Origin of the sequence: Devosia sp. Leaf420 (assembly GCF_001425445.1) — a bacterium.
Classification (GTDB): Bacteria; Pseudomonadota; Alphaproteobacteria; order Rhizobiales; family Devosiaceae; genus Devosia.
Genome location: NZ_LMQU01000010.1, coordinates 7501 through 64971, shown reverse-complemented (window position 1 = coordinate 64971; position 57471 = coordinate 7501). Strand labels below are relative to the sequence as shown.

53 protein-coding genes (2 of these 53 cut by a window edge) are annotated in these 57471 nt (G+C 61.5%); 30 read left to right on the top strand and 23 right to left on the bottom strand.

Annotated features, from left to right (window positions below; all coding sequences use genetic code 11):
* The 3 genes from ASG47_RS07675 to ASG47_RS07665 form a co-directional block, all read left to right on the top strand.
* On the top strand, positions 1 to 58 hold the final stretch of the coding sequence (locus tag ASG47_RS07675) for an acetyl-CoA carboxylase carboxyltransferase subunit alpha (protein WP_061908163.1). 896 nt of this gene lie to the left of the window's left edge; the window shows 58 of its 954 coding nt (coding positions 897-954); its start codon lies off the left edge, out of view; it ends in the stop codon at positions 56 to 58.
* A 196-nt stretch (positions 59 to 254) separates the two neighbouring features.
* Positions 255 to 1232, top strand: a complete 978-nt coding sequence (locus ASG47_RS20920; RefSeq protein WP_200940873.1) for a L,D-transpeptidase family protein — start codon at positions 255 to 257, stop codon at positions 1230 to 1232.
* 71 nt (positions 1233 to 1303) lie between these two features.
* Positions 1304 to 2017 carry a hypothetical protein gene (locus tag ASG47_RS07665; protein ID WP_061908162.1) on the top strand — a complete coding sequence of 238 codons (714 nt, stop codon included), beginning with the start codon at positions 1304 to 1306 and terminating at the stop codon, positions 2015 to 2017.
* On the opposite strand, the gene ASG47_RS07660 is transcribed toward ASG47_RS07665, so the two are convergent.
* Together ASG47_RS07660 and rpmB are read right to left on the bottom strand one after the other, a co-directional pair.
* Positions 2014 to 2709, bottom strand: coding sequence for a queuosine precursor transporter (locus tag ASG47_RS07660; protein ID WP_061908161.1), 696 nt, complete (start codon positions 2707 to 2709; stop codon positions 2014 to 2016). The genes ASG47_RS07665 and ASG47_RS07660 overlap by 4 nt on opposite strands.
* Positions 2710 to 2831: 122 nt before the next feature.
* Positions 2832 to 3116 (bottom strand): 50S ribosomal protein L28, encoded by a 285-nt coding sequence (rpmB, locus tag ASG47_RS07655; protein WP_061908160.1) that lies wholly within the window; start codon positions 3114 to 3116, stop codon positions 2832 to 2834.
* A gap of 235 nt (positions 3117 to 3351) precedes the next feature.
* Between rpmB and ASG47_RS07650 the strand changes: the two genes are divergently transcribed.
* The 5 genes from ASG47_RS07650 (at position 3352) to ASG47_RS07630 (ending at position 9856) form a co-directional block, all read left to right on the top strand.
* Positions 3352 to 4125: a DUF3108 domain-containing protein gene (locus ASG47_RS07650; RefSeq protein ID WP_061908159.1), complete on the top strand. Its 774-nt coding sequence runs from the start codon at positions 3352 to 3354 to the stop codon at positions 4123 to 4125.
* Positions 4126 to 5010: 885 nt separating this feature from the next.
* Positions 5011 to 8013 (top strand): helicase-related protein, encoded by a 3003-nt coding sequence (locus ASG47_RS07645; protein ID WP_061908158.1) that lies wholly within the window; start codon positions 5011 to 5013, stop codon positions 8011 to 8013.
* Between the two features lie 3 nt (positions 8014 to 8016).
* Positions 8017 to 8421 carry an RNA-binding S4 domain-containing protein gene (locus tag ASG47_RS07640; protein ID WP_061908157.1) on the top strand — a complete coding sequence of 135 codons (405 nt, stop codon included), beginning with the start codon at positions 8017 to 8019 and terminating at the stop codon, positions 8419 to 8421.
* 168 nt (positions 8422 to 8589) lie between these two features.
* Complete coding sequence (gene fdxA, locus ASG47_RS07635; protein WP_061908156.1) at positions 8590 to 8928, top strand: ferredoxin FdxA; 339 nt, start codon at positions 8590 to 8592, stop codon at positions 8926 to 8928.
* A gap of 361 nt (positions 8929 to 9289) precedes the next feature.
* On the top strand, positions 9290 to 9856 hold the full coding sequence (locus ASG47_RS07630) for a CarD family transcriptional regulator (protein ID WP_061908155.1): 567 nt from the start codon (positions 9290 to 9292) through the stop codon (positions 9854 to 9856).
* A 111-nt stretch (positions 9857 to 9967) separates the two neighbouring features.
* On the opposite strand, the gene ASG47_RS07625 is transcribed toward ASG47_RS07630, so the two are convergent.
* The 4 genes from ASG47_RS07625 to ASG47_RS07610 all read right to left on the bottom strand — a co-directional run bounded on the left by ASG47_RS07625 (position 9968) and on the right by ASG47_RS07610 (position 13927).
* On the bottom strand, positions 9968 to 11971 hold the full coding sequence (locus ASG47_RS07625; RefSeq protein ID WP_061908154.1) for a methyl-accepting chemotaxis protein: 2004 nt from the start codon (positions 11969 to 11971) through the stop codon (positions 9968 to 9970).
* Between the two features lie 179 nt (positions 11972 to 12150).
* Entirely contained in the window at positions 12151 to 12543 is a 393-nt protein-coding gene (locus ASG47_RS07620; RefSeq protein ID WP_061908153.1) for a cupin domain-containing protein, read from the bottom strand.
* Between the two features lie 17 nt (positions 12544 to 12560).
* The gene (locus ASG47_RS07615) at positions 12561 to 13097 is read right to left on the bottom strand and encodes an AAA family ATPase (protein ID WP_061908152.1); all 537 of its coding nucleotides are present in this window, start codon (positions 13095 to 13097) and stop codon (positions 12561 to 12563) included.
* A 2-nt stretch (positions 13098 to 13099) separates the two neighbouring features.
* Complete coding sequence (locus tag ASG47_RS07610) at positions 13100 to 13927, bottom strand: hypothetical protein (protein ID WP_061908151.1); 828 nt, start codon at positions 13925 to 13927, stop codon at positions 13100 to 13102.
* A 56-nt stretch (positions 13928 to 13983) separates the two neighbouring features.
* Here ASG47_RS07610 and ASG47_RS07605 point away from each other — a divergent pair, with 56 nt between their 5' ends.
* The 6 genes from ASG47_RS07605 to ASG47_RS07580 all read left to right on the top strand — a co-directional run bounded on the left by ASG47_RS07605 (position 13984) and on the right by ASG47_RS07580 (position 17694).
* On the top strand, positions 13984 to 14781 hold the full coding sequence (locus ASG47_RS07605; protein WP_244487056.1) for a ComF family protein: 798 nt from the start codon (positions 13984 to 13986) through the stop codon (positions 14779 to 14781).
* 30 nt (positions 14782 to 14811) lie between these two features.
* Positions 14812 to 15066, top strand: a complete 255-nt coding sequence (grxC, locus tag ASG47_RS07600; protein WP_061908150.1) for a glutaredoxin 3 — start codon at positions 14812 to 14814, stop codon at positions 15064 to 15066.
* Positions 15067 to 15087: 21 nt separating this feature from the next.
* Positions 15088 to 15915: a carbon-nitrogen hydrolase family protein gene (locus tag ASG47_RS07595; RefSeq protein ID WP_061908149.1), complete on the top strand. Its 828-nt coding sequence runs from the start codon at positions 15088 to 15090 to the stop codon at positions 15913 to 15915.
* Between the two features lie 62 nt (positions 15916 to 15977).
* Positions 15978 to 16403 carry a DUF1178 family protein gene (locus ASG47_RS07590; RefSeq protein ID WP_061908148.1) on the top strand — a complete coding sequence of 142 codons (426 nt, stop codon included), beginning with the start codon at positions 15978 to 15980 and terminating at the stop codon, positions 16401 to 16403.
* Complete coding sequence (locus tag ASG47_RS07585; RefSeq protein WP_061908147.1) at positions 16400 to 16759, top strand: MmcQ/YjbR family DNA-binding protein; 360 nt, start codon at positions 16400 to 16402, stop codon at positions 16757 to 16759. Before ASG47_RS07590 ends, ASG47_RS07585 begins: the two co-directional genes overlap by 4 nt.
* A 68-nt stretch (positions 16760 to 16827) precedes the next feature.
* A complete protein-coding gene (locus ASG47_RS07580; protein WP_061908146.1) occupies positions 16828 to 17694 on the top strand; it encodes an aldo/keto reductase in 867 nt (288 codons plus the stop codon).
* Here the strand turns inward: ASG47_RS07580 and ASG47_RS07575 are convergent.
* Positions 17691 to 18662 (bottom strand): VOC family protein, encoded by a 972-nt coding sequence (locus ASG47_RS07575; RefSeq protein ID WP_061908145.1) that lies wholly within the window; start codon positions 18660 to 18662, stop codon positions 17691 to 17693. The two genes, ASG47_RS07580 and ASG47_RS07575, sit on opposite strands and share 4 nt — an antisense overlap.
* Positions 18663 to 19012: 350 nt before the next feature.
* Positions 19013 to 20866 carry a dihydroxy-acid dehydratase gene (gene ilvD / locus ASG47_RS07570; protein ID WP_061908144.1) on the bottom strand — a complete coding sequence of 618 codons (1854 nt, stop codon included), beginning with the start codon at positions 20864 to 20866 and terminating at the stop codon, positions 19013 to 19015.
* Between the two features lie 208 nt (positions 20867 to 21074).
* Between ilvD and ASG47_RS07565 the strand changes: the two genes are divergently transcribed.
* Positions 21075 to 21446 (top strand): hypothetical protein, encoded by a 372-nt coding sequence (locus ASG47_RS07565; RefSeq protein ID WP_061908143.1) that lies wholly within the window; start codon positions 21075 to 21077, stop codon positions 21444 to 21446.
* Positions 21447 to 21477: 31 nt separating this feature from the next.
* Here the strand turns inward: ASG47_RS07565 and ubiG are convergent, their stop codons facing one another.
* Entirely contained in the window at positions 21478 to 22215 is a 738-nt protein-coding gene (gene ubiG / locus ASG47_RS07560) for a bifunctional 2-polyprenyl-6-hydroxyphenol methylase/3-demethylubiquinol 3-O-methyltransferase UbiG (RefSeq protein ID WP_061908142.1), read from the bottom strand.
* Between the two features lie 223 nt (positions 22216 to 22438).
* On the opposite strand from ubiG, the gene ASG47_RS07555 reads away from it, so the two are divergent.
* From ASG47_RS07555 to ASG47_RS21245, 5 genes are all read left to right on the top strand, one after another.
* The gene (locus tag ASG47_RS07555) at positions 22439 to 23704 is read left to right on the top strand and encodes an aspartate kinase (protein WP_061908141.1); all 1266 of its coding nucleotides are present in this window, start codon (positions 22439 to 22441) and stop codon (positions 23702 to 23704) included.
* A gap of 70 nt (positions 23705 to 23774) precedes the next feature.
* Positions 23775 to 26042, top strand: coding sequence for a phosphoenolpyruvate--protein phosphotransferase (gene ptsP, locus ASG47_RS07550; RefSeq protein ID WP_061908140.1), 2268 nt, complete (start codon positions 23775 to 23777; stop codon positions 26040 to 26042).
* Positions 26043 to 26138: 96 nt separating this feature from the next.
* On the top strand, positions 26139 to 27215 hold the full coding sequence (gene prfA / locus ASG47_RS07545; RefSeq protein WP_061908139.1) for a peptide chain release factor 1: 1077 nt from the start codon (positions 26139 to 26141) through the stop codon (positions 27213 to 27215).
* Positions 27212 to 28132 (top strand): peptide chain release factor N(5)-glutamine methyltransferase, encoded by a 921-nt coding sequence (gene prmC, locus ASG47_RS07540; RefSeq protein ID WP_082511630.1) that lies wholly within the window; start codon positions 27212 to 27214, stop codon positions 28130 to 28132. The genes prfA and prmC overlap by 4 nt, the downstream gene beginning before the upstream one ends.
* Positions 28133 to 28468: 336 nt before the next feature.
* The gene (locus ASG47_RS21245) at positions 28469 to 29101 is read left to right on the top strand and encodes a DUF4167 domain-containing protein (protein ID WP_082460943.1); all 633 of its coding nucleotides are present in this window, start codon (positions 28469 to 28471) and stop codon (positions 29099 to 29101) included.
* Between the two features lie 83 nt (positions 29102 to 29184).
* Here the strand turns inward: ASG47_RS21245 and ASG47_RS07530 are convergent, their stop codons facing one another.
* From ASG47_RS07530 to ASG47_RS07515, 4 genes are all read right to left on the bottom strand, one after another.
* Positions 29185 to 31275, bottom strand: coding sequence for an ATP-binding protein (locus ASG47_RS07530; RefSeq protein ID WP_061908136.1), 2091 nt, complete (start codon positions 31273 to 31275; stop codon positions 29185 to 29187).
* Positions 31276 to 31309: 34 nt separating this feature from the next.
* Positions 31310 to 31810 (bottom strand): molybdopterin-dependent oxidoreductase, encoded by a 501-nt coding sequence (locus ASG47_RS07525; RefSeq protein ID WP_061908135.1) that lies wholly within the window; start codon positions 31808 to 31810, stop codon positions 31310 to 31312.
* A gap of 12 nt (positions 31811 to 31822) precedes the next feature.
* A complete protein-coding gene (locus tag ASG47_RS07520) occupies positions 31823 to 32866 on the bottom strand; it encodes an HD domain-containing phosphohydrolase (protein ID WP_061908134.1) in 1044 nt (347 codons plus the stop codon).
* Positions 32867 to 32978: 112 nt separating this feature from the next.
* Entirely contained in the window at positions 32979 to 33314 is a 336-nt protein-coding gene (locus ASG47_RS07515) for a winged helix-turn-helix transcriptional regulator (RefSeq protein WP_061908133.1), read from the bottom strand.
* A 59-nt stretch (positions 33315 to 33373) separates the two neighbouring features.
* Here ASG47_RS07515 and ASG47_RS07510 point away from each other — a divergent pair, with 59 nt between their 5' ends.
* A complete protein-coding gene (locus ASG47_RS07510; protein WP_061908132.1) occupies positions 33374 to 33844 on the top strand; it encodes a group II truncated hemoglobin in 471 nt (156 codons plus the stop codon).
* A 10-nt stretch (positions 33845 to 33854) separates the two neighbouring features.
* Here ASG47_RS07510 and ASG47_RS07505 read toward each other — a convergent pair whose 3' ends face one another.
* Positions 33855 to 34298 carry a GNAT family N-acetyltransferase gene (locus tag ASG47_RS07505; protein ID WP_061908131.1) on the bottom strand — a complete coding sequence of 148 codons (444 nt, stop codon included), beginning with the start codon at positions 34296 to 34298 and terminating at the stop codon, positions 33855 to 33857.
* A gap of 206 nt (positions 34299 to 34504) precedes the next feature.
* Between ASG47_RS07505 and ASG47_RS07500 the strand changes: the two genes are divergently transcribed.
* On the top strand, positions 34505 to 36232 hold the full coding sequence (locus tag ASG47_RS07500; protein WP_061908130.1) for a methyl-accepting chemotaxis protein: 1728 nt from the start codon (positions 34505 to 34507) through the stop codon (positions 36230 to 36232).
* Between the two features lie 56 nt (positions 36233 to 36288).
* Positions 36289 to 36735, top strand: a complete 447-nt coding sequence (locus ASG47_RS07495) for a hypothetical protein (protein WP_061908129.1) — start codon at positions 36289 to 36291, stop codon at positions 36733 to 36735.
* A 53-nt stretch (positions 36736 to 36788) separates the two neighbouring features.
* Here the strand turns inward: ASG47_RS07495 and ASG47_RS07490 are convergent, their stop codons facing one another.
* The 7 genes from ASG47_RS07490 to ASG47_RS07460 are packed head-to-tail and all read right to left on the bottom strand — an operon-like array spanning position 36789 to position 44150.
* Positions 36789 to 37376: an alkylhydroperoxidase domain protein gene (locus ASG47_RS07490; protein WP_061908128.1), complete on the bottom strand. Its 588-nt coding sequence runs from the start codon at positions 37374 to 37376 to the stop codon at positions 36789 to 36791.
* A gap of 13 nt (positions 37377 to 37389) precedes the next feature.
* On the bottom strand, positions 37390 to 38034 hold the full coding sequence (locus tag ASG47_RS07485) for a CMD domain protein (RefSeq protein WP_061908127.1): 645 nt from the start codon (positions 38032 to 38034) through the stop codon (positions 37390 to 37392).
* A 14-nt stretch (positions 38035 to 38048) separates the two neighbouring features.
* Positions 38049 to 39071, bottom strand: coding sequence for a putative FMN-dependent luciferase-like monooxygenase (locus ASG47_RS07480; protein WP_061908126.1), 1023 nt, complete (start codon positions 39069 to 39071; stop codon positions 38049 to 38051).
* The gene (locus tag ASG47_RS07475) at positions 39068 to 40714 is read right to left on the bottom strand and encodes a dipeptide ABC transporter ATP-binding protein (protein WP_156464065.1); all 1647 of its coding nucleotides are present in this window, start codon (positions 40712 to 40714) and stop codon (positions 39068 to 39070) included. The genes ASG47_RS07480 and ASG47_RS07475 overlap by 4 nt, the downstream gene beginning before the upstream one ends.
* A gap of 2 nt (positions 40715 to 40716) precedes the next feature.
* Complete coding sequence (locus ASG47_RS07470; RefSeq protein WP_061908125.1) at positions 40717 to 41556, bottom strand: ABC transporter permease; 840 nt, start codon at positions 41554 to 41556, stop codon at positions 40717 to 40719.
* Positions 41553 to 42497: an ABC transporter permease gene (locus tag ASG47_RS07465; RefSeq protein ID WP_061908124.1), complete on the bottom strand. Its 945-nt coding sequence runs from the start codon at positions 42495 to 42497 to the stop codon at positions 41553 to 41555. Before ASG47_RS07465 ends, ASG47_RS07470 begins: the two co-directional genes overlap by 4 nt.
* Positions 42498 to 42551: 54 nt before the next feature.
* Positions 42552 to 44150 carry a TIGR04028 family ABC transporter substrate-binding protein gene (locus tag ASG47_RS07460; protein ID WP_410494080.1) on the bottom strand — a complete coding sequence of 533 codons (1599 nt, stop codon included), beginning with the start codon at positions 44148 to 44150 and terminating at the stop codon, positions 42552 to 42554.
* Positions 44151 to 44573: 423 nt separating this feature from the next.
* Between ASG47_RS07460 and ASG47_RS07455 the strand changes: the two genes are divergently transcribed.
* Positions 44574 to 47858 (top strand): DEAD/DEAH box helicase, encoded by a 3285-nt coding sequence (locus tag ASG47_RS07455; RefSeq protein WP_061908123.1) that lies wholly within the window; start codon positions 44574 to 44576, stop codon positions 47856 to 47858.
* 166 nt (positions 47859 to 48024) lie between these two features.
* Entirely contained in the window at positions 48025 to 49791 is a 1767-nt protein-coding gene (locus ASG47_RS07450) for an SLC13 family permease (RefSeq protein WP_061908122.1), read from the top strand.
* Positions 49792 to 49889: 98 nt separating this feature from the next.
* On the opposite strand, the gene ASG47_RS20615 is transcribed toward ASG47_RS07450, so the two are convergent.
* A complete protein-coding gene (locus tag ASG47_RS20615; protein ID WP_156351884.1) occupies positions 49890 to 50036 on the bottom strand; it encodes a lmo0937 family membrane protein in 147 nt (48 codons plus the stop codon).
* Between the two features lie 93 nt (positions 50037 to 50129).
* On the opposite strand from ASG47_RS20615, the gene ASG47_RS07445 reads away from it, so the two are divergent.
* The 5 genes from ASG47_RS07445 to ASG47_RS07425 all read left to right on the top strand — a co-directional run bounded on the left by ASG47_RS07445 (position 50130) and on the right by ASG47_RS07425 (position 56717).
* On the top strand, positions 50130 to 50774 hold the full coding sequence (locus tag ASG47_RS07445; protein WP_061908121.1) for a DUF1345 domain-containing protein: 645 nt from the start codon (positions 50130 to 50132) through the stop codon (positions 50772 to 50774).
* Positions 50775 to 50869: 95 nt separating this feature from the next.
* Positions 50870 to 52099, top strand: coding sequence for a peptidase T (pepT, locus tag ASG47_RS07440; protein WP_061908120.1), 1230 nt, complete (start codon positions 50870 to 50872; stop codon positions 52097 to 52099).
* Positions 52100 to 52140: 41 nt separating this feature from the next.
* Complete coding sequence (locus tag ASG47_RS07435; RefSeq protein WP_061908119.1) at positions 52141 to 53475, top strand: hypothetical protein; 1335 nt, start codon at positions 52141 to 52143, stop codon at positions 53473 to 53475.
* Positions 53476 to 53635: 160 nt separating this feature from the next.
* Entirely contained in the window at positions 53636 to 56251 is a 2616-nt protein-coding gene (gene clpB, locus ASG47_RS07430; protein ID WP_061908118.1) for an ATP-dependent chaperone ClpB, read from the top strand.
* 124 nt (positions 56252 to 56375) lie between these two features.
* Complete coding sequence (locus ASG47_RS07425; protein WP_061908117.1) at positions 56376 to 56717, top strand: VOC family protein; 342 nt, start codon at positions 56376 to 56378, stop codon at positions 56715 to 56717.
* 20 nt (positions 56718 to 56737) lie between these two features.
* On the opposite strand, the gene ASG47_RS07420 is transcribed toward ASG47_RS07425, so the two are convergent.
* Positions 56738 to 57471, bottom strand: the 3' portion of a protein-coding gene (locus ASG47_RS07420; RefSeq protein ID WP_061908116.1) for a M23 family metallopeptidase. It continues 1240 nt past the right edge of the window; only the last 734 of its 1974 coding nucleotides appear in the window; its start codon lies off the right edge, out of view — the gene reads right to left on this strand; its stop codon occupies positions 56738 to 56740.

Genomic DNA, 57471 nt, shown 5'->3' with positions numbered 1-57471 from the left:
GCTCGAAACGCGCGAGCAGCGGCGCGAAAAATTCCTCGCGATCGGCACCAATCTCTAGGTCTTTCGGTCTGCGTTCAACGAACAGGCTCCCGCATGCGGGAGCCTTTTTCTTATGCTGACATCCCACACACTATTGCGTGAAAAACCGCCGCTTTTCGCCGAGATCGGGAGCGTGATAAGGCTTCGTTCACTCAGCCCGCTCATGCTGCGCTAACCATTGCTCCTGGGTGGAGCCGTTATCTGGGCCTTGTTAAGTGACTGCCACCTTCTTCCATCGCCTCGCCGCCGTCATCATTCTCGCCTGGCTGGGCGTGGGCCTTGCTGCCTGTTCCAACTTCGTCAAGGGCGGGGACAACCGGCACAATATTCCCCTGGCTCCGGCCATGGTGAAGGCGCTTCATGATATTGGATCGTCGCCCGGCGAAGGCATGGTCGTGCGCATCTTCAAGAAAGAGGCCGTGCTCGAGGTGTGGAAGCACACCAATTCGGGGCAGTTCAAGCTGTTCAAGACCTATAACATCTGCGCCTTTTCGGGCGATCTCGGTCCCAAGTTCAGGGAAGGCGATTATCAGAGCCCGGAAGGGTTCTATACGATCACGCCCGGCCTCATGAACCCGAAGTCGGCCTATTTCCTCGCCTTCAACACGGGCTTTCCCAACAAGTTCGATCGCGCCAATGGCCGCAGCGGCTCCAACCTGATGGTGCATGGCGACTGCAAGTCGGTGGGGTGCTATGCGATGACGGATGGTGGCATGGCGGAAATCTATGCCTTGGCGCGCGAGAGCTTTAAGGGTGGCAATCCCACTTTCCAAGTACAGATTTATCCGTTCCGCATGACGAGCGCGAACCTGGCCCAGTTTGCGTCCAATCAGCACCTCGCGTTCTGGCGCAATATCAAGGAGGGCTATGACCTCTTTGATCTCAACAAGACGCCGCCGGCTTGGGACGTGTGCGAGAACCGCTATATTTTCAATCCCGTTGCAGCGGGACCACTGGATGCCGCGGCCCTGTGCCCGCCCACCGTGCCGGACGCTCAGGTTGCGGCCCGAAAGGCGGCTGATGATAAAGCCCTGGCCGATGCCGGGAACGCCATCACCCGCCAGGCGGCGACCGAGGCGGCCATCAAGGATCGTGGCGCAGCGGTATCGGGCTTCTTTTCCGGGATCGGTTCGGTGTTTACCGGCGGCCAGCAGGCACCGGCGCCGATAGTGGCCGCAACGCCAGCGCAATAGTTGTGGTCCTTAGTTCGGCCCCAGTTGGATGAAAGGCCAATCGCGACGTCGATTGGCCGGGAGCATGCTGCGTGGATGACAAGCCGAGCCAGGATCGGGACGAGACGACCGTTGGTGGCGTAACTGCCGATATGCAGGTGGGTGCGCGCGAAAAGCTTGGTCTCTCCGCGCCCCGCAAGGCGCCGCGGCGCAAATGGCGGCTAAGGCCGGGATCGCTTCTGGCCGGCGTTGCCGCCGTCGTCGGCGTTGCCGCCCTTGCGACGACCGCCTGGACCTATACCGAAATGCGCCGGGAAGTTTTGCGGATCTCGACCGAGATGGCGCAAGTGCGCTTGAGCCTTGATCTTTATGCCCAGCGCAGCAGCCCGCAAGCCAGCGCTGCCGCTGTGGCGCCGACGAGCAGTGACACCAGTCTCGCAGCCATCGAAAATCGCCTGGCGGCGCTCGAACAGAATTGGCGCGCTGGCAACGGCGCTGCGGCCGGTACTCAGCCTGCCGCCTTGCCATCGATTTCAGGGCCGACGGTTTCGGCCGAGAGCGACGGCGATTGCCTGCCATCAGGCATGCGGCTGCTCGTCGCTTCGGGCGATAGCTATCCCGTCTGTGGGACCGACGCGACCATCACGGTGATGAACGTCAACAATGGCTATATCTCGCTGACCGATGGCACGACCGTTCCCTCTGGCGGCAATGTGCCGCTCAACGGGACCGCCTGCATGTTGGCCGTTACCTCGGGCGGTAACGAAGCCGAGACCGGCTTCGCCGAGATCCGCGTAACCTGCTAACGCAGCGCCGCCGCACTGCCGAGCGGCGGAAGCGGCTTTAGCCGGCCCATGAGGGCGCGGTAGGGCGCGAGCAGCACGAGTGCTGCGAGGAACTTCACCATGAAGTCGCCTGCCGCGAGCGAAATCCAGAGCGGCACTTCGGGACCGACCCCGAGGAAGGGTGCGGGGAAGGCCAGCGAGCCATCCTGCAGCCCAAACAGCGCATCGATGCCGGCAAGGAAGGGCGCGAAGGCGACGGTAAAGAAGATTGTGGTGTCGATCAGCGAGCCAAAGAGCGACGCGACGAGCGGGGGCAGGAACCAGGCACGCACGGCGCGAAGCCGCGAAAAGATGCTGATATCGAGCAATTGGCCCGTAACGAAAGCTGCGGCGGACGCGAGCGCAATGCGCTGGGTGGTGGCTGAAGCGCCGCCTGCATTCCAAGGCAGCGGATGGAAGCTCAAATAGAATGAGAGCGCGAGGCCGACGAGGAAGCCCACCAGCACGACGAGACGGGCATTGCGCGGACCATCATAGCGATTGGTCAGGTCGGTGATCAGAAAAGCGAAGGGGAAGGTGAACGCACCCCAGGTCAAAAGATCGGCGAGATTTATGCCGCCAAGTTGGACCTGAAAGGGATAGAGCACGAGAACGTTGGACGCGGCAACGACCACGACCATGGCCGCGACAGCGCCAAGGAAACGAGACAGCATCAGAATGCACCTCTGAGAGCCACTCTCCGGCAGAAGACCGGCGTGGCATTGATGAAGCTTATATAAAAAGAAAAGCCGCGCGGCTTTTGGCACGCGCGGCTGAAATCTTGAGAAGAGTGCGATTAGCCGGCGAGAGCGGCGCGCACTTCCTTCTTGATGCCGAGAGCGAGCGGGGACAGGTCGGCGTCATCCTGCTTGACGAGGAAGGCGTCGAGACCACCGCGGTGCTCAACCGAGCGAAGGGCAGCGGCAGAGATGCGCAGCTTGACCGGGCGCTGCAGAGCGTCCGAGATCAGCGTCACATTGATCAGGTTGGGGAGGAAACGACGACGGTGACGGTTGAGAGCGTGCGAAACGGTGTTACCCACCATAACGCCCTTGCCGGTCAGTTCGCAGCGACGTGCCATTTTCAGAATTCCTATTTGTGTAAAGGTCCTGCGTGGCGGGGAATCCCGCAACGGGCCTCGATTGTGATGAAATCTGCGGGCGTCTTAGAGAAAATGGCTTGGCGCGTCAAGGTCGGGCAGGGCTCAAAGACCCGCGAGTGCCTTGCCAGTAGCACAAGAGCCCGGCACTTTGGCCTCTTATCGTGATTCGCGAAGGGCCCGTTGCCTGCCTTTTGCACGAGCCGAGACCTTTATCTTGATCCGAACCAGCCTTGCTTCCCTAGCCCTCGTTCTTGGCCTTACGCAGGTCCAGGCCGCTCCAGTCGACGCCAGCGCCAGCTACGTCCTTACGCTTGGCGGCATCAATGTCGCCATGATGCGTGTAGACCTCGATGACACGGGCAGCGCCTATACGCTCGATGTCAAAGCCAATGTGGCTGGGCTCGGCGCAGTGGTGGCGAGCGGCACGGCCAATATCACCGCCAAGGGGAATTCCTTGGGCTCGACGCTGCGCTCGGAAAGCTTTGCGCTCGAAACTCGGGCCAATGGCGAAAAATTCAATGTCGATGTCGGCTTCTCGGGCCAGAACGTTACGTCCTTCAAGGTCGAGCCGCCAGTTGGGGATTTCGATCGCGTTCCCGTCGAGCGGGGACATCTGACGGGTGTGGGCGATTTCGTTTCGGCCTTTGTCCTCAAAGGCGGGGCGCTCGACAAATCGGTTTGCGATCGGCGCATGCGCATCTTTACCGGCGTCGAACGCTTCAATCTCGACATGAGCTTCGTCGATACCGACGACGCGACGTCACCGCGCACGGGCTATCAGGGGCCGGTCGTGCTCTGCTCGATCGATTACGAGCCGATTTCGGGCCACTATGAGAGCAACGAGATCACCAATTATCTAGCCGACGAGAGCCGCATTCTCATCTGGTACATGCCGCTCGGCGAAACGGGATACTTTATTCCTTATCGCGTGCTGCTCGGCACCTCGATGGGTGACCTCTCGATGGTGCTGGTCAAAGCCGAGAGCTGAGGCCCGCCGTCCCGGGTTGGGACGGTCAAAAGGTTTTTTCTCAATTTTTGCTGATTTTTTGCCCGGCTTTGCGGGGCGAGATTGTTAAGGGCGCTTCGGCGCCCTTTTTGTTTGCGGTAACGAACTGATCGGGAAAGCGGGCGAGCTCAGAAATTAGGGGTTTGGTCATGGACGTGAAGGCCAAGAAGGCGGTTAGCGGCTTGCGGGAGGTCGAACGGTAGGACTTCGCCCATAGGCCTACCAGCCATAGCGTAGAACAAACCGGGTATCTCAACCTCGATCGTGATTCTGACCCTGTTCGTTCCCGGTGTGGTCCAGATGTTAAGGAGCCAAAGCCGGGAGAAGCAAAGTGCCCCGCTTTGGGACAAAGCTTATTTTTAGCGTCGCAACTGGGATGCGATCGATATTCTTCAAAGAGCCTAGTTGTACGCGCGCCTTGGTGGCAAGATTTCTCACAGGCTCGGCGACCCAGAATGGGACGTCAAACGAAAAGGTATGAATTTCACGGTTCAACGCCGCCAGCAGGCCAAGACAAAGCTCTTAACTCCGCAAATAATCTGAACGTCCTGGCATTTCTAGTTCGTTACGAAACGGCCCGATTTCGCCGAAATTTACGCTTTAGCAATCAAGATGAAGCCCAGATGGCGTTATAGGGGCGCGGACGCAGACCATCCAACGACACTTGTGTGCTTCGAGCGATTCTCACCACCACCCATCGCCGTGAACAAAGACGGATTTGCTGAACTGTGCCGATTCTGTCCCTGTTCGTTTCCGCTGCGTTCCAAAGCTTAGCGCTATCCCGCATGATCACAAAATCCGTGCTTTTGTGGGACAATGCGTGCTGCCCCTCGCCATAGGCATTTGCGCACCCTACATTGCTGCTCAATGACTTTCGCATCCTCCCAGTCGGTCAAGGCCATTTTGGGCCCAACCAATACCGGCAAGACCCATTTTGCCATCGAGCGCATGCTGGCTCATCCTACGGGGATGATCGGCCTGCCGCTGCGTCTATTGGCGCGCGAAGTCTATGCGCGCGTCGTCGAGCGTGTCGGCGAACAGGCCGTGGCGCTGGTGACGGGCGAGGAGCGAATCGTGCCGCCCAAGCCGCGTTATTGGGTGGCGACCGTGGAGGCCATGCCCATGGATATCCATGTCGATTGCGTCGCAGTCGATGAGATCCAGACGGCGACCGATTTTGACCGCGGACATATTTTTACCGATCGAATCCTCAAGGCGCGCGGGTTTCATGAGACGCTGCTGCTCGGCTCAGGGACAATGGCGAGCGTGATCCGCAAGCTGTTGCCGCATGCCGAGATCATCGAGCGGCCGCGGTTTTCGCAGTTGATGTATGCGGGATCGAAAAAGATCTCGCGCCAGCCAAGCCGCAGCGCCATCGTCGCGTTCTCGGCGCGGCAGGTTTATGCCATCGCCGAATTGATCCGCCGCGAGCGGGGCGGGGCGGCGGTGGTGATGGGTGCACTCAGCCCGCGCACGCGCAATGCCCAGGTCGAGCTCTATCAGAACGGCGATGTCGACTTTCTGGTCGCCACCGACGCCATCGGCATGGGGCTCAATCTCGATATCCACCATGTCGCCTTTGCCGATGACATGAAATTTGACGGGCGCCAGAGCCGGCCGCTGACGCCGGCGGAGATGGGGCAGATCGCGGGCCGTGCCGGGCGGCACAAACGCAATGGCACCTTTGGGGTGACAGGCGGCACTGACGCATTCGACGAAGAACTGGTGGTTCAGCTCGAAACGCACGATTTCGAGCCGATCAAGGTTTTGCAATGGCGCAATTCCGTGCTGGATTTTTCGTCCATCGATCGGTTGCGCTCCAGCCTAGAGCGAACGCCCGACGACAAAACTCTGACGCGCGTGCCGATCGCAACCGATCAGCTTGCCCTGGAATTCCTCTCGCGCAACGAGGCCGGCGGGTTGGCGCGTGGCCACGAAGCGGTCAAACTCCTTTGGGAATGTTGTCAGACCCCTGACTATCAGGGGATTTCGCCAGCAGCCCACGGCGAGATCGTCACCCGGATCTTTTCGGATTTGAGGCAAAATGGATCGGTCAACGCAGACTGGATTGCCGAGCAGGTGCGCTTTTGCGACAATGCAGAGGGCGACATCGAGACTCTTAGTCATCGGATCAAGCAAATCCGGACGTGGACCTTCGTCGCCAACCGCAAAAACTGGCTTGCAGACCCATCACATTGGCGCGAAAAGACCCGAGAGATTGAAGATCGCCTGAGTGATGCGCTCCATGAGCGTCTGACCCAGAGATTCGTCGACCGGCGCACCAGCGTGCTGCTCCGCCATCTGAAAGACAAACGTATGGTATCTCCCGAGATCAATGAGCGCGGCGAAGTGAGGCTTGAGGGCCATCTTCTCGGCACGCTTGAAGGCTTCCGCTTCACTTTGGCGCGTATGGATGGCGAACTTGACGCCAAGGGCACGCGCAGTGCCGCGGATCAGGTCGTCGCTCCAGAGATCCGCAATCGCGCCGACCGGCTGGCGGGCGCGCCCAACGAAGAATTCGTTCTGGCCACCGATGGACGCCTGCGCTGGCGCGGTGATCTCGTCGCCGAACTCGTCGAGGGCGACAGCCTTTATCGTCCGCGGATCCTGATCCTTGCCGACGAATCGCTGACCGGCACCGATCTCGAACGCGTTCAGGATCGCCTGGGCCTCTGGCTGCGCCACCACGTCAATACGACGCTGGAGCAGGTCATGGCGCTCGAAGCGCCAGCCGATCTTGAAGGGCCGGCGCGTGGCATTGCCTTCCAGCTTTTCGAGCATCTTGGTCTCCTGCCGCGCGGGCAGGTCTCCGACGATGTCAAAAATCTCGACCAGGACGTGCGCGGCAAGATGCGCAAGCTTGGTATCAAATTCGGCGCCTATCATATCTATGTGCCGCTCTCGCTGAAGCCAGCGCCGCGCGAACTCGCGCTGATCCTGTTTGCGCTGAAAAATGGTGGCGTGCGCCAGCCCGGCGTCACCGATATCCCCCATATCGTCCTCTCGGGCCGGACCTCTTTCCTCGTCGATCCCGAAGTCGATCCGCGGCTTTACGAGATTGCCGGCTTCAAGGTGGCCGGTAAGCGTGCCGTTCGTATCGATATTCTCGAGCGTCTCGCCGACATTATCCGGCCGCTGATTGCCATCGATCCCACCCGCTTCCAAGGCGAGCCGCCAGCCGGCGCTGCCGAAGGCAATGGTTTTCGCGTCACCGTCGAAATGACGAGCCTTCTCGGTTGCTCGGGCGAGGATTTTGCCTCGATCCTGACGTCGCTCGGCTATCGCGTTCGGCGCACGCCAAAGGCTGCCGCACCGGCACCGGTCGCCGAAATCGGTGCGGAGGCTCCGGCGCTTGAGGCAGTGCTGGACGATAATGCTGCCGCCCTCGATGCGCCCGCAGAAGACGTTCCGGTTGCTGAAGTGGCCGCTGAGCCGGTCCTCGACGCGACGCCGACTGCGGAAGAGGGCGTGATCGACGAAGCCAAGGCTTCGGAAACTGCAGCGCCGGCTGAACCGGAATTCGACGAGATCTGGTTCCCCGGTGGGCGTCGTCACAACGACAACAATCACAATGGCCGCAAGCCTGGCAACCGCCGGCCTGAAGCTGCCGAGGGCGGCGAAGCCAAGCCCGAAGGCCGCGGCCGTCCGGATCGCTCGCGCCCCAAGGGCCCGCGTCGTCCCGAGGGCGAAGTTGCCAATGCGCGTCCGCAGGGCCGCCCGGCCAATACCCGCCCGCGTAATGATGAGCGGCCGCGCCCCGAAAAGGTCGAACGTCCCGAACGTCGTCCGCAGCGCGAAGAACGCAAGGTGGCTTTCGATCCCGATAGCCCCTTCGCAGCCCTTGCCGCCTTGCGCGGCAAGTCGGAGTAAGCTTTGACAGGGTCGGGCGAACCTCTCCGCAAGGAGCGGCTCGACCGGTTCCTGTTTTTCTCGCGCGCCGTCAAATCGCGCACCCTGGCTCAAAGAATCATCGAGACCGGCGCCATTCGCGTCAATTCCGAGCGGACCGATCGCAGCGATCACAAGATCGGCGCGGGCGATGTGCTGACGATGTCGCTGCATGGACGGATTGTGGTCTGGCGCGTGCTCGATCCCGGGACGCGGCGCGGCCCGGCGACTGAGGCGCAGGGGCTTTACGAAGATATGTCGCCCGCTCAACCACCGCGGCAGGAGCGGAGCGCATTCGAGGCCGCGATCGCCGAGCGCCCATCCGGAGCCGGACGGCCGACCAAGAAAGAGCGCCGCGAGACCGATGCACTACGCACCGAGGACGAGTAATCTATCCGCGCGAAATGTCATAAGGTGTGGGGTGCTTGCGGGTATGAGGTAGGCTTTTGCGGCCGGTTCGACGCTTGCAGGCCCGCCCAAAAAAGTTTAGCACCAAAGCCGTTGAGACTGTCGCCTGGCCCGCCCCGGCCGCGATGACCGCCAAGGACTGCCCTTTCTATGACCTATATCGTCACTGACAATTGCATCGCCTGCAAATACACCGATTGCGTGGAAGTCTGTCCGGTCGACTGTTTCTACGAGGGCGAGAACATGTTGGTCATTCATCCCGATGAATGCATCGATTGCGGCGTCTGCGAACCGGAATGTCCTGCCGAGGCCATCAAGCCCGATACCGAAAGCGGTCTCGACAACTGGCTTGAATTGAACCGGAAATATTCGAGCGTCTGGCCCAACCTGACCGAGCGCCGCGATGAGCTGCCCGAGGCCAAGGAACGCGACGGCGAAGAAGGCAAGCTCGAAAAGTACTTTTCCGAGACGGCCGGCGAAGGCGATTGAAGCCTTCTGCGCTGGGCCATCGAGGCTAACTATCGGACGCGTCTCGATTCGACATTGAATCGTCGCATAAAAATCAAAGTTCAGCGAACGCCAGTGCTGGCGATTCGTTCCTTTTGATTTTGCTGATTTTTTGTGCTATGGTCCCACCAAATGCAGTTAAGCCCTTCACCCAGAGCGTGCCTTAGGGCACGATTTTTTTGACACAACATCTCCTGTTGCATGGCGCTTCGGAACAAAGCGGAACCGAAGCCTGTGGGTGCTCGTACTGCTATAAGGCCCTTTTGAGGGGCAGTAGTGTGGATGGACAGTCTTTTCCGCGAGGAACTGGCCATTCTGGGGCGTCAACAAGGAGTTCCAGCTTATGGTAGCCAAGAAGTCTCAGCAGCGGCTCGGGTTCAAGACGGGTGAGTATGTCGTCTATCCGGCCCACGGTGTTGGCTTGATCGTCAACATCGAAGAGCAGGAGGTCGCTGGCCTCACGCTCGAACTGTTCGTCATCAGCTTCGAACAGGACAAGCTGACCCTTCGCGTTCCCGTTGCCAAAATCAAGTCCGTCGGCATGCGCAAGCTTGCCGAGGAAGACGAAGTCAACAACGCCCTGCACACCGTCACCGGCCGTGCTCGCGTCAAGCGCACCATGTGGTCGCGCCGCGCCCAGGAATACGAAGCAAAGATCAATTCGGGCGATCTGATCGCCATCTCGGAAGTCGTGCGCGATCTCTATCGCTCCGACGACCAGCCAGAGCAGAGCTATTCCGAACGCCAGCTCTTCGAACAGGCCATGGATCGCATGAGCCGCGAAATCAGCTCGGTCAACAAGCTGACGCTGACCGAAGCCGTGCAGCTCATCGAAAAGCAGCTCGCCAAGAGCCCGAAGCGCACCAAGGCCGATGCGGCCGAGAGCGAAAGCGACGAAGAAGCCGCATAAGCGGTTTTTCGAAATTGAAATGCAAAAGGCCGGCAGTGATGCCGGCCTTTTTGTTTCTGATGGACAGAGGCTTGGGAGGCTGGGAGGGGGTGATTGGCGAGCGTGAGAGCCTTAGAACTCGCTCCAGTCTTGAGCGATGGCGGCATTGCCCTGCGAGAGGTAACGGCCAGCGGCGGCGGATTTCTGCGGCGCGGGCTTGGCGCGTGGCGCGGGCGCACGGGCAGCGGGCGCCTCGTGGCCCAGCTTGAAAATGTCGACCATGCGGTCGAGTTCGGTCGCCTGGCCTTCGGTCTGTTCGATCGCCGCATTGGTTTCTTCGACGAGCGCCGCATTATGCTGGGTCATTTCGTCCATCTGGCGCACGGCGACGGCGACTTCGTCGATGGCCGAAGCCTGTTCGCGGCTGTCGCGGGCAATGCCTTCCATCAGGCCATTGCTGGTGCGGGCCATGTCGAGCATGAGATCGAGCTTTTTTGCCGCATCGACGACGAGTTGCGAACCTCCGGCGACTTCGCGCGCGCTCTGCTCGACCAATTGCTTGACGTCGCGTGAGGCTTCCGCGGTCGACTGGGCAAGGCGACGCACTTCGACGGCGACGACGGCAAAACCCTTGCCGGCTTCACCGGCACGAGCCGCCTCCACCGACGCATTGAGCGCGAGGAGATTGGTCTGGAAGGCGATGTCGTCGATCATGCCGATGATGTTGGAGATGCTGGCCGAGGAGCCGGAAATGCGTTCCATCGCGGCCGTGGTTTCGGCCATGACGACGCCGCCTTCTTCAGCGGCCTGGGTGAGAGCACCAGAAGCACGGCTCGCATCATTGGCGTGCTCGGCATTTTGCTGCACGGTTGATGCCAATTGTTCCATGGCCGCCGAGGTTTCCTCGATGGTCGCGGCCTGGCGTGTGGTGCGCTCGGCAAGGTCATTGGCGCCGGAGAGAATTTCGCCCGTTGCCGTCTTGAGCATGCGCGAGGTGTTGCGCAGGCGGCTGACGATTTCGGCGAGGCGATCGGCCACGGCATTGGTATTGGTCTTGAGGTTGGCGAAGGCGCCTTCATATTGGCCTTCGACACGCGGGGCGAGGTCGGCCTGCGCTAGCGCGGAAAGGACTTCGCCGCTCTCGGTCAGACCACGATCGACCGTATCGATCAGGTCATTGACGCTCTGAGCAATGGCATTGAAGCCCGCATCACCGAATTCCCCCGAGACACGGCGGGAGAAATCGCCGCGGCCTGCAGCGCCGACGGCGCCATGAACTTCATTGGCAAGGCGATCCATGACCTTGGCACGATCGGCAAGGCCACGGGCGCGTTCGGCTTCTTCAGCGCTGAGCGCGGCAATCTGACGGGCGTTTTCGCGGAAGATTTCGACAGCGCGGCCCATATTGCCGATTTCATCGCGACGGGTGGCTTCTTCGATTTCGATATCGAGCTGGCCCTCGGCCAAGAGACCCATTTTTTCCGTCAGGGCGCGAACTGGCGCGACGATGGCGCGGCGGCCGATCAAAATGGAAAGGACGAGGCCAAGGATGATACCGATCGCTGCGGTGCTGATCACGATGATCAAGGCGCGGTTGGAGCTGGACTCCGCTTCGGCGCGCATCGACGCCATCAGTTCACCAGAATAGGTGCTGTAGAGCTTGACCGTATCGGTCACGGTCTTTTGGGCGGTCAGGGCCTGTGCGAGAGCCGCGCGGATCTGAGTGTCATCGCCGGTCGCGGCAACGGTCAGCATCGTGCCGATCTTGTCGAAATAGGCCGCCATGACCGGCTTCACATCGGCCAGGAGACGCAATTCTTCGGCGTCCGCGGCCGCTTCGATTACGGGGAAGCGGGCGAGCATTTCCTCGGTGCGGCGGGTGCGCTCGGCGGTGAAATCTTCGACGCGCTGCGGCTCCATGGCGAGCTGATAGGTCATGCGCGAGATGGCGATGATGTCCATGCGCAGGTCCATAGCCTCACGCGCGGCCTCTTCCTTGGCGCCGACATTGAGCATCGTATCCCGGAGGCTCGTGATCTCGCGCCAGCTCACCGTACCGAGGATCAGCGCGACGGCTGCCATGACGACGATGGTCAAAAGGAATTTCTGAAGAATAGGGAGGTGCTTTAGGGACATGGGCTTCCTGATCCGCATCCTGCGGTACGCTGACGACAAACTCCTGTCGGAGAGCCCTTCGGGCCTTTGTCCCATGTAAAGAAATAAGGCTAAAAATCGGTAAGTTTGCGCATAAACCTAAGTTTTAGGCGTCAGAGACGGCGCGTCTTCCGATAAACCATTCAAAAGACTATCGAAGTCTAGATCCGGCTCATGCTTTGAGGCAGGATAATAACGCTTTCCTGTTCTTTGGGATCGGTGCGGGCGATCAGCGCTCGAGCGGTTTGGCCCGTCGGATTAAACGGCTGATGCGGCACCCCGGCGGGAATATAGACATAGTCGCCCTCAAGCACTTCATCGAGGAATTCGAGGTTCGGCCCGTGGTAGAACGAGGTCGAGCCTTCGAGCTGGTAAATGGCGGTCTCGTGATGCTCATGGAAATGCGGCTTGGCCTTGCCACCGGGCGGCAGGACCAGAAGATGCATGCAGATGCCGGTGGCGCCGGCGCTTTCTGCCGAGACGCCGGAAAAATAATCCATGCCCTGCTTGCCGTGAAAGCCTGCGCCGCCCCGGATCACCTTGCATTCTTTCATCTTGTCCTCCCACCACCTCAGGGCAGACGATAATCCCCGCTTTCGAGCCCGGCAATGACGGCTTCGATGGTGCCTGCTGGGTTAAGCCCGTCGGTTGGCAAGACGTGCCTTTCATAGACACCGAGATCGGCGAATTGGTCATGAAGGTCGGTGACGACGGCGGGGTCGGTGAGGCTGTCGCCACCGCGCGCGAGGCAGCGGGCGACAACGTCTTCCACGGAGGTGCGGAGAACAATGTAATGCACTGGACGACCGGTGGCCTCGAACGCCGGTATCCACCAGGGGCGGACGACGCCATCAAGAAGAACGAGATAATCGTGCTCGGCATAGCGAGCAGACACATCCGCGGCGATTTGATTGACCATTCGGTTTTGCGTATCGGACTCGGGGAGCCAGGGTGGGATGTGGCCGTTTTTGATATTGCCCCAGAAATCGTCCGAGTGGACATGCACCTTGGCAATACCGGGCCGATGCGCGATGGCCTCGGCCGTCGTTGTCTTACCCGAGCCGGGCGAGCCAGAAATGATGGCGATGTGGCCCTTGAGATGTTCCATGCTTAGTCGTTCTTCAGAATATCGCCAAGGTTGACCTTGGCGCTGCCGGGGCGCAGCGGCTTTTGCTGGCTTTCATGCGGCACCCAGCCGGCGAGCCAGATCACTTCAAGCGTGGCGCGGACACGGCCATCGGGGTCGGATGAGCGCTCGTGATAGGATTCGGCGGCCTTGGCGATGAGCGTGCGCGTGGCGAACTTTTTCGGCCGGTCGACCAATGGGTTTGAGGCGCCGAGGGTCTTGAGTTCGGCCATGAGGGCGATGGCGCTCGAATAGCGGACGCGGTGGGTTTCGACATCGGCGACGGGGAGAGCAAAGCCGGCGCGCTGGAGGAGGGCGCCGCCATCGCGAACCTGCACCATGGGCGCGACGCGCGCCGACGCGCCGCCTAAGGTGGCGACATCGGCGGCGAGGAAGGCTTCGCGCAATTCGCTGAAACTTTCGCCGCCGATCATGGCGACGAGGAGAAGCCCATCGGGGCGGAGTTTGGCGCGGAGGCGGGCGAGATGGCCCGGCACGTCATTGACGGCCTGAAGATGGAGAAGAGAGACGACGAGGTCGAATTCGCCGGGCGGCAAGTCCGGAAAATCTTGGCCTGCAAAGGCTTCGATCGGCTGGAAGGTGAGCACGCTGGAACCGGTCGCGACTTGCCTTGGCAGGAGATCGACATCGGGGGCGATCAGGATGGCGTCGGTGAAATCGCGCATATGGGCGCCAAGGCGATCGACGAGATCGTCGAAGACCAGATCGCGCACGAAATTTTCGCGGGCGGGGCGACGACGGAGATGGTTGCCGATTGCGGTGGCGTCGAAAATGCTGGGTGGCTGGGACATGAAAATGTCCTCCAAAAGAACTGGCCAGATGCGAGCCAGGGGGCAATAGTGGGGTTATGGAGACGGGGCGGCGGGAAGTCAAAGGGGCTGATCTGATCGCGAGCCTTTGGGCGCAGGCCCGGGCGCTCGGCACGATGGTGCTTGATCAGCTCTATCCGCCCGCCTGCGCCGTTTGCGCGGCGCCAATCGCGGATGGGCAGGGAATTTGTGGCGCCTGTTTTGCGCGGCTCGGCTCCATCACCGCACCACTCTGTCTCGTGCTTGGTATCCCTTTCGACGTTTCGCTAGGTGACGATGCGGTGAGCGCCGAAGCTCTCGCCGATCCGCCGCCCTTTTCTCGGGCGCGGGCGGCGGTGCGCTATGGCGAGATCGCACAGGCTCTCGTGACGCGCCTCAAATACGGCGATCGGACTGAATTGGCGCCGTTCTGCGCGCGGCTCATGAGCGGGGCAGGGCATGATTATTGGAGCGCAAAGCCATTGCTGGTGCCCGTGCCGCTCCATGCGAGCCGATTGCGCTTCCGGCGCTATAATCAATCGCTGCTGCTGGCGCAGGCGCTGGGGAGGCAATTGGGGCTCGATGTCGATCCGCATTTGCTCAAGCGGCATCGCAAGACGCGGTCGCAAATCGGGCTTTCGGGCGACGGGCGCGCGCGGAATGTGCAGGGGGCGTTCGTCGCGCATGCCGATGCGCTTGTGAGGCTCCGCGGACGGCGCGTGGTGCTGGTGGACGATGTCTATACGACAGGCGCGACGGTGAAGGCGGCAACGCGCGCGCTTTTGCGCGGGGGCGCGAGCGGGGTGGATATTCTGACCTTTGCGCGCGTTGTCAGGGGAGATGAAGACCCCATATAAGAGATCAACCCCGCGACGGAGCCCCATTCCATGGCCAAAATAGAAATCTACACGACCCCTACTTGCCCTTATTGCCACGCGGCCAAATCGCTGCTGAACGAAAAGGGTGCCGATTATACCGAGATCACCGTGCTCGATCCTGATCTGCGCGCCGCGATGACCCAGCGCGCCAATGGCCGCCGCACCGTGCCCCAGATTTTCATCGGCGAGACCCATGTCGGCGGCTATGATGATATGGCGGCGCTCGACCGAGCCGGTGGGCTCGATCCGCTGCTCGCGCAGTAAACGTTTCCAGGGTTCAGCGTCATGAAAATCGCCGCCATCCAGATGCGTTCGGGCCTTGATCCGAACGCCAACCTTGCAGCGCTCGAACCCATGCTGCGCCAGGCCGCGGCCGAGGGCGTCGATTATGTGCTGACCCCTGAAGTTACCATGATCTTTCCGGAAAACCGGGAGCAGTTGCGTTCCATGGCGGCGCCGTTCGAGAACCATCCGCAGCTTGAGCGCGTTGGCGAATTGGCGCAGGAACTGGGCATCCATATCCATATCGGTTCGTTGCCCGTGCCGTTGGAAGATGGGCGCTTTGCCAATCGCTCGGTGCTGTTTGCGCCCGATGGCAGCCAGCAGGCGGTCTATGACAAGATCCACCTGTTCGATGCCGATATTGCCGGGCTCAATGCCTATCGCGAAAGCGCGACCTATAAGGGAGGCGAGGAAGCCGTCGTAACGCCGCTAGGCGATTTCACGCTCGGCTTTTCCATCTGCTACGACATGCGCTTCCCGAAACTTTACAATGCGCTCGCCAATGGCGGGGCAACGCTAATTGCGGTGCCGGCAGCCTTTACCGTGCCGACGGGGCAGGCGCATTGGCATGTGCTGTTGCGGGCGCGAGCCATTGAGACCGGATCCTATGTGATCGCGGCGGCGCAAGGCGGGGTGCACCAGAATGGTCGTGCCACCTATGGGCATTCGCTGGTGATCGACCCTTGGGGGAAGATCGTCGCCGAGCTCGATCACGACGAGCCCGGTGTGCTGGTGGTCGAGATCGATCCGGCCGCGGTGGTCGAGGCGCGGCAGCGCATTCCGGCGCTGGCCAATGCAAAAGAGTTTGCGCGGCCGGGTTTGCAGAGCTGAGCGGGCTGCCTATATCCTCAAATACCCGGCGCGATCTCGCGCCATAAAAGACGACAACAGCCGTGATCCAATACGCCCTTCAGTGTTCGAGCGGACATCGTTTCGATGCCTGGTTCAAGAGTGCTTCTGCCTATGACGAGCAGAAGGCGCGCGGGATCGTGACCTGCGCCGTCTGTGGCGGCGCCGAAGTCGACAAGGCCCTGATGGCGCCGGCGGTGGCGCGCACGGACCATGAAAGGGTGCCGCTCTCGTCCTCTTCGCCGGAAGCCATAAAATTCCGCGAGCTGCTGCGGCAGTACCGCAAGAAGGTCGTCGATGAAGCCGATTATGTCGGCGATCGCTTTGCCGAAGAGGCGCGAAAAATCCATTTCGAAGAGGTTGAAGCCCGCGGCATTTATGGCCAGGCATCGCAGGATGAAATTGCCGCCCTCATCGAGGATGGCGTCGATTTCCTGCCGCTGCCCGATGTGCCCGAGGAGCACAATTGAGCCTCTTCACGTGCGCTGGGTTCGACGCGGAGCTTGGGCAACTGCCGGGCGTCAGCTTTGTCGATCAGTGGGAGGCACGGGTCGCCAAGGTGGGCGGCAAGGTCTTTTGCCTCCTTTCGGACGCTCCCTCGCATCGGCTGGTATTCAAGAGCGGCGAGGCCAGTTTCGATATTTTGACCGCGCTCGATGGTGTCGATCAGGCGCCCTATTTCGCCAAGCGGCAATGGGTTTCGATCACCCAGGATGCGCCGCTCGGCGCGGATGATTTAAGTGCCTATATCGCCCGTTCCCACGCTTTGGTGGCGAGCGGGTTGACCAAGAAATTGCGCGCCGAGCTCGATATTCCCACCGGCTGATCCGGTTTTCGGGGATCGAACCCGGCGCGACGATAGTTCCTTTCGCATCCACATATGGAGTGACTGATATGACCACACTCGACGCTTCCCTGTCGGGCAGCTTTGCCATCGGCGGTGACCTGAAGGTCAATCGCCTCGGCTTTGGCGCCATGCGCATTACCGGCAAAGGCATCTGGGGTCCGCCCGAAGATCGCGACGAGGCCATTCGCGTGCTGAAGCGCCTGCCGGAAGTCGGTATCGATTTCATCGATACGGCTGAAAGCTATGGCCCCTATATCAGCGAAGAGCTGATCGGGGAGGCGCTGGCGCCCTATTCCAAGGGCACGATCGTTGCCACCAAGAGCGGCCTGACCCGCACCGGCCCCAATGAATGGCCGCAGCTCGGCCGTCCGGAATTTCTGCGTCAGGGCGCGCTGCTGAGCCTTCGTCGTCTCAAGGTCGAGCGCATCGATCTCTGGCAGTTGCACCGCATCGATCCCAAGACGCCGCGCGAAGAGCAGTTCGGCGTGATCGCCGACATGCAGAAAGAAGGCATTATCCGCCATGCGGGCCTTTCCGAAGTCAGCGTCGGCGATATCGAAGAAGCGCAAAAATACTTCAAGGTGACGACGGTGCAGAACCTCTACAACTTTGCCAATCGGCAGAGCGAAGAGGTGCTGAACTATTGCGAAAAGAACGGGATCGGGTTCATTCCCTGGTTCCCGCTGGCGGGCGGCGAACTCGTGGAAGGCCATGAAAAGGCCCGCGAAATTCTCAAGAAGCACAATGCATCGGGCAGCCAGATCGCGCTCGCCTGGCTCTTGAAGCGCTCGCCGGTCATGCTGCCCATTCCGGGCACCGGCAAGGTCAAGCACCTCGAAGACAATGTCGCCGCCGCTGCGCTAAAACTCAGCGACGAAGACTTTGCAACGCTGGATGCCATCGCCGGGCGCTAAGTTTTAGCGATCGTCACCAAGGTCCCCCAGGGGTCGGTTGCCGTCAGGCTACCGGCCTCTTCTTTTAGGTCGATACCAGCGGCGGCCAGGCGCCCGCGCGCGGCGTTCAGCGTTGCGTCGTCCATGGCGGAGAGGGTGAAGCCTGCGAGACCGGTGGCCCCAGCATTCCGTTGACCGGCGCCAAGGCTTTCCCAAGTGTTGAGCGCGACGTGATGGTGGTAACGCCCGCTCGAGAGGAACAGCGCATCCTCGCGGCCGCTGGTGGTATCGAGGCCAAGGGCGACACCGTAAAAGTCACGTGCGGCCGGGATATTGCCGGCGCGCAGGTGGATGTGGCCGATGCGGGTTCCTGATGGGGCGGCGCCAAAAGTGTCGCTTTGTGTGTCCGTCAGTGCTAAGAGGCCATCGAAATCGATCGCCTCGGAGCCCATGACGACGCGGGTGCCGTCCCAAGTCCAGAATGCCGGGTCGCGATCGGCATAGACTTCGACGCCGTTGCCCTCGGGATCGTCGAGATAGACCGCTTCGCTGACACGGTGATCGGCAAAGCCGCTGAACTGATATTGCGCCATGGCGGTGTGGATGAGCCATGAGGCGAGATCGGCGCGCGAGGGCAAGAGGAAGGCGGTGTGATAGAGGCCCGCTGCCATAGGACCTTCTGGCTGACCCTCTGAATTGTGTTCGAGCGTGAGAAGGGTAAGCCCATCGACGCCAAGGCGGGTGGTTGCGCCCGATTGTTCGAGCACAGCTAAACCAATGATCTCGGTATAGAAACCGATCATCGTCTCGGGATCGCGCACTTTTAGCGTGACGTCGCGTACATGGAGCGGGGTCGATGTAGCGAACATGCCTTGATAATCCGGCAAAATGGAGAAGTTTCCGCCTTCGGCGCGTATGGCACCGGCGAGAGCGGCCGAGGCGGTGCTGGCGCCGGCAAGACGCAGGATATGGCGACGGGTAACATTCATGACGCGGTCTCCGAAAGGCTGGCGCCGTCATAGCGCAACAGAGCGTCGGAGACCCAAGAAATTGGCGCATCGACAGGCGAACGCATTGTTCGCCCGCTCATGACGACCAAAGGCTTTTTGCTATTTTTGGGAGGTTAGGTCGGCCCGATAGGGAGGGTGGAATCCCCGCTATCGAGCCTGACCAGATTAGCTGTCTTGGCAGACCGCTAAAGTGGCTGGGCGGGGCTATAGCAGCGCTCATACCGCTTGTCACGCGATTGTCGTATTGAGGTGTGGATGACAGACCCCCACCCGGCCTCCCCCTGGGAGGGGGAGGGAGGGATCGCGTTTGTGCCGGCCGCAGTGGCCAATCAGTGCCAGAGCTTGTCGATGGCCTTGGTGTCGCGGACGGCGCCCTTGGAGGCCGAGGTGACGAGAGCGGCATAGGCTTTGAGGGCGGTGGTCACCTTGCGTTTGCGCGGGTGAGCCGGGCGCCAGCCGAGCTTGTCCTGCTCGGCGCGGCGGGCGGCCATTTCGGCGTCGGAGACCAAAACGTTGACGGTGCGGTTGGGGATGTCGATCTCGATGATGTCGCCTTCGCGCACGAGGCCGATGGCGCCGCCTTCAGCGGCTTCTGGCGAAGCGTGGCCGATGGAAAGGCCCGAGGTGCCGCCGGAGAAGCGGCCGTCGGTAAGGAGAGCACAGGCTTTGCCGAGACCCTTCGATTTCAGGTAGCTCGTGGGATAGAGCATTTCCTGCATGCCAGGGCCGCCCTTGGGGCCTTCATAGCGGATCACCAGCACGTCGCCTGGCTTGATCTCGTTGGAGAGGATCGCCTTCACGGTGGCATCCTGGCTTTCGAAGACGCGGGCCGGGCCGGTGAATTTGAGAATGGAGTCATCCACGCCGGCGGTTTTCACGATGCAGCCGTCGATAGCGATATTGCCCTTGAGGACGGCGAGGCCGCCATCCTTTGAGAAGGGGTTTTCCGGCGAACGAATGACGCCATTGGTGCGGTCGGTGTCGAGATCGGTCCAGCGGTTTGACTGCGAGAAGGCTTCGGTGGTGCGCACGCCGCCGGGAGCGGCCATGTAGAAATTGCGCACGGCTTCGGAGTTGGTGCGGGAAATATCCCACTTGTCGATGGCATCGCCCATCGTCGCGGCGTGGACCGTCGGCTCCTTGCGATTGATCAGGCCGCCGCGATCGAGCTGGCCGAGGATCGCAAAAATGCCGCCGGCGCGGTGGACGTCTTCCATGTGCACGTCGTTCTTGGCCGGCGCGACTTTCGAGAGCACCGGGACTCGGCGCGACAGGGCGTCGATATCGTCCATGGTGAAATCGACGCCGCCCTCATGGGCTGCAGCGAGGATGTGCAGCACGGTATTGGTCGAGCCGCCCATGGCAATGTCGAGGGCCATGGCGTTTTCAAAAGCCTGCTTCGTCGCGATCGAGCGCGGCAGCACGGTTTCGTCGTCCTGCTCATAGTAGCGGCGAGCGAGGTCGACGATCAGGTGGCCGGCTTCCTGGAAGAGGCGCTTGCGGTCTGAGTGGGTGGCGAGCGTGGAGCCGTTGCCGGGCAGGGAGAGGCCGAGGGCCTCGGTGAGGCAGTTCATCGAATTGGCCGTGAACATGCCCGAGCAGGAGCCGCAGGTGGGGCAGGCGGCTTCTTCAACGGCCTGCACTTCCTCGTCGGTGTAATGATCGTCTGCAGCCATCACCATGGCATCGACGAGGTCGAGCGCCTGCAGCTTGCCCTTGACGATCGCCTTGCCGGCTTCCATCGGGCCGCCGGAGACGAAGACCACGGGGATGTTGAGGCGCATGGCGGCGTTCAGCATGCCGGGGGTGATCTTGTCGCAATTGGAAATGCAGACCATGGCGTCGGCAGTGTGCGCATTGACCATGTATTCGACAGAGTCAGCGATGATGTCGCGGCTCGGCAGCGAATAGAGCATGCCGTCATGGCCCATGGCGATGCCATCGTCGACGGCAATGGTGTTGAATTCCTTGGCCACGCCGCCGGCTGCCTCGATTTCGCGCGCAACGAGCTGGCCGAGATCCTTCAGGTGCACGTGGCCGGGCACGAACTGCGTGAAGGAATTGACCACCGCGATAATGGGCTTGCCGAAATCGCCGTCCTTCATGCCGGTGGCACGCCACAGGCCACGTGCGCCGGCCATGTTGCGGCCATGAGTGGTGGTGCGTGAGCGATAGACGGGCATGGCGGTTCCTCGAAGTGTTGCGCCGGTGGGGCCGAGATTGGTTGCCCTGTTTAGACCCATTCCAGGGCAGCTTCAAGGAATTAGCGTACCGTGCGGTACGGTTTGTGATCGGCGCTGCCGCGATGGGGAGCGGCGAGCCCAAAGAAAAGTGAATGAACGTCGGCTTTAGGCCGCGCGTTCGGCCCTCATTAAGACGGAGGATTTTTCCATGGACGCCATTCCAAATACGATTGCCGAAGGCATGAAGGTTTTCGATAGCGCGATGCATTCGATCGGCAAGGTCGATACGTTCCGCATTACCGATGAAGCGCCAGATCAGCCGGAGATCGATGCGGCCGGTGTGAGCCCGGTGCTCGAAGACGAGCGCGATACGATGTCGGCGCTTTTGGCCGATGTGTTCAGCCCCGGGGACGACCTGCCCCGTGAATTGCAGGAAAAGGCGCTGCGCGAAGGGTTTGTCCGGCTCGACGCCGATGGCTTCCTCGCCTCGGACCGCTATATTTTCCCCGAGCACATCGATCGGGTCGAAGGGGATCGGCTGATCCTCAATGTTCGCAAGGATGATCTACTGAAGGCATAAACAGAGGAGCCCGCGTCAAGCGGGCTCTTTTTTAGGCGGGGCGGTGGGCGAGGACCATGTAATTGATCCCGGTATCCGCCGAGAGCCGCCATTCGTCGGCGATGGGGTGGAAGACGACGCCCTTGTCTTCGATGACTTTGAGGCCATTGCGCGTGATGAGGCTGTGGATCTCGTCGGGCGTGAGAAACTTCCGCCAATCATGGGTACCCTTCGGCAGCCAGCGCAGCACATATTCGGCGCCGACCACGGCAAGCGCATAGGCGCGGGCAGTGCGGTTGAGGGTAGCGGTGAACATCAGGCCGCCCGGCGCGACGAGATCGGCGCAGCTTTTCATATAGAGCGGGACATTATCGACATGTTCGACGACTTCCATATTAAGGACGACGTCGAATCTTTCGCCTGCCGTTACGAGCGCTTCCGAGGTCGTGAAGCGATAGTCGATGTCGAGTCCGGATTTCTCGGCATGGATTTTGGCAATCGTGATGTTGCGCTCGGCCGCATCGACGCCGGTAACCGTGGCGCCAAGGCGGGTCAGCGGTTCGCAGAGAAGGCCACCGCCGCAGCCGATGTCGACGATTTTCAAGCCTTCAAGCGGGCGCATGACGGTCGTGTCGCGGCCAAAATGGCTGATAAGATTGTCGCGGATATAAGCAAGACGCACCGGGTTGAACTTGTGGAGCGGCTTGAACTTGCCCTTGGGGTCCCACCACTCTTCGGCCATGGCCGTAAACTTGGCGATTTCGGCGTCGTTGATCGTGGTCTCGGACATGGGGAACTCCTTTGTCCTCATATGGCCCAGCTTCCATCCTCCATTCAAGGCACGCGGTGCCGCAGGCGCGATCGCGGGCGACGCTGGCGATCACGGGGTGACGCAGGGGTTGCGATGCCAGTTGATCCCATCGCCGGTTTGTGGCATTCCCCCGCGCTAATGAAAGCGTACCGCCGGGTTCGGCGGAGAGTGCTTTGGATTGTCGCTTTAGCCGGGGAAGCCAGTGGCCCGTATCGTCGTCAAGTTCGGTGGCACTTCGATGGCCAATATCGAACGCATCCGCCATTCCGCTCTCCATGTGAAGCGCGAGATCGAAGCCGGCAATCAAGTCGCCGTCGTCGTCTCCGCCATGTCAGGCAAGACCAATGAACTGGTCGGCTGGGTCAATGACGCCAGCAAATTCCACGACGCGCGCGAATATGATGCCGTGGTTGCTTCGGGCGAACAGGTGACGGCTGGCCTGATGGCCATCGTGCTCAGTGAAATGGGTATTCAGTCGCGCTCCTTTGCCGGCTGGCAGGTGCCGATCCATACCGACGACGCGCATGGCGCGGCGCGGATCACCGGGATCGATCCGACGGAACTCGACAAGCGCCTCAGCGATGGCTGGGTACCTGTGATCACCGGCTTCCAGGGCATTTCGCCCCATGGCCGGGTGACGACGCTTGGCCGCGGTGGTTCGGATACTTCGGCTGTTGCGGTCGCTGCAGCCGTCGGTGCGGATCGCTGCGATATCTATACCGATGTGGACGGCGTCTACACGACCGACCCGCGCATCGTCCCCAAGGCCCAGCGCATGACCAAGATTTCCTTTGAGGAAATGCTTGAGATGGCCTCGCTCGGCGCCAAGGTCTTGATGATCCGCTCGGTCGAAATGGCCATGGCGCACAAGGTTCGCCTTCTGGTGCGCTCCAGTTTTGATGACCCCAATGCGCCCCAGATTGCGCCCGATGGGTCGCCCGGTGTTCCCGGCACGCTCGTTTGCGATGAGGATGAGATCATGGAAAAGCAGATCGTTTCGGGCGTGACGCTCGCCAAGGCCGAGGCCAAGATCACCCTGCGCGATGTCAAGGACAAGCCCGGCGTTGCTGCGGCTATCTTCGGCCAGCTCGCCGACGAAGGCATCATCGTCGACATGATCGTGCAGAACATTGCCGATGATGGTGCGACGACCGACATCACCTTCACCGTGCCCGACAGCGAATATGATAAGGCGGTCCGCGCGCTCGAAGAAAATGGCGGCAAGTTCGAATATGCGCGCCTTTCCGGCTCGAAGGGTGGGGCAAAGGTCTCGGTGGTGGGTGTCGGCATGCGCAGCCATGCCGGGGTCGCTTCGACCATGTTCAAGGCCTTGGCCGACAAGGGCATCAACATCCAGCTGATCACGACTTCGGAAATCAAGACCTCGGTATTGATCGACGAGGAATATGCAGAGCTTGCGGTCCGTGCTCTGCACACCTATTACGGATTGGACAAGAAGGACGCCTGATCTCGTTTCGAGGGGGAATGGGGCTGCGTCCGATCAAGGGGGGCGGCTCGGCGGGGCTGCCGAAGACGGGATGGTCACGACCATAGGCGGCCCAAGGGTGCTGCTGCGGCAATTGCGCGAAACCATGGCGGAGCCTCTGGCTTCGCAGGCGCGCCTCGATAAGATCGTGGGCCTGATCGCTGAAAACATGCGGGCCGATGTCTGCTCGTTTTACGTGCTGCGCGACGATGGCGCGCTCGAACTGTTCGCCACCAAGGGCCTTGAGGCCGAATCGGTTCACATGACGACGCTTCGCCTCGGCGAGGGGCTCGTGGGTCTTATCGCGTCCGAGGCCGAACCGCTTAGCCTCGACGATGCGCCAAGCCATCCCGGCTTTGCCTATCGGCCGGAAACGGGCGAGGACAAATATAATTCATTCCTCGGCGTGCCGGTGCTGAGAGCCGGGCAAACCCTGGGGGTTTTGGTCGTTCAAAATGCCGAGCGCCGGCATTATGGCGAGGACGAAACCGAGGCCATGCTGACTACCGCCACAATCCTTGCAGAGATGGTGGCGACTTCCGACTTCGACAATCTGATCAAGCCGGGCTCCGATATCGATCTCAGGCGTCCTCGCATGTTCAACGGCGTGAGCTTTACCGATGGAATTGCGCTCGGCACGGTAGTCTTGCACGACCCGCGCGTTGTCGTGGTCAATTTCATCGCCGAAGATACCGATGCCGAAAAGCTGCGGCTCGATATGGCGCTCGCCAGCATGCGCGTCTCGATCGATGCCATGCTCGACCATGGCGACATGCAGCCGAGCTCGGATCACCGCGAGATTCTCGAAACCTATCGCATGTTCGCCAATGACCGGGGCTGGGTGAACCGGCTGACGGAGGCGATCGAAAACGGTCTTTCAGCCGAAGCGGCGGTCGAGCGCGTGCAGAACGATACGCGCGCCCGTATGCTCCGCCAGACCGACCCCTATATCCGTGATCGGCTTCATGATCTCGATGATCTCGCCAATCGGCTCTTGCGCGTTCTGACCAATACCAACCAGCAGGGTCAGCGCGAGCTCCCCGACAATGCCATTCTCGTTGCCCGCAATATGGGGCCGGCGGAATTGCTCGAATATGACCGCAAGAAGCTGCGCGGGCTGGTGCTCGAAGAGGGCGGCTCGACAGCGCATGTGGCGATCGTTGCGCGCTCGCTCGGGCTCGTTGCCGTGGGTCAGGCGGATTCGATCGTTTCGATGTGCGAGACGGGCGACGATATCATCATCGATGGTCCGACCGGCCAGGTGCATCTGCGCCCAACGCCCGATGTCGAGCAGACCTATATCGACAAGGTCCGGATCTCGGCCAAGCGCCGGGCGCATTATGCCGCGCTCAAGGACAAGCCGAGCGTCACGAAAGACGGCGTCGATATTACGCTCTTGCACAATTCGGGGCTCGTCGCCGATCTACCCATGCTCGACGATACCGGTGCTTCGGGCGTCGGCCTCTTCCGCACCGAATTGCAGTTCATGATCGCGAGCAAGCTGCCGCGTTTGCAGGAGCAGGTCGATCTCTACGCCGAGGCGATGGAAATCGCCGGGGATCGGCCGATCGTCTTCCGCCTTCTCGATATCGGGGGGGACAAGGTCGTGCCTTATCTGCGCTCGATGGCCGAGGAAAACCCGGCCATGGGCTATCGCTCGATCCGCCTCGGGCTCGATCGGCCGGGTCTGTTGCGCACGCAGGTCCGGGCGCTGCTGCTCGCCGCGCGCGGACGGCCGCTGAAAATCCTCGTGCCCATGGTCACCGAGACATTTGAATTCCGGCAGACCAAGCTCGTCATATTCAAGGAAATGGAGCGCCTCCGCCGTGCGGGCGAACCTATACCCTCGCGCCTCGAACTCGGGGCCATGGTGGAAGTGCCATCCTTGCTCTTCGAGCTCGACCAGATCATGCCTGAGGCCGATTTCGTCTCGATCGGCTCGAACGATCTCGTCCAGTTCTTGACGGCTGCCGATCGCGCCAATCCCCGCGTTTCCAAGAATTACGACCCGATCGGTCTGCCGCGTTTGCGGGCGATCCGGCTCGTTGTGGATGCAGCGCGGCGGCACAATAAGCCGGTGACGATGTGCGGCGAATTGGCCGGGCGGCCGATGGAGGCCTTGGCGCTGATGGCGATCGGCATGACGCGGCTCTCGATGGGGCCGGCATCGATCGGGCCGATCAAGGAGATGGTGCTCAATCTCGATCTCAAGCCGATCCAGGACTCCGTGGCTGCGGCCTTATCCGTCGGCGCAGATGGTGTCGCGATCCGCGAACTGCTGACCGAATGGGTTGAAAAACAGAACCTCCCTATGGGCTGAGGCCAATTTCGGCTCTTTCATCAATCCTAGTTTCCCTTGCGATTGCTGGCGCTCGCGACTATCCAAGGCCGCTATTGTGCCCGGAAAGATTATTGCATGCCCGCTTTGCCCGAGGATAAGCTCGACGCGCTTGCCACCCGTTTCCAATATATCGAGGCGGCCCTTTCGGGCGGCGCGAGCCCGGATGAACTGGCCAAGCTCAGCAAGGAGCATTCCGACCTTTCCCCGATCGTCGGCGAGATCAACGCCTATAAAAAGGCGCTGATGGACCGCGCCGAGGCCGCATCCCTCGCCAAGGGTGCGGACAGGGAAATGGCCGAAATGGCCGAAGCGGAACTCGAAGAACTCGATGAAAAGATTGAGCAATTAACCCAATCGATCTTCATCATGCTGCTGCCCAAGGATGAGGCCGACGAAAAGTCGATCATCCTTGAAATCCGCGGCGGTACGGGGGGCGACGAAGCCGCTTTGTTCGCGGGCGATCTCTTCCGCATGTATGAGCGCTATGCCTCGCTGCGCGGCTGGAAGGTCACGCTGATGGAGGAAAGCCCCGGGGAAATGGGGGGCTATAAGGAAGTCATCGCCAATGTTTCGGGCAAGGGCGTCTATGCGCGAATGAAGTACGAATCCGGCGTCCATCGCGTGCAGCGCGTGCCGGCGACGGAAGGCTCGGGGCGCATTCATACATCGGCCGCGACCGTGGCCGTGCTGCCCGAGGTCGAAGACATTGATATTGAAATCAGAAATGAAGATATCCGCATCGATACGATGCGCGCTTCGGGCGCCGGCGGACAGCACGTCAACACCACCGACTCGGCGGTGCGCATCACGCATTTGCCGACGGGGATAGTTGTGACTTCGGCGATGAAGAGCCAGCACCAGAACCGGGCGCAGGCCATGGTGGTATTGCGCTCGCGGCTCTATGAAATGCAGCGCGAAGAACGCGACAGCGCGCGTTCGGCGGAGCGCAAGGGGCAGGTGGGTTCAGGCGATCGCTCGGAGCGGATCCGGACCTATAATTTCCCGCAGGGCCGGGTGACAGACCACCGGATAAACCTGACTTTATATAAGCTCGACAAGGTGATAGCGGGCGAAGCGCTCGATGAATTGATCGAGGCGCTGATCACTGAAAACCAGGCGGCGCAGCTGGCGGCGATGGAGAATTCGAACTGAGCGAGACCGTCACCATCGGCGCGCTTTGGCGGCGGTGGCGGGACGAACTGACGGAAAAAGGCTTTGCGACGCCGACGCTCGACGCCAAGCTTTTGGTGGGGCATGTGCTCGGGCTCGATGCACTGCAATTGGCCATCAACGAGGGCGAAACTGTTAGCAACACGTTAACATTGAGCCTCGCCGACGTGCTCAAACGGCGTTTGTCGGATGAATCGGTGGCGCGGATCATCGGCCATAGAGAATTCTATGGGCTCGACTTCGGGCTCAATGGCGCAACGCTGGAGCCGCGGCCAGATACGGAATTGCTTGTTGATCTGGCGCTCGAGGCACTGCCCGAGGGCGGGCGCCTGCTCGACATGGGGACCGGGACCGGGTGCATCCCGATCGCGGTTTTGGTCAATCGGCCCGATGCCGTCGGGGTCGCGACCGATGTCAGTATGGAGGCGCTGGCGCAGGCCGGGGATAATGCGCAGCGGCATGGGGTCGAGGGGCGGCTGACGCTACGGCAGGGGGATTGGTTTGGGGCGCTTATGTCTCCCGACCCAAGGCCCCCTCACCCGGCGCTGCGCGCCGACCTCTCCCCCAGAGGGAGAGGTGAAGAGCGGTTCGACCTGATCCTCTCCAATCCGCCCTATATCGAAAGTGCAGTGGTCGAGACGTTGGCGGTGGAGGTTAGGGAATTCGATCCGCGGCTGGCGCTCGATGGTGGGCCGGATGGGATTGCGCCTTATCGGGTGATTGCCGCGGAGGCGGCGAACTGGTTACGGCCTGGGGGGCGGGTGCTGGTCGAGATTGGCTACGACCAGGGCGAGACGGTCAGTGCGCTGTTTTTGGCGGCGGGATTTCAAGATGTCGCGGTCCATAAGGATCTGGCAGGGCTTGATCGTGTGGTTTCGGCGCACCACATAAACAACTGAAAAGCGTTAGAGCCCGGCGGGAAAGAATTTATGCTGGTCAAAACCAGCGAATGCGGCTAGTTTATCCGGGCTGTCACTGGCGCATCATGGGCGCCGCGGCCATCACACCCGATCTCAATAGTTTGCGGCTTTCGCCGCGCTTGTCCGAAATGCTCGGTGCAAGTGGATGATCTGGGCGGAATTTTCCGGGAAGCGCCGCCCGAGAGCATACGGTCTTCATGAAGCCAGTATAACCCCATCCTCAGCGATGATCGCGGGATGTGGGGCCAGACCGGATCGGTATCCGGTCCGCCCAGATGTGACGCTTAACGATCTAGAGTTAGACAAAGCGACCCGATGAGACCAAACCAGAACAAGAACCGGCAGCGTGGCCGGAACGGCGGACGCAAACACGTCAACCCATTGTCGCGGAATTACGAGAGCAATGGGCCGGACGTAAAAGTCCGCGGCAATGCAGCTCATGTCGCCGAAAAGTACCTGCAACTGGCGCGTGATGCCCAGTCTTCGGGCGACTCGGTGATGGCGGAGAACTATCTCCAGCACGCCGAACATTATTTCCGCATCGTCTCCTCCGCCCAGCAGGCCATGAATGGCCAGCGTGATGGCCAGAGCCAGGACGACAATGAGTTCGATGACGATGTCTCGGACATCAACTCGCGCTTTGCCTCGCCCCAGCCGGTCCAGGCCCAGGCCGGCAACGAGACGCAGGACGACATAGCGCAGCCCCAACCGGTTGCCGTTGCAGCCGAGGATGCTGGTCAGCCAGCCGGCGAACAGGCCGAAGCTGGTGCTGCCGCACCGCAGGCCGAAGGCGAAGCCGCGCCGCGCAAGCAGCGTGAGCGCCGTCCGCGCCGTCGTCGCCCCACGGCCCAGGATGGCAATGGCGATCCGGCCAATGCACCGCAGCCCGATGTCAGCGAATTGCCGGCGTTTTTGACGGCTGGCGGCACGGCAAACGCTGCCGAGTAAGCACTGCTTTCAGAATTGAAAAGGCCGGGCGCAGTGCCCGGCCTTTTTGTTTTCGGCGGCTCGTTGGACGACGTGCGCCGAGGCTACGCGGCCACCTGGCAGTGGTGACGAATGTCTTCGAGGCGGACAGTGTGCAGAGTTTTGCTGCGCTCGGCTTGGGCTGCATCGGCGAGGGAGACGAAGCCAAGCGTCAGAGCCGCGCCCTTGAGCGTATGTAGAACCTGATCCAATCCATCGGCGTCGCCCTTTGACAGCGCCAGTTGCGCCTGGGCCAGCATATGCTCGCAGGATTGGATGAAGTCTTCGACGAGGCGGTCGAACTCGTCTTCGCCGAGGGCTTCTCTGAGACTTTCCTGATGGTCCTTGTCCACCTCATTCTCGGAGAGAGGCGCGAGCTGGACAGCCTCGGGCGAGAGGTGCTTTTGCAAGATGTCGGTCAGCTTGACGGTAGTCAGGGGCTTCGCCGAATGATCGTCCATGCCGGCATCGAGGCAGGCCTCGCGATCGGATTCGAACGCATTGGCTGTCAGGCCCACGACGGGCAGCGCAAAACCCCTGGCGCGCAATTGCCGCGTTGCTTCAAGGCCATCCATCTGCGGCATCTGCATGTCCATGAGGACAAGATCGAAGCGCGAGGCGGCCAGCATTTCGAGCGCCTCCTGCCCATTGCAGGTCGCGACGGCATCGAGGCCAAGCTTGGCAAGGAGGCCGACGGCGACATCGCGATTGATGGGATTGTCATCGACGACGAGCACGGTGCCGCCAAGCTGCACCGGCGGAAGCGTCTCCAGCTCGATATGGTTTTCGTCGATCGTCTCGACTGGCCCGGCCGGCAGATCGAACCAGAAGGTGCTGCCGAGCCCGACGGCGCTTTCCACCCCGATCTTGCCATCCATGACATTGACGAGGCGCCGGCATATGGCAAGCCCGAGCCCGGTGCCGCCAAAGGAGCGCGTATTGGAGCTGTCGATCTGGCTGAATTCGCGGAAGAGTTTTTGGCGGTCCGCTTCGGAAATCCCGGGGCCAGTATCGCGCACCTCGAGTTTCAGCCGATCGCCGCGCACCGTGCCGGTGACGACGACGGATCCGGCGGGCGTGAACTTGATGGCATTGCCGATGAGGTTGACCAACACCTGCCTGATGCGATTGGCATCGACGAAGACGCTGACATCGGGATAGTCGAAGACGAGTTTGAGCCCTGCCGTTTCGGCGCGGACGCTCATCATCCGCTCGATCGGCACCATGGTTTCGCGCAGGCTGACGCGGATCGGTTCGAACCGCACGGCGCCGGCTTCGAGCTTGGAATAATCGAGGATGTCGTTGATGACATCGAGCAGCATGTCGCCGGAAAGCCGGATGGTCTCCACCTGATGCATCTGGTCGCGCTCGAGGCGCGAGCCGCGCAACAGTTCGGTCATGCCGATGATGCCGTTGAGCGGGGTACGAATTTCGTGGCTCATGGTAGCAAGGAACGCCGACTTTGCCGCGCTTGCGCTCTTGGCCTTCTTGGCGATGCGCTCGTTGCGGCGGCTGAGAAGTTCGACTTCCCGACCGCTGCGGGAGAGATGATAGAGCTGGACGCCAAGAAGGGCGACGATCAGCACCAAGGCAATGGTCAGCGCGGCAACGCTGAGGCCGATGCGCCAATAGATGAAGAGTGTCTCGTTGCGCTCTTCGACGCGAATTTCATTGAATGCGGAATTGGTCGCGACGAGGAGATCGCCCGTTGCCTGCCGCGCGGCCTGCGCCATGCCGAGAATTTCGGCGGCTTCAGCGGGGAAACTGGCGGGGTCGGCGGCAAGGCCATCCATGGTCGCGACCATGGAATTGATGGCGCGATTGGCCGCGGCCGCCTTTTGTCCGACGAGGGACGATGCCGGGAAAATCTCGGTATAGGACCCTTGGGTCAGGAGATGGGTGCGGCTGAACAGGAGATCGAAGCGCATGGAAACGTCGCCGACGTCATGGTCGATCTGTGCGGTCTGGATCGCTTCGATGAGGCGCGCGGCTTCACGGTCGGCCTGGTAGGCTGCCCAACTGATGTCCTCGCGCACGCCGGAGCGAATGGTGTTCTGGCGCTCGCTGAGACCGGCGAAAAGCCAGATGACCGAACTGAGCAGGACGACGCTGAGAAGGGTCAGAAAGACGATGCCCCGCCCGATCCTGCGGGACACAACTTGCCGGGCTCTGGCTGTTGCCGTCGGCATCTCAGTGAACCGTCAGGCTGGCAACCTGCCAGACCGAACGCGAGAAGATCACCTCATTATAGAGGTCCGGATGCTCGTCGAACGGATAGATGACGAAAAGCGGGCCTTTGTCGCGGACAGAGAGCTCCTCGCCATCGACGCGCGTCGCGAGGATGACTGGGTAGTCCTTGATATCCTCCATCGGGATTTCGGCCGAATAATCATTGAGTGCCGTCACCGTGACGCTCTCGCCGCTGGCGCCAAGCGTCTCCAGCAGATCGCCGATGACGACGCCGCTGAATTCGTGTTCGCCATCATACCAGGGCGTCGTCGCCTTGATCGTGTGCTGGGGCAGGGCATCGAGCATGGAGAGATCGAAAGCAGCGGTTTCGCCATCGTTCATCGTGGTGATGGCGCCTTGAACTTTCAGGATCGGCTCGGCGGCCGGCTTTGCCAGTTCACCGGCCCAGCTTGGGGCTGTGGCGATCAGAATGAGGGCAAGGGAAGATGCTAGTCGAAGCATGGTACGCACCTTTCACGCTGCGTTGGATTGCATGGCATTGCCGCAGATCGGGGCAATGCGTGGCCAGGCGCGGACAAGGGCCGCGATACAGGCCGGATCGAAATGCGTGCCGGAACAACGCACGAGTTCGTCGCGTGCGGCCTCGGCGGCCCAGGCCATCTTGTAGCTTCTGGCGCTGCAGAGGGCGTCGAGCACATCGGCGACGGCCGTGATGCGGGCGGCGAGCGGAATAGTTTCGGCGACTAGCCCATGGGGATAGCCGGTGCCGTCCCATTTCTCGTGGTGGCACCGCGCGATCTCTTCGGCCATGCGCAGCATGTCGGAATCGCCATTGGCGAGGATATCGGCGCCGATCAGCGGATGGGCCCGCATTTGCGCCCATTCGCCTTCGGTCAGCTTGCCCGATTTATTGAGGATGGCATCGGAGATGCCGATCTTGCCGACATCGTGGAGCGGGGCCGCGAGCCAGAGGGTGCGGACGAATTTTTGATCGAGGCCCATTTCCTCGGCGATCGTGCCGGCAATGCGCGCGACGCGTTCGACGTGGTCGCCGGTTTCATGGTCGCGCACTTCGATGGCGCGGGCGAGACGGTAGATCATGTCCTCTTCGCGCCGCTGCAAATGCACCGTGGCTTGCGCGACCTCTGCTTCGAGATGCACGGCGCGGTCTTCGAGCTGGTTCTGGGCGCGACGAAGGGCAAGGAGATTGGTGAGGCGCGAGCGCAGTTCGAGCGGATCGACAGGCTTGGCGAGAAAGTCGGTGGCGCCGGCATCGATCGCTGCCAGCCGCGTCGGCCGATCGGCATCGGCGGTGATCATCACGAGCGGCACATGATGATGGCTTGGCAGTTTGCGGATATGGGAAATCAGATCGATGCCCGACATGCCGGGCATGACATTGTCGACGATCATCAGATCGCAAGGGTTCATCACCGCATCGGCGAGCGCCGAATGCGCTTCGGAAAAGGCCGAGACCGTCACATCGGGAAACCGACTGACGAGCTTTTTCAGCACCTCGAGATTGGTGCGATTGTCCTCGACGATAACGATCCGCATCTGCGATCCCCCAAGCGCGGCAATTTGTATTAAATTCCGTGGGCGAACGAAACTGCGGAGCGTGGGTTAGCTTAGCGGGACGTTAAATGGCGCTGGAGCCGGGGGCCTTGGCCTACTGAGCGCGGTGTGAAAGGCCCCAATTGCCCAAGGCGTCGAGGACCGGAATAAGGGTTCGGCCATAGTCGCTATAGTCATAGGCGCTATGGACGACATTTTTCTCTTTTCGCTCCAAACGTTTCAGCAGTCCATCGGAGACGAGCGCGTCGAGGTGATCGGTCAGCACCTTCGGCGATATGCCGGGGAGCGCGCGTTTGAGTTCGCCAAAGCCAGCCTCGCCATGGCGCAGATGCCAGAGGATACGCGTCTTCCATTTGCCCGAGACGAGTTGAATGGTGACGAGGGCCGGGCAGTCGATCATCTTGGCATCAAAGCCAGGGGTACTCACCATCGGGTAACTCCTTGTCGAAAGGACCGGGTCTCAGCAAAGTGGCGCCTGAGGAGAGCGCCATGACGACACCTAGCCTATATGACTGGATCGGGGGCATCGATGCACTGTCCCGTCTCACCCAGGCATTTTATCAGCGCGTTCACGCCGATGACCTGCTGCAGCCGGTTTTTGAGCGGATGGATCCCGAGCATCCGCGTCACGTGGCCGAGTTTTTGGCCGAGGTCATGGGTGGGCCGCCATTTTATTCCGAAGCGCATGGCGGGCATCTTGAAATGGTGCGGCACCATCTCAACCGCCAGCTTTCCGAGCCGATGCGGCGGCGGTGGATCAATCTGTTGCTCGATAGCTATACCGATCTCGGGCTTCCGGCAGATCCCGAATTTGCTTCGGCCTTGATCAGCTATCTTGAATGGGGATCGCGCCTTGCGGTGATCAATTCTCAGCCCGGCGCCACGGTTTCCGAAATGGTACCAATGCCGCGCTGGGGTTGGGGCGAGGCCAAGGGGCCGTATAGTCCCGGGGGCAGTTGAGGGCAGAGCTTTAGGACGGCGCGCGTTGCTTTTCGAAGCGGGTATCGCCGCTGTCCATTTGGTGTTTTCGCACCCAGCCGAGCCGGTCGTAAAAGCGCGCGGCGCCCGAGGTCGCGTCGGTCCCAAGCCAAATGGTGTCATGGTGCGCGAAGAGGAACGCTTCGGCGCGGTCCATGAGACGGCGGCCAATGCCATGGCCTTCCCATTCCGGGCGGACGAAGAGGGCGAAGACGCAGGCCTCGTCGGTATCGGCCATGGCAAAGCCAATCACCTCGCCATCCTGTTCTGCGACCCAGATGCAGGGTTGCGCGCTGAGCGCCGCGGCGATCGTTTGGGGCGTAATGCCCATTTCGGCCATCCGCTCGAGCGAGATGTGATTTTCTTTCACGCTTGTGCGGACATCGAAAATCGCCGGGATATCGGCATCGGACGCAGTGCGAAGGATGAGTGTCATCTGAATTTTCAGGGCGCAATCTAGTCTTGGTTTGGACTGTAATTAACCAATATTTGAAAATCTAAGCCCTAAATAGGGCAGTCAGTTCGGTGCGCGTTCTGCTTGGATCTTTCTTCCGTGATTGCGGGGAATACCGAGTGGCCTCAAGTCTTTGGATTGGCAAGGCAAGCGCTTGGCGCCCCTCTTTCCAATACAGGATGACGTGCATGCCGATCTTTGCTCCCAAGGATTCCGATTCAGATGCTGTGTTGGCAGCGATCGGCCGATCGCAGGCGATCATTGAGTTTGACCTCATGGGCAATATTCTCGATGCCAATGCCAATTTCTGCAAGGCGCTCGGCTATGACCGCTCGGAAATCGTGGGCAAGCACCATCGCATGTTCGTTCTGCCCGAAGATGCCGAAAAGCCGGCCTATCAGGCGTTCTGGTCCAACCTTGCCAAGGGCGAGTTCGACCAGGGCCAGTATAAGCGGATCACCAAGGCCAAGGACGAGATCTGGATCGAAGCCACCTACAATCCGGTCTTCCGGCGCGGCAAGCCTTATAAGGTCGTCAAGATCGCGACCGATATCACTCCGGCCAAAATGAAGAGCGCCGAGGACGACGGGAAACTGGCGGCCCTATCGCGCGCGCAAGCCGTGATCGAATTTACGCCCGATGGCACGATCCTCGGGGCGAACGAAAACTTCCTTTCCGTGCTTGGCTATAGCGCCGGCGAGATCGTCGGCCGTCACCACGCGATGTTCTGCGCGCCGGACTATGCGAACTCGACCGAATATCGGCAGTTCTGGAAAAAGCTCGCGGCCGGGCAGTTCGTGACCGACCAGTTCCTCCGCTTCGGCAAGGGTGGCAAGCGCGTCTTCATCCAGGCGTCCTATAATCCCATCCTCGACGACAAGGGCCATGTGTTCAAGGTCGTCAAATTTGCGACCGACGTAACGGAGCGCATGTCGGCCGTCGAAGAATTGGGCGCAGCGCTCAATCGGCTGTCGCAGTGCAATATCCGCGTGACCCTCGATTATCCGCTGGTGGGCGAATTCGAGCGCCTGCGGGCCGACTACAATATGGCCATCGGCGAAATCCAGAAGACGCTGGTCAGTGTCTTGGGTCAGACCGGCGACGTGCGCAAAAGCAGCCAGGAAATGTATGAGGCGGCCTTGCAGCTCTCGGACCGTTCCCAGCAGCAGCAAGCCGCCTTGCGCCAGACCTCGGCCTCCCTCGAGCAGATCATGACGACGGTCCGCTCATCGGCCACCAACACCGAGGAAACCCGCAAGCTCGTCCAGACCGCGCGCGAATCGACGAAGGCCTCGACGCTGGTCGTGACCGAGACGGTCAGCGCGATGGAAGATATCGAACTGGCGTCGGGCGAGATCAACAAGATCATCGGGGTGATCGACGACATCGCCTTCCAGACCAACCTTCTCGCGCTCAACGCCAGCGTCGAAGCGGCGCGTGCGGGCGATGCGGGCAAGGGCTTTGCCGTCGTTGCGCGCGAAGTGCGCGAACTGGCCCAGCGCTCGGCCAAGGCTGCAAAGGACATCAAGGTCCTGATCAGCAATTCGGGCGCCAAGGTCATGGACGGGGTGCGTCTCGTCGGCCGGACCGGTGAAACCATCCGGGAAATTGAAGAACTGGTGAAGGCGATCGACCAGAATGTCGATGCGATTGCGAGCGCCGCACAGGATCAGTCCATAGGGCTGCGCGAGATCAATAGTTCGGTGGGCGAGCTTGGCCGGATGACCCAGGAAAACGCCATGATGAGCGACCGCACGACCGAGATCAGTGCGACGCTGCAGCACGGTGCCGATGCGCTCGCGCAACTGGTCGACCTGTTCAAGCTCAACCGGCGTCAGGTCCAGCGCGACGGAACCTCAATCCCGCAAGGCCAGCGCTCGACGGTTCATCTCGGGACTAACAGTCACGCTGCATAATCGTAAGTCAGGGTGATCTTGTTCTGCGGCAGAATGAACCGATTGGGAGTGTAGCCATGAGGGCATCGAGACTTCTGACGGTTCTTGCCTTGGCGACGATGCTGATCTCTGCCGCGCACGCGCAGGATATCATCGAAGGCGATATCCCGGCGGGTCCGCCCTTTGATGGATCAAGCGGCCGCGCAAGCATGTTCGATCTCTACCAGGTTGCGCGCATTGCCACGGCCGCGGGGAGCGAACATCTCGACGCAGATGATGACGAATTGGCTGATGCCATTGGAACGGCGCTGACGACGAAGGGCTATCCGGGCACGCGGCTTGTTATGTCGGACGGCGACAGGGCGTGTGTCGTGGATGACCAAGTAGAGGTCCGCTTCGGCCGACATTCGAACAGCGGAACGGTCGAGGTCGTGGCGGCAAATCAGTATTGGTACTCATTGGGAGAGGCGCCGGCTGACGGCTCACTCCGCACCGAGGATTTTGCGCAGGACTGTTTGCCGTAGCCATCGGCAAATGATCCGACGCCGCGTTTATAAAGCGACGCCGGATTCCAAGGCTATTTCTGCTGCGGAGGCAGTGGTTCGCCGATTGATAGCATCAGGCGATTGGCCCAGTTGAAGAAGGCAGAGGCCGAGATCACGTCGGTGATCTCGAAATCATCGAGGCCGGCTGCGCGCAGCTTGTCGATTTCCGCGCTGCCAAAGGCGATCGGGGTATCGCTGAGGGCGACAGCCGCATCCTTGACGGCATTCCAGCGCTCGCCGAGATCGGCGCCCGTGCCTTCATCGAGCAATTTCTGCACATCGTCGCGGCGCTTAGAATGGCTGGAAGCAAAGCGCGAATGGACCGAAGCGCAGAAGATGCAGCCATTGTGCCGCGAGGTCGCGGTGGCCGAGAGTTCGCGTTCGGCCCGGGGCAGGCCGCCATTGGGATTGTAGAAAATATCCTTGTCGGCCTTGGTGCGGGCTTCGAGCACTTCGGGATCATGCGCGAGCAGCATGAAATAGGGAGACTTTGCGCGGGACGCATCGACGAGACCGGCCCAGTGGCGCTCGGTCAGTTCGGCTTCGGCGAGCGGCTCCAGCCAGGGGGTCCAGCCGAGTTCGTCCTGGGTAAAGATATTGGGGGTATTGGTGTGCGACATCGGTCGAAATTCCTCAGGCGGTGGCGGACGCTGCCTCATGGAGGCGCTCGTTGAGATTGTTGGCGGCCGGATGCGCTGCAAGCGCGCTGAGGCCCTCGACGATGCGTACCTGGAAGGAGAGAAAGGCCACAAGCTGGGAGATCGTGACGATCCCGGCCGTGCTCCAGCCTGCGGCAAGGAGCGCATCGAGCGCTGCCTTGCTTGCGTCGCGCGGGCGGAAGACCAGCAGATGGGCATGTTCGAGAGCCGCGCTCAGTTTCTCGCCGAGCACCGAACGGTTTTCCAAAGACACCGCGTAGATCAGACCAGCCTTGTTTTCCGAGGACAGCGGGCCTTCGGGATAAGTGCCATAGGGGCCGGTGGTTTTGCCCGCGGCGGTTTCCGCCGTGATTGCCGCCACGATATCGGACCTATCGGCGGCACTGTCGAGTGCCTTGGCATAATGGGTACCAAGGACAAGCGGGCCATGAAGACCGGTGACGAAACGGGCAATGGCGAAGCGCTCGAGTGAACTGACCTCGGTTGTATTCACGGGTTCGAACAGCGCTACGTAGGCTTTCTCGATATTGTCGCGGGCCACTTCGCGGTGGCGGCGCAATTGGTCGAGATGCGACCCCGGCGCGATGGACAGAACGCGATCGATGAGATCGGTGGTCATGGAAAAATCCTTGTTCAACTGGCGATTGCGATGGATGGCCGGGCGCGCCAGCCGAGCGCGGGCGCGACTGCGGTGGCGGTGAGTTCGAGCGAGCGCAGGATCAACTCGTGCGGTGGATCGACCGAGTGGACCTGGAAGGAAATGTCGGTGGCGCGCGCGAGCGTCGTATCTTGCGAGAGGCTGTCGATTACGGTCTCGGCTGTGCCGACATGGGTGTCGAAGGCGCGGATCAGATCGGGCAATGTATTGCCCGCGAGGATATGACCGCCCGCCGCGAACTTCACTGCGATCCGGCGGAGGCCTTGGTCGGCCCATTCGAGCGCCGTCGATTGCTCATCTGCGACAAAGAGCGTGCGCGACGCGAGAATGCGCGGTTCGACGCCGGGGGGCAGGTTTTGCAGATAGGCATCGATGATCGGATGCTGCAGGTCGGCAAGGCTGGCGTCCGGATTGTCTGGCGCGCGCGGCTGGGTGCGTGAGAGCATGAGCCCATCGCCCGCCGCGCCGGCACGGGCGCCGCCGTCGACCGAAAATGTGGCCTGCCAGATGCGATCGAGGAGCGGCTTGCGCTCGGGGTGCAGGTGATTGCCGCCACCGAGATCGCCGCCGCCGAGGGCCTTGCGCAGGACATCGAGATTGGCGCCATTGATCGCACCACGCGCGGCGCTTTCGAGCCCGAAGGCGACGAAGGAGCTGGCGGTGCCGCCGCTACCGATGCCAAGTTCGAGCCGGCCATTGCTCAAGAGATCGAGCACGGCAGCGTCTTCGGCGACGCGAATGGGTTGTTCGAGCGGGAGGGTGATGATGCCGGTGCCGAGGCGAATGGTTTTGGTCCGGGCCGCAACGTGGCTGAGGAACACCAAGGGCGACGGGAGCCCGCCTTCTTCATAGTTGAAATGGTGCTGGGCGACCCAGGCGCTGTCAAATCCCAGCCGCTCGGCATGGATGATCTGTTCGGCGCCCAATCGATAACGTTCGCCGGGCGACACGCTGTCGAGCAGGCGGGAGAAAAAGCCCAGGCGCTTGGGGCTGGTCATTCGGCGGCTCCTGAATAGTGGAGGACGGGATGGCTGGCGCCGAGGCGCCGGCCTGGAATGGCGGCAAGGAGATCGCTTGTGTAAGGAGACGCTGGCTCAGTGAAGACGCGCGCAACCAGGCCGGTTTCGACCGCTTGGCCGGCCTGCATCACCGTGACGGTGTGGGCGATCTGGCGCACCACTGAGAGATCGTGGGTGACGAAGAGGTAGGTCAGCCCGAGCTGGTCCTGAAGCTCGGTCAAAAGGTTGAGGATTTGCGCCTGAACCGTCACGTCGAGCGCCGACACGGCTTCATCGAGGACGAGGAAGCGCGGTTCGAGGACCAGCGCGCGGGCAATGGCGACGCGTTGGCGCTGACCGCCCGAGAGGGCGCGTGGATTGCGCGTGATCACATCGGCCGGCAGGCCCACTTTCTCGATCATTGCGGCTGCGCGCTCGTCACGCGCCTTGCGGGTCAAGGTTTCGAAATTGCGTAGCGGTTCGCCAACGATATCGAGGATGCGCTGGCGCGGATCGAGCGAGGTGAAGGGGTTTTGATAGACGAGCTGCACATCGCGCCGGAACAGCCGGCGCGCTTCGCCCGAAAGCGACGTGACCTCCGTGCCGTCGATGAGAATGCTGCCTGCGGTCGGGTGCTGAAGGCCGACAATGCTGCGGGCGGTCGTCGTCTTGCCCGAACCGGATTCGCCGACGAGCGCATGGGTCGTGCCGCGAGCAATGGAGAAAGACACATCGTCGACGGCAAGGACACGGGATTTGCCGTGGCCGAATTCCTGGCGGAGGTTGCGGACCTCGATGGCGGCTTCGGGATTTTCTGGGGCGTCCCTAAACCCTTTTGGCGCGAGGGAGGGCGCATCGGCGAGTAGCTGCTTTGCATAGGCGCTTGTGGGCCGCGCGAGCAGGGCAGACGTCGGCCCCTGTTCCTCGACATGGCCCTTGCGCAGGACCACTACGCGGTCGGCGCGATCGGCGGCGACACCGAGATCGTGCGTGACCAGCAAGACTGCCGTGCCGGATTCGGCGCGCAGTTCGTCGATAAGATCAAGGATGCGGTGCTGGACGGTGACATCGAGGGCGCTTGTCGGTTCATCGGCAATGATCAGCGCCGGTTTGAGCGCGACGGCGATCGCGATCAGCACGCGCTGTTTCATGCCACCCGAGAGTTCGTGCGGATACTGGTTGGCACGCAGTTCGGGATTGCTCAGCCCGACGCGGGCGAGCAGTTCGAGCACGCGCGCGTGGCGCGCCTTGCGATCGCGCCAGCCGTGAAGTTTCAGGATTTCCTCGACCTGCCGGCCGATGGTCAGGACGGGATTGAGCGAGCTGCCGGGGTCCTGCGGTATAAGGCTCACGACCTTGCCGCGAATGGCATCGAAGCGGCGGGACGCCCAATCGCTGAGTTCGGCGTCGTTGAGGCGGATGCTGCCGCTCTCGATCCGGCCATTATCGGGCAAGAGCCCGATGATCGATTGAGCCGTGGTGGTCTTGCCCGAACCGGATTCGCCGACCAGCGCCACGACTTCACCTTCGCCGATGGAAAACGACACTCCATTGACCACCTGCCGCCGGCCTTCGGGGAGATGATAGGAAATGGTCAGGTCGCGGATATCGAGCAGGGACTTTTTGGAGGGAAAGGCCAGCATGTTCATGATGATCTCCGCAGCGATTGGCTGATGCGATTGGCGGCAAGCACGACGAGAATGACGGCAAGGCCCGGAAAGGTCGTCAGCCACCAGGCGGCGGTGAGATATTTGCGGCCTTCCGAAATCAGAAGCCCCCATTCCGGGGTCGGCGGCGGCGCGCCATAGCCGAGAAATCCGAGTGTCGAAATCGCGAGGATGGCGCTGCCGAACTGGAGCGCGGCATAGGCGATGACCGTGCCGAGCGAGTTGGGCAGGACATGGCGCCACAGCACGGCGGCAAAGCGCCCTCCGCTGCCGAAGGCCGCTTCGACATAATCGGCCTGGCGCACGCGGATGACTTCGGAGCGCATCAGCCGGGCAAAGCCGGCAACGATGGTGACGCCTACGGCAACGGCGACATTGACCGTGCCGAAGCCGAGAATGATGATGATCGAGAGCTGCAGCAAAAGCCCGGGCACGGACAGGAGAACATCGACGATCCGCATGATGGCGATGTCGAGCTTGCCGCCCACTGAACCGGCGACGAGGCCCAGCGCGGTGCCGCCGAAAAAGCCGACCGCGACGGCGACGATGGCGCCGGCGAGCGAATTGGCGGCGCCATAGATGATACGCGCGAGGACATCGCGGCCGATTTCGTCGGTGCCGAACCAGTGGGCGGCGTCGGGCGCCTTGAGCTGATTGCCGGCGATGCCGACCGTGCCGCTATGGGGCGTGAAGAGACCGGGGGCCAAGGCCCAGGCGAGCACGACCGCGACGATGGCCCAGGAGAGAACCAGCGTCGGATCAAAGCGCGGAATGCGGCGCGATGGCGCGCGGGTGCCAAAGAGATCGAGCGTCGTCATGCGAGGGCTCCCACTGTTCTTTTGAGACGCGGATCGATGAGGGGCGCGGCGAGATCGACCAGAAGATTGATGAGAATGAAGCCACCGGCGGCGAGGATGACGATGGCCTGAAGGACGGCGGTATCCTGGTTGCTCACCGCCTGTTCGGTAATACGGCCGAGGCCGTTGATGCCGAAGACGGTTTCGGTGACGACGGCGCCGGCCAGCAGTTCGCCGAAGAGGAGGCCGGCAATGGTCAAGACCGGCAAGAGTGCGTTGCGCAGCACATGGCGCCAGAGCACGCCTTTGCGCGTCGCACCTTTGGCCCGCGCCACGGCAACGAAGGGCTGAGCTTCCACCTCGTCGAGGCTGCGGATCAGGATCTGCGCCAGCGGCGCCGCAATGGGCAAAGCCAGCGTCAGCACCGGCAGGATCAGCGCCTGGAATTCATTGGGATTGATGATCGGTACGAGCCGCAGCCGGAAGGAAAAAATCTGGATCAGCATGATGCCGAGCCAGAAGACCGGCACCGAAATCATCAGTGCCGGCAAAGAGGCGAGGGCGTTGCGCAGCCAACGGAATGGCGCGAGGGTCGCGGCAAATGCGATGGCGAAGGCCAGCAGAATGGCGAGGACGAGCGCGAGGCTCGCGAGGCGCAGGGTTGGCGGCAGATTGGTGGCAAGTAGCGTATTGACCGGCACGCCGGCCTGGATGGAATAGCCGAAACTGCCTTGGAGGAAATTCCAAAGCGTATTGCCATACTGCGCCCAAATCGGTGCATCGGCGCCATAGAGCACGCGGATTTCTGCGATCTGCTCGGGTGTCAAACCCATTTCCGGGTTCTGGTATTTGATCAGGATGGCGTCGCCCGGCAGCGCCTGCAGCAGCAGGAAGGACGCCGTGAACGCAAGGAGCAGCACCACCAGGGCCTGTCCGATGCGGGAAACGATCGCTTGGGTCATCGACAACTCCTGAAATAGGGAGGCGCCCCGATGGCGGGGCGCCCCGGTTTGGGATCAGCGCGGGGAAAGCCAGGTGTTGTAAAAGCTCGGGCGCGCAACGGCGTCGAAGGTGACGTCGTGGACATAGGGCGCACCGGCAAAGACCTGCGGCTCTTCAAAGATCGGGATCACATAGGCTTGGTCGAGGAGGTAGGCCTGAACATCGGCCGTGAGCTTGAGGCGCTTGTCGCTATCGGGCTCCGAGGCGATGGAGAGAAGAAGCTTGTTGAGCTCAGGATCTTCCCACGTCGCATTGGGGTTGGTGCCGCCCTTTTGCAAAAGCGAGTCGCGATTGGTCGGATAGAAATTCGACTTGATCACATCGGGATCGGCACGACCGACCATGGCTGGACGAAGCGGGGTCTTCAGCGGGTCGAGATTATCCGTCGTTGCGCTGCCGCTATCGCCGGCCAGCACGTTGAGCTTAACCCCGACCTGCGCCCATTGCTGGCTGAGAAGCTGGAGCGTCGCGCGGTTTTGCGGTTGGGGCAGGGACTCATAGATATTGAGTTCGAGCTTTTGCCCGTCCTTTTCGCGGATGCCATCGGCGCCGGGAACCCAACCGGCCTCATCGAGCAGCGCCTTGGCGCGGTCCTGATCGAAAGCCAGCTTGTCAGAGAGATCGACATAGCCCGAAGCGGTCGAGGCGATCACCGATGTGGCGCGCGGATAGTGACTCGAAAAGAGTGTCGAGACGATCTCTTCGCTATTGGTCGCGGCGGTCAGCGCCTGACGCACTTTTAGATCGGCGACGAGCGGATTTTCGGGACGGAAGGAGACGTTGTTGTTGACCCCGCGGGTTGGCGCGGAGAGGATTTCATAGCCCTGCTGCTCCACCTGCGCTTCATCATAAGCCTGGATCTGGCGGATGACATCGGCCTGTCCGGCGAGCAGCGCGCCGATGCGGACGCTGTCTTCCGGCGTCACGACATATTGGATGGCATCGAGATAGGCCCGACCCTGATGAGCAAGGCTCTCGGGACCCCAGGCATAATCCTCGCGGGCCTTGAGATTGAGGCTCTGGCCGAGCACTTCGCTTTCGACAACGAAGGGGCCGGAGCCGATGATCTTGGTCGCATCGCCCAGTTCGTTATAGGGCTGATCGAGGACGCTCGGGGCCACTAGGCCCGAGCCGATCACCGATGTCGCCTGGAGGAAGCCGGGGGCCGGCGCCTTGAAGACAAACTTGATGGTCAGCGGGTCGATGACTTCGCTGTGGTCATAGTTGTTGATCGCTTCGGCAACCGGATACCCCAGCTCCTTGTTGCCGAGACCGAAGGTGTCGAAGTTCTTGGCGACGGCTTCGGCATCGAGCGGGGTGCCGTCGGAGAAGGTCACGCCATCGCGCAGCTTAAAAGTATATTCGGTCGCGTCGGCATTGATCTCCCAGCTTTGTGCAATCCAGGGCTCATTTTTGAGCGTCTCGGGGTTCTGCCAGGTCAGCTTGTCAGTGATCTGATTGAGAATGCCGCTATTGGGATAAAAGCCGCCAGCCGGGGGATAGAGATTGGTGTGGGCCTGCTGCTCGAGATAAACGAGCGTGCCGCCCTGCACAGGGGTTTCCTGAGCCAGAACTGCACTGGCCGATACCGAGGACAAAAGCGCCCCGACCACCAGAAGGCGACTGAATTTTCCGCTGACGCGCGCGAACAATGACACGGTGTGACCCTTTTCTTCGTAGGCCGCCCTGCAGCCCTAACCGGAGCAAAGCCTATCCCGAGGGCGTCACAAATCAACAATGTCTATGAAACTGGTAGTCTAATATCCCGCGACGGCGTAGCAGTTTTTGCCCGGAGGCTGGTTGGTTTGAAAATCGGCGCGTTTCGGGCACGCATTTGCTGGGGTTGAAGAGGGCCGGACCTGAAACCCGTGATATGCGCTGACGCCCCTCGACCGCTCCACCGGAACCATGGGGGGCGGCGGGTATTGGAGGACACATGGAGTCCTCACGCATGTCTGTCTTATCGTCTTCGCGCTCTATCGGTCTCTTGCTGCCGGTAGCCGTCGGTTTTTCCTGCGCAGATGAGGGACTGGCCCGTGGCTAGTCAGAACGATCCAGCGCTTGTCTCGCCTCTTCTGCCATCGGGCCTTCCCAACCAGCAAAACGGCGACAGCCGGGCGGCAACGCAACCTCCGGCTGCGGCGGTTGGGTTTCGCCTGGCGCAGTTGTGGACGCAAAGCGGCGGCGACCTCTGTTATGTCGCTTCGAGCGAACGGCGGAGCGAGGAGACGGCGCGGGCGCTGGCCGGCTTTGCCGCCGGGGCGGATGTGCTCCATCTGCAGCCCTGGGATTGTCTACCCTATGATCGTGCCCGGCCATCGAGCGAAAGCATGGGACGGCGCATGGCCAGCCTGCGGCGCATGACCGAACCGGCCAAAACCGGTCGGATCGTCGTCACCTCGCCCCAGGCCGTGGTGCAGAAACTGCCGCCGCGCAAAATTGTCGGCGCGGCGCTTCTTACCCTGACGCGGGGAGAGGTGCTTGATCGCGAGGCTTTTGAGCGCTTCGTGTTGCGTACGGGCTATGTGATCGATGATCGCGTGGACGAGCCCGGCGAGATCGCTATTCGCGGCAATGTAGTGGAAGTGTTTCCGGCCGATGCCGATGCGCCGATCCGGATTACGGATGCTGAAGACGGCACGATCGAAACGATGACGCGCTATGATCCGCGCAGCCAGCGCTCGCTTGAGGAAATCGAGACGCTGCAGCTTGGTCCCGCGTCGGAATGGATCGCGGAGGATGCCGACACGGTCGATGTCGATGAGCATCGCCTCGGCGAGCGCTATGACAAGCTTGAGACGCTGTTCGATTATCTCCCCAAGGGGCGGATGGTCGTTTCGCCCATGGCTCACGAGAATATCGCGGCGATCCACGAACAGATCGCCGAAGCCTATTCCACAGCGTGCGATTTCGGGGAAGCGAGAAAACCCCGACCGGTCGACGAGCTTTATCTCGATGCAAAGGCTTGGGATGCGGCTTTCGCCAAGACCGAAGAGTTGGATGTCGATCTCGACGAGCTCGAGACAGTGCCGGACTTTTCGGCGGTGCGCAGCCCGGGCGGGAGCCTTAGCGCTTTCATCAAGGAGCAGTTGGCGCTCAAGCGGCAGGTGATCGTCTGCGGAACGCCGGGCGAGCAACAGCCCCTCCGCAAAATCCTGCGGCGGCAGAGCGTCGACGTTTCGGATCTGGGTGCCGGGCTCGGTGCCTTGGATGGATCGGCTGGCGTCTATATGGCGCCATTCGATCTCGACGAGGGATTTGTCGATGCGCGTGCCGGTCTGGTCGTCATCGCGGCAGCCGATGTGCTGGGGAGCCGATTGAATGCAACCCAATCGGCGCAGCAATTGCTGGCGCCGGTCGAATTGCGGGTGGGCGATGTCGTCGTCCATGAAGACCATGGCGTCGGCATTCTCCGCGATCTGACCCAAGTCGAAGTCGATGGCGTTGCCCAGGATACGATCCGGCTTGAATATCATGGCGATGCGTCGCTGCTGGTGCCGGTCGAGGATTTCAGCAAGCTATGGCGCTATGGTGCCGAGCCCGATGCGGTGACGCTCGATCGGCTCAATACCGATGCCTGGTTCAAGAAGCGCGCCAGCGTCAGTGCCGAGATCGATGAAGCCGCCGCGCGTTTGGCCGAACTTGCCGAAGCGCGGCTCAAGGCCGAAGCGCCGGTGTTGCGGCCGCCAAAGGCCGCCTATCAACGCCTTGCCACGCGCTTCCCCTATGCCGAAACGCCCGATCAGGCAGCGGCGATTGCCGCGGTGCTGGAGGATCTCGGCTCAGGCCGGCGGATGAACCGTCTCGTCTGTGGCGATGTCGGCTTTGGCAAGACCGAGGTGGCGCTACGGGCTGCGGCTGCAGCGGCGCTGGCCGGCAAGCAGGTGGCCGTCGTTGCACCAACGACGGTGCTGGCGCGACAGCACCTTCATAGTTTCGAGCGCCGCTTTGCGGGCACCGAGATAACCATCGGTCACCTCTCGCGTCTCAATTCGGCGGCCGAGAACAAGGCCGTGAAGGCGCAGTTGGAGAGTGGTGAAATCCGCATCGTGGTTGCGACGCACGCCATTGTTGCGGACGATGTGAGCCTGCCCGAACTGGGTCTCGTCATCCTCGACGAGGAGCAGCGGTTTGGCGCCAAGATCAAGCGCCAGCTGCAGGAGATGACCGAAGCCGTTCATATGCTCTCGATGAGCGCGACGCCCATTCCCCGCACATTGCAGGCGGCGATGGTGGGATTGCAGGACGCGAGCATTATCGCGACACCACCAGCGCGGCGGCGGCCGATCAGGACGTTCCTGGTGCCATTCGATGCGGCATCGGCGCGGACGGCACTGCTGCGCGAGAAGCGCCGCAATGGGCAAAGTTTCGTCGTCGTGCCGCGCATCGAAGACATCGCTAAGGTCGCCGAGGAACTGGCGCGCATCGTGCCCGATCTCAGCGTCGTCGTGGCGCATGGCGAACTGCCGGCAAAGGAGATCGATACCGCGCTTCTCGGCTTTGCCAATGGCGAGGGCGATGTGCTGCTCGCGACCAATATCATCGAAAGTGGCCTTGATGTGCCGCGGGCCAATACGATGCTTATCTGGCGGGCGGATCGCTTTGGACTGGCGCAATTGCATCAATTGCGGGGCCGGGTGGGGCGCGGACGAGCGCAGGGCGTGGCCTATCTCTATACCGCGCCCGAAGAGGAGATTGCCGAAGCAACGCGGGCGCGACTCTCGACGCTAGAAGCCTTTGACCGGTTGGGTGCCGGGTTCGAGATCAGCGCGCGCGATCTCGAATTGCGCGGGGCGGGGGATCTTCTGGGTGAGGATCAGGCCGGACACCTGCACCTGATTGGGGCCAGCCTTTATCAGCAACTTCTGGAAGGGGCGCTGCGTCGGGCCAAGGGCGAGGAAACCGAGAAGCGGCGTTCGGCAAAGCTGAACCTTGGCGCATCGGGCAGTATCCCGATCGACTACGTGCCCGAGGCCGTGCTGCGCATCAATCTCTATGCCCGGTTGCAGCGATTTTCGCGGCCAGAAGAGGTGGATGATTTCGCGGATGAACTGGAAGACCGGTTTGGCGATCGCCCACCCGAGGTCGAGATGTTGCTAGACCACGCGCGCTTTGGCCTCAAGGCGGCGGCGCTTGGTGTGGCCCAGATCGATGCCGGTCCTCGCGCCATCGCGTTCACGCCGGCAGATAAGGCCGTTGGCAAAAGACTGGCTTCAAACAAGCGGCTGGAGCAGGCAGGCGAGCGGCTGGTCCATAAGCTTGACGAGGGCGCGGAGCCCCTGGCTGAGCTTTCGATCCTGCTCGATGAAATTCCGGCGTGATCGACTCAGCGGCTTGTTCACGGGAGCAGGGGTAAGAGCGCTGTTGCTGCGATCTATGTAAGCGATGCTTGCATCAGGCAATTGTTTACGACGCGCGAAAAATTGCTGCCTGGCTTCGACTTATCGCCAGGTTGGGCCGTTGCCCAAATCTGGGGGAGTACACTGAATGACCACGCCGCAAATTTTCGCGTTCGGCATCATTTTCTTCATGATGGTCGCCTTCGTCTGGGGCCGATGGCGCTATGATCTGGTCGCCGTCGGGGCGCTTCTGGCGGCAGTTGCAGCGGGGATCGTTGCGCCCGAGGATGCGTTCACCGGCCTTTCCGACGATATCGTCGTGATCGTCGGTAGCGCCCTTGTCGTCAGCGCCGCAGTGGCGCGCTCGGGCGTCATGGAAGTTGCCGTCCGGCGCTTTGCGCCCAATCTGCGGACGCCGCGCGCGCAACTGGTGGTTCTAGTGCTGACAGTCACTCTGCTGTCTGCGTTCATCAAGAATATCGGTGCGCTGGCGATCATGATGCCGATCGCCTTTCAGATGGCGCGAAAATCTGGTGTGTCGCCGTCTCTGTTTCTAATGCCGATGTCCTTTGGTGCGCTGCTCGGCGGTCTGATGACGCAGATCGGTACCTCCCCAAATGTCATCGTCTCCCGCGTGCGCGAGGAACTGACAGGTACTCCGTTTACGATGTTCGATTTCACGCCCGTCGGCGCGTCGCTGGCTTTAGTGGGTGTGGTGTTCCTGGCGCTTTGCTATCGACTTCTGCCCGAGCGCAGCCAGGTCAAAAGCTCGCTCGATCAGGCCATTTCCATCAAGAACTATACGACCGAAGTCCGCGTGCCGGCCGATTCGCCCAGCATCGGGGAAACCGTGGGCGCGGTGCAGCGCCTTGGCGGTGGCCAGGCGATGATCACCGGTATCATCGCGGCGAACGGCAAGCGCCGCCTGCCGCTGCCCGATTCTCTTGTCCATGAAGGCGAACTGCTGATCGTCGAGGGCGAGCCCGATGCACTCGACAGGATCGTCTCGCAGGGAAAGCTCGCCTTTTCCGAAAGGCGCGACCATGCCGTGTCTGCGAGGGAAGTCGGGGTGGTCGAGGCCGTTGTGGGCGATAGTTCGTCGCTGGTCGGCCGCACCGCCAAGGAATTGGCACTGTTCGACGCTGAAGGTCTCAACCTCCTCGCCGTTGCGCGTCGCGATAAACGCCTGACCGAGCGCCTGGGCGAGATCCGCTTTAATGTTGGCGACGTCCTCGTGCTGCAGGGCGATCTCGACACGCTGCCGGGACGGTTGCGCGATTGGGACTGTTTGCCCCTCGTCGAGCGTAACCTGACCATTGGCAGCATCCGCAATGGCCTCATTCCGGTCCTGATCCTCATTCTTGCCATGGGTAGCACGGCGCTTGGCCTTGTTTCAGTCCCGATCGCGTTTTTTGCCGCCGCTGTTTTCATGGTTGCGACCCGTACCGTGCCGCTGCGTGATGTCTATACCCATATCGACGCGCCAATCCTGATCATGCTGGCAGCGCTGATCCCGGTCAGCGACTCGCTGCGCACCACCGGGGCAACGGACCTGATTGCCAATTGGCTGTCCTCGACGGCGTCGGTGCTGCCGGCCTATGGGGCGCTTGCGCTCATTCTGGTCGTCGCGATGGCTGTGACGCCGTTCCTCAACAATGCCGCGACCGTGCTGGTGATGGCGCCGATCGCAGCGACCTTTGCGGCCGATCTCGGCTATCAGCCTGAGGCCTTCTTGATGGCCGTCGCTATCGGCGCCGGTTCCGACTTCCTCACGCCCATCGGCCACCAGTGCAATACGCTGGTGATGGGCCCGGGCGGCTATCGTTTCGGCGATTATTGGCGATTGGGCTTGCCGCTGTCCCTATTGGTGATCCTTGTCTCGGTGCCCATGCTTTTGCTGGTCTGGGCGCTCTAGATAGAGCCTAGGGACAGCACAAAAAGCTGGGTGCGGATCGCGCCCAGCCTCTGCAGCATGTTGATATCCAAACTTAACTGATCAGGCTTTGCGCGGCGTTAGACGCTGCGTCGGCCGGTGAAGAGCTTGAAGAGGACGACGATCACGGCAATCACGAGGAGAAGGTGGATCAGCGCACCAGCGACCTTGAAGGCGAGCCCGACGGCCCATAGTCCGAGCAGAATGATCGCAATTATCCAAAGCATCTGGGTCTCCGTCCTGTTTCGCATCAGATCATAGCTAATGTAGAAGACATCGGGACGTTCCAATTGGCTGGAACAGAACCGGGGCCCTTGTCGATGCGCGTGATCGGTCTTCTTCGTGCCTATGTCGCGCCGCCTTCATTCATTGCCTTTGCGGTGGCGCTCGTCGTCGTCGTTTCGGGAGCGCTGCTGGCTGGGGTCCCGATTTCGGAATCGCTGCTGTTCGGCTTCGACGCGGCCTGTGTGGTGTTCCTGCTCTACCTCTTGCGGCTTCGCGGCCATGACGCGCTCGACATGCGCCGGAGCGCTGCGGCAAACGACACCAACCGCACGGGGCTATTGGCGATTACCATCGTCATTCTCCTTGTGGTGCTTGTTTCCATCGGGACCCTCGTTGGGGACAAGAGCAGCGCCGCAGGCGAAATTCCGCTTGTTCTCGTAACGCTGGCGCTCGCCTGGCTCTTTGCCAATGTCGTCTTCGGGCTCCATTATGCCCACCTCTATTACGGGCAGGCCGATGGCTCCGATCGCGGCGGGCTCGATTTCCCCAAGGTCAATACGCCCGACTATTGGGACTTTTTCTATTTCAGCTTTACCCTCGGCATGACCTTTCAGACCTCCGATGTCAGCATCGAGAGCGGCAGTTTCAGGCGCGTCGTGCTGATCCACACCATGGCGGCGTTCGCCTTCAACATCGGCATTCTCGCCTATGCCATCAATATTTTGGGCGGGCAGACGTGAGATTTTGGGCGGACAGATAGGCTCTGCCCGGGTGTGCCTCAGGCCTCCGCCGCGTTATGCTGAAGCAATGTCGTTTTTATCTGCCGGATAGACCCATGACCGATACCGTTCTTGATCGCTTCCTCCGCTATGTCGTTATCGATACGCAATCCGACGCGGATTCGCCGAGCCAGCCATCGACGGAAAAGCAGAAGGATCTGGGGCGGGTTCTGGTCGAGGAACTGCTCGCGATCGGGCTCAGCGACGCGCATATGGACCAGCATGGCTATGTCTATGCGACGGTGCCGGCCAATACCGACAAGGACGTGCCCGTCATCTGCTTCTGCTCGCATATGGACACGGCGCCCGACTTTTCGGGCACCGGGGTGCAGCCCAAAATCGTCAGCAATTATCGGGGCGGCGATATCACGCTCGGCAATTCCGGCCGGGTCATCAAGGTGGCCGAGCATCCCGAACTGAAAAACCAGATCGGCAATGACCTGGTGACGACGGACGGCACGACCCTCCTTGGCGCCGACGACAAGGCTGGTCTTGCCGAGATCGTGACGGCGGCCAAGATTTTGCTCGAAGACACATCGATCCGGCACGGCACGATAAAACTGCTGTTCACGCCGGACGAAGAAATCGGGCGTGGGGTGGATAAGGCTGATCTCGAAAAACTCGGTGCGCGCTTTGCCTATACGATGGATGGCAGCACGGCCGGGCATGTCGAGGACGAGAGCTTTTCGGCCGATGGGTTGACGCTCGAAATCACCGGCGTTGCCATCCATCCCGGCTATGCCAAGGACCGGATGGAAAATTCCATCAAGATCGCCGGCGCGATCCTGGCGCGGTTGCCGCGCAATGTGTCGCCCGAGGGGACGGAGGGGCGGGATGGCTTCGTGCATCCGACCGAGGTGACCGGGTCGATGGAAAAGGCGGTGATCAAGATGATCATCCGCGATTTCACCGAGGAAGGCCTGCGGCAAAAGCGCGACATGGTCGATGACCTCGCCCGGTCGGTGCTCGCCGATTTCCCCGGCTCGCGCTATGCGATCACGACACATGAGCAATATCGCAATATGAAGCAGGTGCTCGACCAGCACCCTGCAATTATCGAAAACGCCGCCGAGGCGATCCGCCGAGCTGGGATGACCCCGGTGCAAAAATCGATCCGCGGCGGCACGGATGGCTCGCGCCTGTCGTTCATGGGCCTGCCGACCGCCAATATCTTTGCCGGCGGCCACGCCTTCCACTCGCCGCTCGAATGGGTGAGCCGGCAGGATATGGAACGGGCGGTGCAGACCATCGTCGAATTGGCCAAGGTCTGGGAAGAGCGGGCCTGAGCCTGCCTCAAAATCGTCGGATGCTTTGCTAGGGTTGCGGCATGGAAAAAACCGCAACCTCATCCCTTCTCAAGGCGCCGCTGCATCAATTCGAGGCCAAGGATTGGCCCGAGTGGTATGAAGGTGTCGCGGCGCTCGTCGAGAGCGACGATGCCGAAACGCGGGCGGCAGCCATCGAGCGGCTCTCCATGGCCGTGTTCTGGTCGGAACATGCGCAAGTGTTCGATGAGAGTGAAGCGGCAACGGCCGCCAAGCTTGAGCGGGCGCGGTGGCTGCTTGGCCTTGTCGACAGGCAGGCAGAGCGGCACGACGATGTCGTCGCGTTTTTCCTCCATGAGCTGCGATACAAAGGCGATAGCGAGCCCTATCCGCAGGTCATTCTGCCGTGGTTGCGGAAGCTGCTGTCGCATAGCGCGGGGCCGCTGGCAGAGCGGGTCGAGGGCCTGATTGTGCTGATTGACGGGATTGCGGATTGGGATGGCAAGTGCCTGCCCGAAATTCTCGACCATCCATCGGATCATGTGCGGGCTTGCGCTGCCCATGTGTTGGGGCGGATGGGGGCGGGTGAGTCGCAGGACGCGGACGGGACCTATTTAGATTCTGATTTCATTGCGGCGCTGACGGCACGGGAACTCGAGCGGCCGGGGATTGCCGGGCCCTATTGGTCGTCGACAGGATTTTTGCAGTCCGATTTCGACAATCTCGGCTTTGAGCCGCTTGAGTGGATGCTCGGCATCATCGAGCGGCGGCAGGGGCCGGAGCCGCAGGACCTGCCATTCAACGGCATCGATTTTCACGTGCATGAACTGGCGGGTGATCATCCCGGTGCGGTGCGCCGGCTCTGGCGCGCGAGACGGAGCGATCTTGCCGCGATGGCGGCAACGGAAATCCGCGCCGTGATGCCGGGCATGGAGGCGGTGCTGTTCGAACTGGGCGATGACGCCGAAGCTGAGATTGCCGTGGCGGCGCAACTGCATCTGGCCGCTTACTATGGCGTGCTGCACCCGAAAGCTGACTCGGCGCGCATTCGATATGTGCCGGAGTGGCGGAAGGGTGTGGACGCGTTTGTGATCCACTATGGCGAACTGGGGGCGTCGCGTGCCACCGGGATATTTTACCCGAAAGGGCGTGCGGTGCTCGATGACGCGGAAGCCTGGGCGGCGGTGGATGCCGCTCTGCCCGCGGCGGAGCGCGGTACGATCGGGCGGCATTATCTCGCGGTTCATGACGCGGCGCCAGGGCCATATCAGATGGGCGCGGATCTGCTCTACAGTTTTGAGAACGGCGCGCGGGCCGAGTTGATTGGGCGGCGGGATGGGGACGGGTGGATCCGGGTCGATGTGTCGCCGGGGCGTGGGGCGGAACTACGCATTTAGCGACATCCTCCTCCCCACCATTGCCGCCCCAGAAATCCTTCCCATATATCTCTTCGATGATGCAGCGCGCCGGGTTTTTCGGGCGTTTCATCACCGACGCTTCCGTCGTCATGCCGGTGCCTCTTGGGGGCTGGGTGGCGAGCAAGACTTGGAGAGTTGAATGAATATCGAAAAATACACCGAGCGCTCGCGCGGCTTTATCCAGAGCGCGCAGACCACGGCGCTGGGCAAGGGCCATCAGCAGTTTGCGCCGGTCCATCTGTTAAAAGTGCTGCTCGACGATGACCAGGGCTTGGCCTCGGGTCTGATCGAACGCGCCGGGGGCGACGCTAAGGCTGCGCGCGCTGGCGTCGAGGCCGCGCTCAATAAAATTCCAAAAGTTTCGGGCGATGCTGCGCAACTGTCGCTGAGCCGCGACTTGGCGCGCGTCTTCGACACCGCAGAAAGCGCGGCGAAAAAAGCGGGCGATAGCTATGTAACGGCCGAACGCCTGCTGCTGGCCATGGTCGTTGAAAAAGACACCGATGCCGGGCGCATTCTGGCCGCTGCCGGCGTGACGCCGCAGGGCATCAACACGGCCATCGAAGAAATCCGCAAGGGCCGGACGGCTGACTCGGCCTCGGCCGAGAACGCCTATGATGCGCTCAAGAAATATGCCCGCGACCTGACCCAGGATGTACGCGAAGGCAAGCTCGATCCTGTTATTGGCCGCGACGAAGAAATCCGCCGCACCATTCAGGTGCTGAGCCGCCGGACGAAGAACAATCCGGTGCTGATCGGTGAACCCGGCGTCGGCAAGACGGCGATCGCCGAAGGTCTGGCCATCCGTATCGTCAATGGCGACGTGCCGGAATCGCTCAAGAACAAGAGCTTGCTGTCGCTCGACATGGGCGCGCTGATTGCCGGCGCGAAATATCGCGGCGAGTTTGAAGAGCGCTTGAAGTCCGTGCTGTCGGAAGTGCAGTCGGCCGAGGGGCAGATCATTCTCTTCATTGACGAAATGCATACCCTCGTCGGCGCGGGGAAGGCAGATGGGGCGATGGATGCGTCCAATCTCTTAAAGCCCGCTCTGGCGCGCGGCGAGCTTCACTGCGTCGGCGCGACGACGCTCGACGAATATCGCAAGCATGTCGAAAAAGACCCGGCACTGGCCCGGCGCTTCCAGCCGGTCTTCGTGTCTGAGCCGACGGTGGAAGATACGATCTCGATCCTGCGCGGGCTCAAGGAAAAGTACGAACTGCACCACGGCATTCGCATCGCCGACTCGGCCTTGGTAAGTGCGGCGACGCTGTCGAACCGCTATATCACCGACCGCTTCCTGCCCGATAAGGCCATCGACTTGATGGACGAAGCGGCAGCGCGGCTGCGCATGGCTGTGGATTCCAAGCCCGAGGCGCTCGACGAGCTTGATCGGCGCATCATGCAGCTCAAAATCGAGCGCGAGGCGCTGAAGAAGGAAAGCGATGACGGCTCGCGCACGCGGCTCGACCGGCTCGAACAGGATCTGTCTGGGCTCGAAGAACAGGCTCAGGCGCTGTCCTCAAAGTGGCTCGCGGAGAAGGAACGGCTGCAGGGATCGACCAAGCTCAAGGAAGAGCTCGATGCCGCGCGTTCCCAGCTCGAAATCGCGCAGCGGCAGGGCGACCTGGCGCGCGCGGGCGAGCTTGCCTATGGCGTCATTCCCGATCTCGAAAAGCGGCTCAAAACTGCCGACGACCCGAATGGCGATGGCAAGCCCGATCCGGTTATGGCCAAGGAAACCGTCGAGCCGACCGATATTGCCCAGGTGGTGTCGCGCTGGACGGGCATTCCGGTCGACCGGATGATGGAAGGCGAACGCGAAAAGCTCCTCCATATGGAAACCTCGCTTGGAGCGCGCGTCATCGGGCAGTCCGAAGCCGTGGCGGCGGTGGCAAAGGCCGTGCGCCGTTCGCGCGCCGGACTGCAGGATCCGAACCGGCCGATCGGCTCGTTCATGTTTTTGGGGCCAACCGGCGTCGGCAAGACCGAATTGACCAAGGCTTTGGCGCAGTTCCTCTTTGACGACGAGACCGCCATGGTGCGGCTCGATATGTCCGAGTTCATGGAAAAACACTCCGTCGCTCGACTGATCGGCGCCCCTCCGGGCTATGTCGGCTATGACGAAGGCGGTGTGCTCACCGAAGCCGTGCGGCGTCGGCCCTATCAGGTGATCCTCTTCGACGAGATCGAAAAGGCGCATCCCGATGTGTTCAATGTTCTCCTCCAGGTGCTCGACGATGGGCGGCTGACGGACGGGCAGGGGCGTACGGTCGATTTCCGCAACGCGGTCATCATTCTCACCTCAAATATCGGCGCTGAATATCTCGTCGATCTCAAGGATGGGGAATCGGTGGAGCTCGTGCGCGGCAAGGTGCTCGATATGGTCAAGGCGTCGTTCCGGCCCGAGTTCTTGAACCGGATCGACGAAATCCTGCTGTTCCATCGCCTTGGGCGCGAACACATGGGCTCGATCGTCGATATCCAGTTCGGCCGGCTCGAAAAGCTGCTGCACGATCGGGACATCACGCTCGAACTCACCGCCAAGGCGCGCGAGTGGCTGGCGAACGAAGGCTATGATCCCGCCTATGGCGCGCGTCCGCTCAAGCGCGTCATCCAGCGCGCCGTGCAGGACGAATTGGCCGAGGAGATCTTGTCGGGCAAGGTCTCGGATGGATCGCGGATCATCGTCGATGCCGGGGACGAGGGGATTGTTCTCCTTCCTGGCGACGCTGCGGAACAAGACGCAGCGGCATAGTCGTACAGCTGACGGAAAGGGCCGGTCGCAGAATCGGCCCTTTTCTTTTTTAGTGCTCATCGAATCCCGCTTGAAACGGTCACTCTTCGCAGCTAGAACAAAATAAGAACACTGGGGGGCGGCCATGGCAGACAAAATCGACTATATCGAATTTCCTTCGACTGACCGGGCCGCAACCAGCGGCTTCTTTCGCGCGGCCTTTGGCTGGGGCGCGACGAGCTACGGTCCGGACTATGATGCGATCGATGATGCGGGGATCGATGGCGGTGTCGATCAGGCATCCGATAAGGTCGGCGCAACAATGGCCATCGTGCGGACCGAGGATATCGACGATGCCGAGCGCCGGGTGATCGCCGCTGGGGGCGTCATCACCAAGGCGCAGTTCGATTTTCCGGGCGGACGCCGGTTTCATTTCCGCGAGCCGGGCGGCAATGAACTGGCCGTCTGGATCGCCCGGGCCGAATAGGGGCCCTGGCGAAAACTCGCCTAGTCGGAATGGGCGGCGGAGGCGACCTTGGTCGGCGTACCTTCTCGCGCGAGGAGATCGTCGATCTGGGCCATGGCCTGCTTGAAGCTGTCGCGATATTGCGCCGCCAGCACATTGTCCTTGGGCAGTTTCACGCTCAGCGGATCGACGAGATTGCCATTGATGTGCATCTCGAAGTGGAGGTGCGGACCGGTCGATTGGCCGGTCGAACCAACATAGCCGATCACTTGGCCCTGTCGGACCTTTGAGCCAACGCCAAGCCCGTCGACGAAACGCGACAGGTGGCCATAGGCGGTTTCGTAGCCATTGACGTGCTTGATTTCGATCTTGTTGCCGTAGCCCGACTGCCAGCGGTAATATTCGATCGTGCCATCGCCCGCGGCATAGATCGGGGTGCCGGTGCGGGCCGCGAGATCGACGCCGGTATGCAATTTGCGCGTGTGGAAGATCGGATGGATGCGATAGCCGAAGCGCGAGCGAAGCGTGCCGCCGCCTTCGAGCGGGCGGCGATTGAGGAACCGCTTGCCGGTTTCGCCGTCGGGATCATAAAAATCGACCGTGCCGTCGGCGGTTGCGAAGCGATAAAGCTGGCGCTTGGTGCCCGATAGGGTGAGCGACACATAGAGAAGCTCAGGTTTGGCGTCCGGCGTATCCTGGGTTTCGAGGATTTCGATCGTGTCGCCGGCCGCGATGCGCTTGTTCATGTCGACGTCGTAGGCGAACATGCCGATGA

Coding starts and splice junctions, on each gene's coding strand:
- ASG47_RS07500 (WP_061908130.1), top strand. CDS start 34,505: ATGCCGATCTTTGCTCCCAAGGATTCCGATTCAGATGCTGTGTTGGCA.
- ASG47_RS07450 (WP_061908122.1), top strand. CDS start 48,025: ATGACCACGCCGCAAATTTTCGCGTTCGGCATCATTTTCTTCATGATG.
- ASG47_RS21245 (WP_082460943.1), top strand. CDS start 28,469: ATGAGACCAAACCAGAACAAGAACCGGCAGCGTGGCCGGAACGGCGGA.
- ASG47_RS07480 (WP_061908126.1), bottom strand. CDS start 39,071: ATGACCAGCCCCAAGCGCCTGGGCTTTTTCTCCCGCCTGCTCGACAGC.
- ASG47_RS20615 (WP_156351884.1), bottom strand. CDS start 50,036: ATGCTTTGGATAATTGCGATCATTCTGCTCGGACTATGGGCCGTCGGG.
- ASG47_RS07465 (WP_061908124.1), bottom strand. CDS start 42,497: ATGACCCAAGCGATCGTTTCCCGCATCGGACAGGCCCTGGTGGTGCTG.
- ilvD (WP_061908144.1), bottom strand. CDS start 20,866: ATGCCCGTCTATCGCTCACGCACCACCACTCATGGCCGCAACATGGCC.
- ASG47_RS07520 (WP_061908134.1), bottom strand. CDS start 32,866: ATGCGGATCGTTATCGTCGAGGACAATCGCACCAATCTCGAGGTGCTG.
- ASG47_RS07565 (WP_061908143.1), top strand. CDS start 21,075: ATGGACGCCATTCCAAATACGATTGCCGAAGGCATGAAGGTTTTCGAT.
- ASG47_RS07580 (WP_061908146.1), top strand. CDS start 16,828: ATGACCACACTCGACGCTTCCCTGTCGGGCAGCTTTGCCATCGGCGGT.
- ptsP (WP_061908140.1), top strand. CDS start 23,775: ATGGTCACGACCATAGGCGGCCCAAGGGTGCTGCTGCGGCAATTGCGC.
- ASG47_RS07605 (WP_244487056.1), top strand. CDS start 13,984: ATGGAGACGGGGCGGCGGGAAGTCAAAGGGGCTGATCTGATCGCGAGC.
- clpB (WP_061908118.1), top strand. CDS start 53,636: ATGAATATCGAAAAATACACCGAGCGCTCGCGCGGCTTTATCCAGAGC.
- ASG47_RS07425 (WP_061908117.1), top strand. CDS start 56,376: ATGGCAGACAAAATCGACTATATCGAATTTCCTTCGACTGACCGGGCC.
- ASG47_RS07615 (WP_061908152.1), bottom strand. CDS start 13,097: ATGGAACATCTCAAGGGCCACATCGCCATCATTTCTGGCTCGCCCGGC.
- ASG47_RS07435 (WP_061908119.1), top strand. CDS start 52,141: ATGGAAAAAACCGCAACCTCATCCCTTCTCAAGGCGCCGCTGCATCAA.
- ASG47_RS07495 (WP_061908129.1), top strand. CDS start 36,289: ATGAGGGCATCGAGACTTCTGACGGTTCTTGCCTTGGCGACGATGCTG.
- grxC (WP_061908150.1), top strand. CDS start 14,812: ATGGCCAAAATAGAAATCTACACGACCCCTACTTGCCCTTATTGCCAC.
- ASG47_RS07505 (WP_061908131.1), bottom strand. CDS start 34,298: ATGACACTCATCCTTCGCACTGCGTCCGATGCCGATATCCCGGCGATT.
- pepT (WP_061908120.1), top strand. CDS start 50,870: ATGACCGATACCGTTCTTGATCGCTTCCTCCGCTATGTCGTTATCGAT.
- ASG47_RS07625 (WP_061908154.1), bottom strand. CDS start 11,971: ATGTCCCTAAAGCACCTCCCTATTCTTCAGAAATTCCTTTTGACCATC.
- ASG47_RS07630 (WP_061908155.1), top strand. CDS start 9,290: ATGGTAGCCAAGAAGTCTCAGCAGCGGCTCGGGTTCAAGACGGGTGAG.
- ASG47_RS07470 (WP_061908125.1), bottom strand. CDS start 41,556: ATGACGACGCTCGATCTCTTTGGCACCCGCGCGCCATCGCGCCGCATT.
- ASG47_RS07510 (WP_061908132.1), top strand. CDS start 33,374: ATGACGACACCTAGCCTATATGACTGGATCGGGGGCATCGATGCACTG.
- rpmB (WP_061908160.1), bottom strand. CDS start 3,116: ATGGCACGTCGCTGCGAACTGACCGGCAAGGGCGTTATGGTGGGTAAC.
- fdxA (WP_061908156.1), top strand. CDS start 8,590: ATGACCTATATCGTCACTGACAATTGCATCGCCTGCAAATACACCGAT.
- ASG47_RS07610 (WP_061908151.1), bottom strand. CDS start 13,927: ATGTCCCAGCCACCCAGCATTTTCGACGCCACCGCAATCGGCAACCAT.
- ASG47_RS07485 (WP_061908127.1), bottom strand. CDS start 38,034: ATGACCACCGATCTCATCGATCGCGTTCTGTCCATCGCGCCGGGGTCG.
- ASG47_RS07575 (WP_061908145.1), bottom strand. CDS start 18,662: ATGAATGTTACCCGTCGCCATATCCTGCGTCTTGCCGGCGCCAGCACC.
- ASG47_RS07525 (WP_061908135.1), bottom strand. CDS start 31,810: ATGCTTCGACTAGCATCTTCCCTTGCCCTCATTCTGATCGCCACAGCC.
- ASG47_RS07515 (WP_061908133.1), bottom strand. CDS start 33,314: ATGGTGAGTACCCCTGGCTTTGATGCCAAGATGATCGACTGCCCGGCC.
- ubiG (WP_061908142.1), bottom strand. CDS start 22,215: ATGTCCGAGACCACGATCAACGACGCCGAAATCGCCAAGTTTACGGCC.
- ASG47_RS07490 (WP_061908128.1), bottom strand. CDS start 37,376: ATGTCGCACACCAATACCCCCAATATCTTTACCCAGGACGAACTCGGC.
- ASG47_RS07645 (WP_061908158.1), top strand. CDS start 5,011: ATGACTTTCGCATCCTCCCAGTCGGTCAAGGCCATTTTGGGCCCAACC.
- prfA (WP_061908139.1), top strand. CDS start 26,139: ATGCCCGCTTTGCCCGAGGATAAGCTCGACGCGCTTGCCACCCGTTTC.
- ASG47_RS07445 (WP_061908121.1), top strand. CDS start 50,130: ATGCGCGTGATCGGTCTTCTTCGTGCCTATGTCGCGCCGCCTTCATTC.
- ASG47_RS07475 (WP_156464065.1), bottom strand. CDS start 40,714: ATGCTGGCCTTTCCCTCCAAAAAGTCCCTGCTCGATATCCGCGACCTG.
- ASG47_RS07620 (WP_061908153.1), bottom strand. CDS start 12,543: ATGAAAGAATGCAAGGTGATCCGGGGCGGCGCAGGCTTTCACGGCAAG.
- ASG47_RS07595 (WP_061908149.1), top strand. CDS start 15,088: ATGAAAATCGCCGCCATCCAGATGCGTTCGGGCCTTGATCCGAACGCC.
- ASG47_RS07660 (WP_061908161.1), bottom strand. CDS start 2,709: ATGCTGTCTCGTTTCCTTGGCGCTGTCGCGGCCATGGTCGTGGTCGTT.